The 57,671-nt window shown below is 62.5% G+C and carries 46 protein-coding genes and 2 pseudogenes (1 of these 48 running past the window's edge); 21 read left to right on the top strand and 27 right to left on the bottom strand.

Features of this window, described 5'->3' with window-relative positions; all coding sequences use genetic code 11:
* The 8 genes from NKH57_RS09365 to phnN form a co-directional block, all read left to right on the top strand.
* Positions 1-1,169, top strand: the 3' portion of a protein-coding gene (locus tag NKH57_RS09365) for a bifunctional 5-dehydro-2-deoxygluconokinase/5-dehydro-2-deoxyphosphogluconate aldolase (RefSeq protein ID WP_352943696.1). 766 nt of this gene lie to the left of the window's left edge; the window shows 1,169 of its 1,935 coding nt (coding positions 767-1,935); the start codon falls outside the window, past its left edge; it ends in the stop codon at positions 1,167-1,169.
* A gap of 33 nt (positions 1,170-1,202) precedes the next feature.
* Positions 1,203-3,053 carry a 3D-(3,5/4)-trihydroxycyclohexane-1,2-dione acylhydrolase (decyclizing) gene (gene iolD, locus NKH57_RS09360; RefSeq protein ID WP_352943694.1) on the top strand — a complete coding sequence of 617 codons (1,851 nt, stop codon included), beginning with the start codon at positions 1,203-1,205 and terminating at the stop codon, positions 3,051-3,053.
* A 184-nt stretch (positions 3,054-3,237) separates the two neighbouring features.
* Positions 3,238-4,155: a myo-inosose-2 dehydratase gene (iolE, locus tag NKH57_RS09355; protein ID WP_352943692.1), complete on the top strand. Its 918-nt coding sequence runs from the start codon at positions 3,238-3,240 to the stop codon at positions 4,153-4,155.
* A gap of 57 nt (positions 4,156-4,212) precedes the next feature.
* The gene (locus tag NKH57_RS09350) at positions 4,213-4,425 is read left to right on the top strand and encodes a DUF3329 domain-containing protein (RefSeq protein ID WP_352943690.1); all 213 of its coding nucleotides are present in this window, start codon (positions 4,213-4,215) and stop codon (positions 4,423-4,425) included.
* A 5-nt stretch (positions 4,426-4,430) separates the two neighbouring features.
* Positions 4,431-5,243: a 5-deoxy-glucuronate isomerase gene (iolB, locus tag NKH57_RS09345; RefSeq protein ID WP_352943688.1), complete on the top strand. Its 813-nt coding sequence runs from the start codon at positions 4,431-4,433 to the stop codon at positions 5,241-5,243.
* A gap of 152 nt (positions 5,244-5,395) precedes the next feature.
* A complete protein-coding gene (locus NKH57_RS09340; protein WP_352943686.1) occupies positions 5,396-6,103 on the top strand; it encodes a DUF1045 domain-containing protein in 708 nt (235 codons plus the stop codon).
* Between the two features lie 47 nt (positions 6,104-6,150).
* Entirely contained in the window at positions 6,151-7,305 is a 1,155-nt protein-coding gene (locus NKH57_RS09335) for an alpha-D-ribose 1-methylphosphonate 5-triphosphate diphosphatase (RefSeq protein WP_352729363.1), read from the top strand.
* A complete protein-coding gene (gene phnN / locus NKH57_RS09330; protein WP_352943683.1) occupies positions 7,302-7,931 on the top strand; it encodes a phosphonate metabolism protein/1,5-bisphosphokinase (PRPP-forming) PhnN in 630 nt (209 codons plus the stop codon). The genes NKH57_RS09335 and phnN overlap by 4 nt, the downstream gene beginning before the upstream one ends.
* A 16-nt stretch (positions 7,932-7,947) precedes the next feature.
* On the opposite strand, the gene NKH57_RS09325 is transcribed toward phnN, so the two are convergent.
* The 3 genes from NKH57_RS09325 to NKH57_RS09315 all read right to left on the bottom strand — a co-directional run bounded on the left by NKH57_RS09325 (position 7,948) and on the right by NKH57_RS09315 (position 11,615).
* Entirely contained in the window at positions 7,948-8,943 is a 996-nt protein-coding gene (locus NKH57_RS09325; RefSeq protein ID WP_352943681.1) for an ABC transporter permease, read from the bottom strand.
* A 55-nt stretch (positions 8,944-8,998) separates the two neighbouring features.
* Entirely contained in the window at positions 8,999-10,537 is a 1,539-nt protein-coding gene (locus NKH57_RS09320; RefSeq protein WP_352943780.1) for a sugar ABC transporter ATP-binding protein, read from the bottom strand.
* 115 nt (positions 10,538-10,652) lie between these two features.
* Positions 10,653-11,615 carry a sugar-binding protein gene (locus NKH57_RS09315; RefSeq protein ID WP_031260946.1) on the bottom strand — a complete coding sequence of 321 codons (963 nt, stop codon included), beginning with the start codon at positions 11,613-11,615 and terminating at the stop codon, positions 10,653-10,655.
* Between the two features lie 650 nt (positions 11,616-12,265).
* Between NKH57_RS09315 and NKH57_RS09310 the strand changes: the two genes are divergently transcribed.
* Together NKH57_RS09310 and NKH57_RS09305 are read left to right on the top strand one after the other, a co-directional pair.
* On the top strand, positions 12,266-13,309 hold the full coding sequence (locus NKH57_RS09310; RefSeq protein ID WP_502907274.1) for a LacI family DNA-binding transcriptional regulator: 1,044 nt from the start codon (positions 12,266-12,268) through the stop codon (positions 13,307-13,309).
* A 23-nt stretch (positions 13,310-13,332) separates the two neighbouring features.
* Positions 13,333-13,507: pseudogene (locus NKH57_RS09305) on the top strand (IS5/IS1182 family transposase); the annotation flags it as partial.
* Positions 13,508-13,526: 19 nt separating this feature from the next.
* Here NKH57_RS09305 and NKH57_RS09300 read toward each other — a convergent pair.
* Positions 13,527-14,159, bottom strand: a complete 633-nt coding sequence (locus tag NKH57_RS09300; protein ID WP_352943677.1) for a hypothetical protein — start codon at positions 14,157-14,159, stop codon at positions 13,527-13,529.
* A gap of 309 nt (positions 14,160-14,468) precedes the next feature.
* On the opposite strand from NKH57_RS09300, the gene NKH57_RS09295 reads away from it, so the two are divergent.
* Complete coding sequence (locus NKH57_RS09295) at positions 14,469-14,672, top strand: CsbD family protein (protein ID WP_352601557.1); 204 nt, start codon at positions 14,469-14,471, stop codon at positions 14,670-14,672.
* Positions 14,673-14,874: 202 nt separating this feature from the next.
* Here NKH57_RS09295 and NKH57_RS09290 read toward each other — a convergent pair whose 3' ends face one another.
* The 10 genes from NKH57_RS09290 to NKH57_RS09245 all read right to left on the bottom strand — a co-directional run bounded on the left by NKH57_RS09290 (position 14,875) and on the right by NKH57_RS09245 (position 24,264).
* Complete coding sequence (locus tag NKH57_RS09290) at positions 14,875-15,786, bottom strand: ABC transporter permease (RefSeq protein ID WP_352729375.1); 912 nt, start codon at positions 15,784-15,786, stop codon at positions 14,875-14,877.
* A complete protein-coding gene (locus tag NKH57_RS09285) occupies positions 15,783-16,883 on the bottom strand; it encodes an ABC transporter permease (protein WP_352601561.1) in 1,101 nt (366 codons plus the stop codon). Before NKH57_RS09285 ends, NKH57_RS09290 begins: the two co-directional genes overlap by 4 nt.
* On the bottom strand, positions 16,880-18,400 hold the full coding sequence (locus NKH57_RS09280; protein ID WP_352943674.1) for an ABC transporter ATP-binding protein: 1,521 nt from the start codon (positions 18,398-18,400) through the stop codon (positions 16,880-16,882). The genes NKH57_RS09285 and NKH57_RS09280 overlap by 4 nt, the downstream gene beginning before the upstream one ends.
* Before the next feature lie 3 nt (positions 18,401-18,403).
* Entirely contained in the window at positions 18,404-19,501 is a 1,098-nt protein-coding gene (locus tag NKH57_RS09275) for a BMP family ABC transporter substrate-binding protein (RefSeq protein WP_352943778.1), read from the bottom strand.
* Between the two features lie 26 nt (positions 19,502-19,527).
* Positions 19,528-20,907, bottom strand: a complete 1,380-nt coding sequence (locus tag NKH57_RS09270; RefSeq protein WP_352601565.1) for an amidohydrolase — start codon at positions 20,905-20,907, stop codon at positions 19,528-19,530.
* A gap of 1 nt (position 20,908) precedes the next feature.
* Positions 20,909-21,568, bottom strand: coding sequence for a glutathione S-transferase family protein (locus NKH57_RS09265; RefSeq protein ID WP_352601567.1), 660 nt, complete (start codon positions 21,566-21,568; stop codon positions 20,909-20,911).
* Positions 21,565-22,410 carry an aromatic ring-hydroxylating dioxygenase subunit alpha gene (locus NKH57_RS09260; RefSeq protein ID WP_352601569.1) on the bottom strand — a complete coding sequence of 282 codons (846 nt, stop codon included), beginning with the start codon at positions 22,408-22,410 and terminating at the stop codon, positions 21,565-21,567. The genes NKH57_RS09265 and NKH57_RS09260 overlap by 4 nt, the downstream gene beginning before the upstream one ends.
* Positions 22,407-23,060: a Rieske 2Fe-2S domain-containing protein gene (locus NKH57_RS09255; RefSeq protein WP_352943671.1), complete on the bottom strand. Its 654-nt coding sequence runs from the start codon at positions 23,058-23,060 to the stop codon at positions 22,407-22,409. Before NKH57_RS09255 ends, NKH57_RS09260 begins: the two co-directional genes overlap by 4 nt.
* A gap of 93 nt (positions 23,061-23,153) precedes the next feature.
* Positions 23,154-23,477, bottom strand: coding sequence for an acylphosphatase (locus tag NKH57_RS09250; protein ID WP_352943669.1), 324 nt, complete (start codon positions 23,475-23,477; stop codon positions 23,154-23,156).
* 196 nt (positions 23,478-23,673) lie between these two features.
* Positions 23,674-24,264 carry a DUF308 domain-containing protein gene (locus tag NKH57_RS09245; RefSeq protein WP_352943667.1) on the bottom strand — a complete coding sequence of 197 codons (591 nt, stop codon included), beginning with the start codon at positions 24,262-24,264 and terminating at the stop codon, positions 23,674-23,676.
* Between the two features lie 268 nt (positions 24,265-24,532).
* Here NKH57_RS09245 and NKH57_RS09240 point away from each other — a divergent pair, with 268 nt between their 5' ends.
* Complete coding sequence (locus tag NKH57_RS09240; protein ID WP_352943665.1) at positions 24,533-25,474, top strand: LysR substrate-binding domain-containing protein; 942 nt, start codon at positions 24,533-24,535, stop codon at positions 25,472-25,474.
* Between the two features lie 357 nt (positions 25,475-25,831).
* On the opposite strand, the gene NKH57_RS09235 is transcribed toward NKH57_RS09240, so the two are convergent.
* The 8 genes from NKH57_RS09235 to NKH57_RS09200 all read right to left on the bottom strand — a co-directional run bounded on the left by NKH57_RS09235 (position 25,832) and on the right by NKH57_RS09200 (position 35,277).
* Entirely contained in the window at positions 25,832-26,554 is a 723-nt protein-coding gene (locus NKH57_RS09235) for a hypothetical protein (RefSeq protein ID WP_352943663.1), read from the bottom strand.
* A 28-nt stretch (positions 26,555-26,582) separates the two neighbouring features.
* On the bottom strand, positions 26,583-27,782 hold the full coding sequence (locus NKH57_RS09230) for a gluzincin family metallopeptidase (RefSeq protein WP_502907272.1): 1,200 nt from the start codon (positions 27,780-27,782) through the stop codon (positions 26,583-26,585).
* A 65-nt stretch (positions 27,783-27,847) separates the two neighbouring features.
* Positions 27,848-28,516 (bottom strand): TfuA-like protein, encoded by a 669-nt coding sequence (locus NKH57_RS09225; RefSeq protein ID WP_352943659.1) that lies wholly within the window; start codon positions 28,514-28,516, stop codon positions 27,848-27,850.
* A 61-nt stretch (positions 28,517-28,577) separates the two neighbouring features.
* A complete protein-coding gene (locus NKH57_RS09220) occupies positions 28,578-29,726 on the bottom strand; it encodes a YcaO-like family protein (RefSeq protein ID WP_352943657.1) in 1,149 nt (382 codons plus the stop codon).
* Positions 29,726-32,821, bottom strand: a complete 3,096-nt coding sequence (locus tag NKH57_RS09215; RefSeq protein ID WP_352943655.1) for an ATP-binding protein — start codon at positions 32,819-32,821, stop codon at positions 29,726-29,728. The genes NKH57_RS09220 and NKH57_RS09215 overlap by 1 nt, the downstream gene beginning before the upstream one ends.
* Positions 32,822-32,919: 98 nt before the next feature.
* Positions 32,920-33,126 (bottom strand): hypothetical protein, encoded by a 207-nt coding sequence (locus tag NKH57_RS09210; protein WP_352943653.1) that lies wholly within the window; start codon positions 33,124-33,126, stop codon positions 32,920-32,922.
* Between the two features lie 60 nt (positions 33,127-33,186).
* Positions 33,187-33,717 (bottom strand): hypothetical protein, encoded by a 531-nt coding sequence (locus NKH57_RS09205; RefSeq protein WP_352829306.1) that lies wholly within the window; start codon positions 33,715-33,717, stop codon positions 33,187-33,189.
* 177 nt (positions 33,718-33,894) lie between these two features.
* Entirely contained in the window at positions 33,895-35,277 is a 1,383-nt protein-coding gene (locus tag NKH57_RS09200) for an FAD-binding oxidoreductase (RefSeq protein ID WP_352943650.1), read from the bottom strand.
* A 219-nt stretch (positions 35,278-35,496) separates the two neighbouring features.
* On the opposite strand from NKH57_RS09200, the gene NKH57_RS09195 reads away from it, so the two are divergent.
* A complete protein-coding gene (locus NKH57_RS09195; protein WP_352943648.1) occupies positions 35,497-36,504 on the top strand; it encodes an AraC family transcriptional regulator in 1,008 nt (335 codons plus the stop codon).
* Between the two features lie 109 nt (positions 36,505-36,613).
* Here NKH57_RS09195 and NKH57_RS09190 read toward each other — a convergent pair whose 3' ends face one another.
* Positions 36,614-37,162: an invasion associated locus B family protein gene (locus NKH57_RS09190; RefSeq protein ID WP_352943646.1), complete on the bottom strand. Its 549-nt coding sequence runs from the start codon at positions 37,160-37,162 to the stop codon at positions 36,614-36,616.
* Positions 37,163-37,482: 320 nt separating this feature from the next.
* On the opposite strand from NKH57_RS09190, the gene NKH57_RS09185 reads away from it, so the two are divergent.
* From NKH57_RS09185 to NKH57_RS09160, 6 genes are all read left to right on the top strand, one after another.
* Positions 37,483-48,252 (top strand): inverse autotransporter beta domain-containing protein, encoded by a 10,770-nt coding sequence (locus tag NKH57_RS09185; RefSeq protein ID WP_352943644.1) that lies wholly within the window; start codon positions 37,483-37,485, stop codon positions 48,250-48,252.
* A gap of 215 nt (positions 48,253-48,467) precedes the next feature.
* Complete coding sequence (locus NKH57_RS09180) at positions 48,468-48,965, top strand: phage tail protein (protein WP_352601605.1); 498 nt, start codon at positions 48,468-48,470, stop codon at positions 48,963-48,965.
* A gap of 13 nt (positions 48,966-48,978) precedes the next feature.
* Positions 48,979-49,488: a phage tail protein gene (locus tag NKH57_RS09175; RefSeq protein ID WP_352601607.1), complete on the top strand. Its 510-nt coding sequence runs from the start codon at positions 48,979-48,981 to the stop codon at positions 49,486-49,488.
* Between the two features lie 10 nt (positions 49,489-49,498).
* Positions 49,499-50,032 (top strand): phage tail protein, encoded by a 534-nt coding sequence (locus tag NKH57_RS09170; protein WP_352943642.1) that lies wholly within the window; start codon positions 49,499-49,501, stop codon positions 50,030-50,032.
* 30 nt (positions 50,033-50,062) lie between these two features.
* Positions 50,063-51,382, top strand: coding sequence for a DUF8189 domain-containing protein (locus NKH57_RS09165; protein WP_352943640.1), 1,320 nt, complete (start codon positions 50,063-50,065; stop codon positions 51,380-51,382).
* An 18-nt stretch (positions 51,383-51,400) separates the two neighbouring features.
* Positions 51,401-51,943, top strand: coding sequence for a GNAT family N-acetyltransferase (locus tag NKH57_RS09160; RefSeq protein WP_352943638.1), 543 nt, complete (start codon positions 51,401-51,403; stop codon positions 51,941-51,943).
* Between the two features lie 106 nt (positions 51,944-52,049).
* On the opposite strand, the gene NKH57_RS09155 is transcribed toward NKH57_RS09160, so the two are convergent.
* Positions 52,050-52,319 (bottom strand): DUF6916 family protein, encoded by a 270-nt coding sequence (locus NKH57_RS09155; RefSeq protein ID WP_352943636.1) that lies wholly within the window; start codon positions 52,317-52,319, stop codon positions 52,050-52,052.
* 390 nt (positions 52,320-52,709) lie between these two features.
* Between NKH57_RS09155 and NKH57_RS09150 the strand changes: the two genes are divergently transcribed.
* The gene (locus NKH57_RS09150) at positions 52,710-53,504 is read left to right on the top strand and encodes a SapC family protein (RefSeq protein WP_352943634.1); all 795 of its coding nucleotides are present in this window, start codon (positions 52,710-52,712) and stop codon (positions 53,502-53,504) included.
* On the opposite strand, the gene NKH57_RS09145 is transcribed toward NKH57_RS09150, so the two are convergent.
* The 3 genes and pseudogenes from NKH57_RS09145 to NKH57_RS09135 all read right to left on the bottom strand — a co-directional run bounded on the left by NKH57_RS09145 (position 53,494) and on the right by NKH57_RS09135 (position 56,274).
* Positions 53,494-53,691 carry a hypothetical protein gene (locus NKH57_RS09145; protein ID WP_023761869.1) on the bottom strand — a complete coding sequence of 66 codons (198 nt, stop codon included), beginning with the start codon at positions 53,689-53,691 and terminating at the stop codon, positions 53,494-53,496. The two genes, NKH57_RS09150 and NKH57_RS09145, sit on opposite strands and share 11 nt — an antisense overlap.
* Positions 53,692-53,772: 81 nt before the next feature.
* Positions 53,773-54,249: pseudogene (locus NKH57_RS09140) on the bottom strand (DUF6772 family protein); the annotation flags it as partial.
* 267 nt (positions 54,250-54,516) lie between these two features.
* Positions 54,517-56,274 carry an adenylate/guanylate cyclase domain-containing protein gene (locus NKH57_RS09135; protein WP_352943632.1) on the bottom strand — a complete coding sequence of 586 codons (1,758 nt, stop codon included), beginning with the start codon at positions 56,272-56,274 and terminating at the stop codon, positions 54,517-54,519.
* A gap of 712 nt (positions 56,275-56,986) precedes the next feature.
* On the opposite strand from NKH57_RS09135, the gene NKH57_RS09130 reads away from it, so the two are divergent.
* Positions 56,987-57,661, top strand: coding sequence for a protein-L-isoaspartate(D-aspartate) O-methyltransferase (locus tag NKH57_RS09130; protein WP_352943630.1), 675 nt, complete (start codon positions 56,987-56,989; stop codon positions 57,659-57,661).
* The last annotated feature ends 10 nt before the right edge of the window (positions 57,662-57,671 follow it).

Raw genomic sequence — 57,671 nt, 5'->3', positions numbered from 1 at the left:
TCTATGACGGACCGATCAGCGACGATCTCGAGGACGGCGTCGTCGGCAAGGGGTTCCCTATCGAGATCTACAATGTGCTCGGCGCCGGCGACGCGTTCATGTCCGGCTTCCTGCGCGGCTGGCTGGGGGGCGAAGACCATGCGACGGCGGCGACCTGGGCCAATGCCTGCGGCGCCTTCGCCGTGTCGCGGCTGCTCTGCGCGCCGGAGTATCCGACCTTCGAGGAGCTGCAGTTCTTCCTCAAGCACGGCAGCAAGCATCTGGCCTTGCGCAAGGACGAGGCGATCAACCACATCCATTGGGCGACGACGCGCCGGCGCGACATTCCCTCGCTGATGGCGCTCGCCTGCGACCACCGTGTGCAGCTCGAGGATGTGGCGGCGAAAGCTGGCGCCAATCCGGCGCGGATCGAAGAATTCAAGGTGCTGGCGGTCAAGGCGGCAGCGAAGGTCGCCGCCGGCCGCGACGGCTATGGCATGCTGATCGACGAGAAATACGGCCGCAAGGCGATGTTCGAATTCGCCCGCCATCCCTTCGCCTGGCTCGGGCGGCCGGTCGAACTGCCGGGATCGCGGCCGCTGCGCTTCGAATTCTCGCAGGACATCGGCTCGCAGCTCACCGAATGGCCGGTCGATCACTGTATCAAGTGCCTGTGCTTCTACCATCCCGACGATCCGGCAGCCTTGAAGGAAGAGCAGCAGCAGAAGCTGCGCGCACTGTTCGAAGGCGCGCGGAAAGTAGGCAGAGAACTTCTCATCGAGATCATCGCCGGCAAGCACGGCAAGCTCGACGACACGACGATCCCGCGCGCGCTGGAGGAACTCTATGCGCTCGGCATCAAGCCCGACTGGTGGAAGCTCGAGCCGCAGGCGTCGAGCGGTGCCTGGGCCAAGATCGAAGCCGTCATCCTGAAGCACGATCCGTGGTGCCGCGGCGTCGTGCTGCTTGGGCTGGAAGCGCCGCAGGACGAGCTGGAAGCGGCTTTCGCAGCCACCGCCAAGGCGCCAATCGTCAAGGGTTTTGCCGTCGGCCGCACCATCTTCGTCCATGCGGCCGAACAATGGCTGGCCGGCAAGATGTCGGATGACGAGGCTATCGCCGACATGGCGCAGCGCTTCGAACAGCTGACCGAAGCGTGGCTTGCCGCGCGCGGCCGCAAAGCGGCATAAGAAGCGCGGCACAACGACTGCGGAGGAGACACCATGAGCAAGACAATCCGCCTGACGATGGCGCAGGCGCTGACCCGCTTTCTCAGCAAGCAGATGGCCGAGATCGACGGCAACAAGGTCCCGATCTTCGGCGGGGTCTGGGCGATCTTCGGCCACGGCAATGTCGCCGGCATAGGCGAGGCGCTTTATCAGGTGCGCGACGAATTGCCGACCTTCCGCGCCCACAATGAGCAGGCGATGGCGCATGCTGCGATCGCCTACGCCAAGGCCAACTTCCGCCGCCGCTTCATGGCCGCGACATCTTCGATAGGTCCCGGTGCGCTCAACATGGTGACGGCTGCGGCGCTCGCCCATGTAAACAGGTTGCCCGTCCTGTTTCTGCCCGGCGATGTCTTCGCCAACCGCATTCCCGACCCCGTGCTGCAGCAGGCCGAGGATTTCTCCGACGGCACGGCGACGGTCAATGACTGCTTCCGTCCGGTGTCGCGCTATTTCGACCGCATCACCCGGCCGGAGCAGATCATCCCGGCGCTCAGCCGTGCCATGGCTGTGCTGACCGATCCGGCCGAGTGCGGCCCGGTGACGCTGTCGCTCTGCCAGGACGTGCAGGCCGAGGCCTATGACTATCCCGAGAGCTTTTTTGCCGAGCGGGTCTGGCACCAGCGCCGGCCGCGCCCGGATCGCCACGAACTGGCCGCCGCGGTCGCGGCACTCAAGGGGGCAAGGAAGCCGCTGGTGATCGCCGGCGGCGGCGTCCTCTATTCGCAAGCCTCGGGCGAACTGGCGAAATTCGTGGAAAGCGCCGGCATTCCGGTCTGCGAGACGCAAGGCGGCAAATCCTCGCTGCCGGACGAGCATCCGCTCAACATGGCGGCGGTCGGCGTCACCGGCACCTCGGCCGCCAACCGGCTGGCCGAAGAAGCCGATGTCGTGCTTGCCATCGGCACACGCCTGCAGGATTTCACCACTGGCTCATGGGCGCTGTTCAAGTATTCGGGCAAGACCATCATCGGACTCAACGTGCAGCCCTTCGACGCCGGCAAGCACCGCGCGTTGACGCTGGTCACTGACGCGGCCGAGGGTTTGGCTGAACTCGGTGCAGCGCTTAAAGGTTGGAAGGCGCCGGCGACCTGGACCGACAATGCGACCAGCGGCAAGACGGCCTGGCAGGCTGAGGCGGCCAAGGTGACGGCGTCGACCAATGCCGCCTTCCCGTCGGATGCGCAGGTGATCGGCGCCGTGCAGCGCGCGATGGGCTCTGGCGTGACGCTGTTGCATGCCGCCGGCGGTCTGCCGGGCGAGTTGCACAAGCTCTGGCAGGCTGGCGCGCCTGGCTCCTACCATGCCGAATACGGCTTCTCGACCATGGGCTACGAGATTGCCGGCGGACTGGGCACCAAGATGGCGAAGCCCGACGAAGAGGTCGTCGTCATGATCGGCGACGGCTCCTATCTGATGCTGAATTCCGAGATCGCCACCTCGGTGATGCTCGGCCTGAAGCTGACCATCGTGCTGCTCGACAACAGGGGCTATGGCTGCATCAACCGGCTGCAGATGGCGACCGGCAGCGCCAACTTCAACAACCTCCTGAAGGACGCGCGTCACGAAGTCCTGCCCGATATCGACTTCGCCGCGCATGCGGCGAGCATGGGGGCGATTGCCGAAAAGGTGCCGTCGATCGCCGGATTGGAAAACGCTCTGGAAAAATCCACGAAGAACAACCGCACCACGGTGCTTGTCATCGACACCGACCCGCTGGTTTCCACCGATGCCGGCGGTCACTGGTGGGATGTGGCGGTGCCGGAAGTATCGGCGCGGCCGCAGGTTAACGCGGCGCGCAAAGCCTATGATGAGAAGCGGCAGATGCAGACAATCGGCGATTGATGTAACGCGGCCAAGCCCCTACCTCCGCCTTGTGGGGAGGTCGGACCGAAGGTCCGGGTGGGAGTCCGGCGCCGCACCCACCCGCTGCTTCGCAGCGACTTGCCGGGGCGAGCCACGGGTCTCGCCCGTCCTTCGGACCCCCACAAGGGGGAGAGTGAATACGAACTGAAACTGGAGTGACGACTTGAAAGCCAAACTGGGCATGTCCCCCATTGCGTGGTGGAACGACGATCTCGCGGAACTCAGCGATGACGTGTCGCTGGAGGAGTGCTTGCGCCAGTCGCGTTCGGCCGGCTTCACCGGCATGGAAATGGGCCGGCGTTTTCCCAACGACCCCGATGTCATGCTGCCGATCCTCAAGGCAGCAGACGTGACGCTGTGCGGCGGCTGGTTCTCCGGCACGCTGGTCGATGGGGGGATGGCTGACAATAAGGATCGCATCCAGCCGATGATCGACCTGTTCAAGGCGGTGAACGCGCCTTGCATCGTCTATGGCGAGGTCGGCCGCTCGATCCAGGGCGACCGCTCCAAACCGCTGGCCACCAAGCCGAAGCTGTCGGACGACGAGATGAAGGCCTATGCGAAGCGCCTCACCGAATTCGGCGAATGGTGCGGCGAGCAAGGCATGCCGCTGTCCTACCACCACCACATGGCGGCGGTGGTCGAGACCGAGCCGGAGCTCGATGCCTTCATGCGCTATTCGGGCGAAGGCATTCCATTGCTGCTCGATGCAGGCCATCTGGCATTCGCCGGCGGCGACGTGCTGCGCGCCATCGACAACCATCATAAGCGCATCAGCCATGTTCATGTGAAGGACGTGCGCATGGGCGTGATCGAGAAACTCGACCGCACGAAACAGTCCTTCCTCGACGCGGTGGCGCTGGGTGCCTTCACGGTACCGGGCGACGGCTCGCTGGATTTCGGCGCCATCGTGCAGCGCTTTGCCGACCATGGCTATGAGGGCTGGTTCGTGGTCGAGGCCGAGCAGGATCCGAAGAAGAACCCGCCGCTCAGGATGGCGCAGGTCGGCTACAAGGAATTGATGCGCGTGATGACCGCCGCCGGCTACACGGTCGAAACGCAAGGCTTTCCCAATGTCTGATCAAGGGGGCCTGATGCGGTGGGTTCCCGGCGAAGCCGATTGCTGTAGATTGGCGCGATGAAAGATTACGAACACCCCTTCTTCCGGCCTTTGTGGCGGCGTGTCGCCGTCGTCGCGGTCTGCGTCATCTGGTCGGTCATCGAGTTCGCCACCGGCACGCCGTTCTGGGGCGTCATCGCGCTTGGTTTCGCCGGCTACGCCGTCTGGCAGTTTTTTTACCTCTACAAGCCCGCGGACGAGGGCAAGGCCGAGGCCGAACCGAAGGAGTGACAGGGATGTCGAAGCTGCTGGTGAAGGCCGACAAGGGCCATGGCCGCGTCGCCCATGTGACGCCGGAGAACGCAAGCTGGAGCTATGTCGGTTTCGACCTGCATCGGCTGCGGCCCGGCGAGAGCGCTTCCGGAAAAACCGATGATCGCGAAGTCTGCCTGGTGTTCGTCACCGGCAAGGGCAACGCGAGAGGCGGCGGCAAGGATTTCGGCCTGCTTGGCGAGCGCATGTCGCCCTTCGAGGGCAAGCCGTGGTCGGTCTACGTTCCGCAAGGCTCCGACTGGTCGGTGACGGCGGATACCGAGCTGGAACTCGCGGTCTGCTCGGCGCCGGGCCTTGGCGGCGGTCTGCCGGTGCGGGTGATCGCACCGGACGATCTCGGCCAGGAGGTGCGCGGCAAGGGCACCAACACGCGCTACGTCACCAACATATTGCCGGAGGGCAAGCCGGCCGATTCGCTGCTGGTGGTCGAGGTCATCACGCCCGGCGGCCATACGTCGAGCTATCCGCCGCACAAGCATGACCAGGACAACCTGCCCGACGAATCCTATCTCGAGGAAACCTACTATCACCGGCTCAGCCCACCGCAGGGCTTTGCCTTCCAGCGCGTCTACACCGACGCCGACAAGAATGGCCACCGCGCGCTCGACGAAGCGATGGCGATCGAGGACGGCGATGTCGTGCTGGTTCCCAAGGGCTATCATCCCTGCGCCGCCTGCCACGGCTACGACCTCTACTATCTCAACGTGATGGCCGGGCCTAAGCGGACGTGGAAATTCCACAATGCGCCTGAGCACGAATGGCTGATGAAGGCCTGATCGATCGTCTCTTCCGGGTAAAGCTGTTGGTCCAACCCGGAAAAAACGTCGGCTAAAGACCGGAAGGCTCGATTTGCCTTCGAAAACCCGTCAAAGCTTCGTCAATCCGTCATGGAAATCACCTATGGCAAGGGGCTGACGAGGACTTACTGATGCGCTACGCCCTCTATTTCACCCCCCGGCAGGACGAGCCGCTGGCGCGGATCGCCGCCGACTGGCTCGGCCGCGACCCGTTTGGCGGCGCGACAAGGCCGGCCGAGGCGGTGGCCGACCTGTCGGCGGCGGAAGTTGCTTTCCACACCGCTTCGGCGCGCCGCTATGGTTTTCACGCGACGCTGAAAGCCCCGTTCCGCCTGGCCGCCAGCGAAACCGAAGCCTCGCTGCGCGCCGCACTCGATCATTTTGCCGAGGCGACGCCGGTGGTGACCATTCCGCGTCTCGTCGTCAGCCAGATCGATGGCTTCTTCGCACTGGTGCCGGAAGGCCCGCTGCCGGCGCTCAACCGCTTCGCCGATGATGTGGTGCTCGGCTTCGACCGGTTTCGTGCGCCGTTGACCGAGGCGGAAATCGAGCGGCGCAGCCCGGATTCACTGAAGCCGGCCGAGTTCCGCAATCTCTGCCAATGGGGCTACCCCTATGTCTTCGAGACCTTTCGCTTCCACATGACGCTGTCCGGCCGAGCGGGGCCACAGGAAAGCCCTCGTTTGCGCGCAGCAATCGACAGTCTGTTTGCGCAGGTGCTGCAACAGCCGCTGCTGGTGGATGCGCTGACGTTGTTCGTCGAAACCGAACCGGGCGCACCTTTCATGGTGCTTTCGCATCATGCGCTCGGGCGCCGCCCGGCCAGAAAAACTGCCTGACACCCAGCCGGCATAACCCCAGCCGGAATAACCAAGGACTGCCTGAAATGACCGCCGAGACTGTTCTCCACAACGCCCGCATCGTTCTTGCCGACGAGATCGTCGAGGGTTCGCTGGTGCTGCGCGACGGCCTTATCGCCGGCATCGACGTCGGCACCAGCCAAACCAGTGGGAGCATGGCCGGCGAGGATATGGGCGGCGACTACATCATTCCCGGGCTGGTCGAGCTTCACACCGACCATCTCGAAGGCCACTACGCGCCGCGGCCCAAGGTGCGCTGGAATCCGATCGCCGCCGTGCTCGCCCATGACGCGCAAGTGGCGACCGCCGGCATCACCACCGTGCTCGACGCCTTGCGCGTCGGCATGGACGAGGACGCCGACCTGACATCCGCCGACATCCGCAAGCTGGCCGACGCTATCGAGGACAGCGTGCAGCAGGACCGTCTGCGGGCCGACCACTTCATCCATCTGCGCTGCGAGGTTTCGGCGCCGGACTGCCTCAAGGCGTTCGCCAATTTCGACGGCGACGAACGGGTGAAGCTGGCATCGCTGATGGACCATGCGCCCGGCCAGCGCCAGTTCGTCAATCTCGAGACCTATGCCTATTATTACCAGCGCAAGCTGAAGCTGACCGATCGCGACTTCAAACTGTTCTGCGAAAAACGGATGGCGGAATCGGCGCGCAATTCGGTACCGAACCGGGCAGTGATCGCCGCCGCCTGCCACGAGCGCGGCATCGTTTTGGCAAGCCACGACGACGCCACGCTTGGCCATGTCGGAGAGGCGATCGAACAGGGCGTGCGCGTCGCCGAATTCCCCACCACGGAGGAAGCCGCCAGGGCCTCGAAAGAGGCCGGACTCGGCGTGCTGATGGGCGCGCCCAACGTCATGCGCGGCGCCTCGCATTCGGGCAATGTCTCGGCCCGCACGCTGGCCAGCGACGGCCTGCTCGACATCTTGTCGTCCGACTACATTCCCTTCAGCCTTATCCAGTCGGCGTTCTTCCTAGGCGACGTCGTCGACGGCATTTCACTGCCGCAGGCGGTCGCCATGGTCTCGAAAAACCCGGCCGAGGCGATTGGCCTGACCGACCGCGGCGTCATCGAGCAGGGCCGCCGCGCCGACCTCGTGCGCGTGCGCGTCGACGACCATGTCCCGGTGGTACGCACCGTCTGGCGCCAGGGACGCCGGGTCGCATGATGGTGTCGGCGTCGATCGAGCGTGAATTGTCGGCCGAGACGTTTCCGATCCGCGATGGCGTCTTCGTCGCCGTCGTCGGCCCAAGCGGCGCCGGCAAGGACACGGTGATCGGCTTCGCCCGCGCCTGCTTCACTGAAGAGACCCGGCTGGAGTTCGTCCGCCGGGTCATCACCAGGCCGAGCGATGCCGCCAGCGAGGATCACGACACGCTGGCCGACGCCGCTTTCGTCGAAGCCGAAGCCGATGGCGCCTTCGCCATTTCCTGGGAGGCGCACGGCTTGCGCTATGGCATCCCCGTCGATGTCGACTGGTCCGTCGCCAATGGCCGTGTCGCGGTGGCGAATGTGTCGCGCGCGATTATCCCGACGCTGCGCGAGCGCTATGCCAATCTGGCCATCGTCGAGATCACCGCCTCGCCTGAAGTGCTGGCCGAGCGGCTGGCAATGCGCGGCCGCGAGTCCCGCGGCGAAGTGCTGGCGCGGCTGGCCCGCAGCGCCAATGTCACTCTGTCCGGCCCTGGCGTCACCTCGATCGACAATAGCGGCCCGCGCGACGCGGCCGGCGAGCGCTTCGCCGAGGTACTGCGCAAGGCGATGGCCTTTTCCGACATGTCGGGGCTGATCTAACCTGCTTCGAGCCGGCCTATTCCGCGGCCGCACCAGCGGCGCTTTTGCGAGTGGCGTCGACCATCAGCCGCCGTTCCCGGAACACGCCCCATTGCTGGTCGACCAGCACGCCGATGAGGATGACGCCGCCCATCACCGCGAAGTTGAGCGAGGACGGGATGCCAAGCAGATTGACGAGGTTCTGCAACTCCTGCAGCAGCACCGTGCCGAGGATGACGCCGACCAGCGAGCCCTCGCCGCCGCGCAGCGAGAAGCCGCCGAGCACGGCCGCCGCGATGGCGTAAAGTTCGTAGAACTGGCCGTGGCTGGCCGGCGAGATCGAGCGCGTGTACATGGCGAAATAGATCGCCGACAGCACCGTCAGCACGCCGCAGATGACGTAGGCGGCCATAACGATGCGGCCGGTGCGGATGCCCGAATATTTCGCCGCCTCCTCGTTCTTGCCGATAGCGTAGAGATAGCGGCCGAACACCGAGCGGTGCAGCACCACCCACATGACGATGGCGATGACGATCAGCGCGATGAAGCTGTTCGGCACGCCATATGAGCGCCCGGCCGTGAGGAATTCGAGGTTCGGGAAATTCTGGCCGAAGGCAAAGCCGGCGGTGCCGTCGGCGGTGTAGAAGCGGGCGACGCCGCGGTAGATCAAGAGGCCGCACAGAGTGACGACGAACGGCTGCAGCTTGAGCCGCGTGATCAGCCAGCCATGCACCAGGCCGATGATGGCGCCGAGCAAGAGGATCAGCACGAAGGCCAGTGGCCACGCCACCTCGCGCACGGCGATGAAGTCGATGAACAACGTTCCCAGCAGCGCAACAACCGAGCCGACCGACAGTTCGATGCCGCCGGTGATGATGACGAAGGCCTGGCCGATCGACAGGATGCCGAACAGGCCGATGAGGTTCGAGGTGTTGGCGAGGTTGATCGGCAACAGGAAGCGCGGATTGATGATCGCCACGATGGCGCCGACCACCAGGATCAGGATCAGCAGGCCGAGATCTTTCTTGCTCATCGTTTTCTCCCCAATAGCTGAGCGGCCCGCGCTTGCGCGAGACCCCGGCAAAAACCTATTTCGGCTGCTTGCCCACCGCCAGCAGCAGCACGTTTTCCTGGCTGAACCGGTCCTTGTCCAGAATGCCCGAGATCTGGCCTTCATGCATGACGGCGATGCGGTCGGACACGCCGATCACCTCTTCCATGTCGGAGGAGATCATCAGCACGGCGACGCCGGCATCGGCCAGAGCGCGCATCAGGCCGTAGATTTCCGCCTTGGCGCCGATGTCGATGCCGCGCGTCGGCTCGTCAAGGATCATTACTTTCGGATTCATGGCCAGCCATTTGCCGAGCACGACCTTTTGCTGGTTGCCGCCTGACAGCGTGCCGGTGCGCGTCTGCACGGACGGCGCCTTGATGCCGAGATCCTTCTTCTGCTTCTCGGCGGTGGCAATCTCGGCACTTGTGGACACCAGCGAGCGGCGCGCATGCGCCGGCAGATTGGGCAGCGAAATATTCTGGGCGATCGACAGGTCGAGCAGGATGCCGGTCAGCTTGCGGTCCTCCGGCACCAGGAAGATGCCATGCGCGACGGCGTCGGCCGCCGAGCCCAGCACGAGCGGCTTGCCGTCGAGCTCGAGCGCGCCGCCAAGGCTTGGGTCGATGCCGAAAAACACCCGCGCCAGCTCGGTGCGGCCGGAGCCGACAAGGCCGGCAAGGCCGAGGATTTCGCCGCGCCTGACGTCGAGATCGACCGGCCGGCCGGGATAGGCAGGGGTGCGGATGGCCTTGGCCGACAGGGCTGTGGCGCCGGGCGCGCGCGCGGCCTCGGAGGCCTTTTCGCGTTCCTTCAGCATGCGGCCGATCATCAGCTTGACCATCTGGTCATGGCCGATGTCGCTCTTCGGCAAGGTGCCGGCCAACATGCCGTCGCGCAGCACGACGACGCGGTCGGCGACGCGCTCGACCTCGTGCAGGCGATGCGAAATGAAGATGACGCTGATGCCGTCGGCCTTCAGCGCCTTGATGACGTCGAGCAATTTGTCGGTCTCGGCGAGCGGCAGACTCGATGTCGGCTCGTCGAGGATGACCAGCCGCGCCTCGATCGACAGCGCCTTGGCGATCTCGACCATTTGCTGCTGCGCCAGCGACAGGGTCGCAACCGGTGTGTCGGCGGAAAAATTGGCGCCGACGCGCTTCAGCAGCGGCGCCACCATGGTGCGCAGTTTTGCGCGGTCGACGAGCTTGAACGGCCCGGCGCGCAACGGCTCGCGGCCGAAGAAGATGTTGGCGGCGACATCGAGATTGTCGAATAGATTGAGTTCCTGGTGGACGAAGGCGATGCCCGAGCCCAGGCTGGCTTCGACCGTCAGGCCCTTGTGGGCGGTGCCGTCGACGGTGATCGTGCCGGTGTCCGGCGTGGTGACGCCGCCGAGGATCTTCATCAGTGTCGATTTGCCGGCGCCGTTTTCGCCAACGAGGCCGATGACCTCGCCCGGCCTGACCTCCATGGAGAAGCCATCGAGCGCGACGACGCCCGGATAGGTCTTGCGCACGTTCTCGAGGCTGAGGAACGGGGTGGTCGTAGCGATGGATGTGTCGGAATAGTTCATCATGCCTGACAGCAGTTGGCGGGCTGACCTTGTGGCAGACTGACGATCCTCGCGCGGTTCGTCAATGCGAGCAGCCGGCCCAAGCGAAGTTGAGCCGGCTGAACTGCTTCAAGTTTTAGTTTCCAGACATTGCCTTCAGGTTGGCGGCATAGGCGTCGACATCATCCTTTCCGATGATCTTGGTGGGAACGATGATGAGGCCGCCTTCCGGGATGCCCGACTTGTCGCCCTTGAGATAGGAAGCCATCAGCTTCATGCCCTGATAGGCCCATTCGAAGGGCTGCTGCACGACGGTTGCGGCAACGGTGCCTTCCTTGACGCCGCCCAGCGTGATCGGATCGTCATCGAAGCCGACGACGGTGATCGAGCCGAGCTTGCCGGCGTCGCGCAGCGCTTCATAGATGCGCGGCGTGTTGTAGGAGTAGAAGCCGACCATGCAGGTGACGTCGGGGCTTGCGACCAGCGCGTCCTCGACGTTCTTCTTGGCGCGCGCCTGGTCGATGTCGTCGCCACGCACGTCGATCAGTTCGATCTTGGTGCCGGCCAGGCCGTCCTTCATGCCCTGGATGCGCTCCTTGGCATTGTCGGCGCCGAGCAGGCCGACGAAGCCGAGGCACTTGCCGCCATTGGGCATCGCCTTCTTGGCGATTTCAGCCGCCTGCTTGCCGGCATCGACGTTGGACGAGCCGATATAGGCAACGCGCTTGGTCTGCGGGGCGTCCGAGTCGGTGGTGAACAGCGCTGTTTCCGAAGCGATCTTGTTCAGCCCGTCGGTCGAGGTCTTGGGATCGACGGCCGAGACCATGATGCCCTTGACGCCAGCCGTCACCAGATCGTCCATCAGCCGCTGCTGGATGGCGACCGAGGACTGCTCGGGATATTTGAGTTCGAGATTGTAATCCGGCAGTTCGCCTTGCGCCTTCTTGACGCCGGCTTCGGCGGCCTTCCAGAAATCGGAAGCGCCGTTGACGACGAATGCCAGCGTCGGCTTGTCGTCGGCGCGCGCGATTGCCGTGGCCGACAGGCCGAGCAGCAGCGCCGCGGTGGCCACGGATGCATTTCGTATCAAAGATTTCATGTTCAACCTCCCATTTGGTTTAGTCATCAGACAGACTGGTCTTAGTCACCTGAATTTGCCGTTTGCAGCTTGGACGCCCTCCTCCTCAAAGGGTGTTCCGGCAACGAAAGAATGGCGCCCTTCCAGCCACGACCATCGACCTTAGAGACTCATCTCTCGTTCGTAAATAGTCCGATTTGTCTGACATATCGTATATTCGAGACAAGGCTCGCGGAGCTAATATCCGCTCGCCATCGGCCATTTGCACACACTCCAGCCGGCCCCGGACCCAGGCGGCCCGGACGCGACAAATTGACGGTACAGCGCATTCTTGTATTAGTAAACAGTATTAGTTTCGAGGTGGCGCCCAGGACGAGATTTCGGTTTCGCGGCGTATCTGGCGCGAGCCGCCGCCTGGCTGCGACAACGCCCGGGCTTTATGGCGCTTGAGTTGTGAGTTGTCCAGATTCGCATGGCGAGTGGACCTCAAGGTTGCTAATAGATATAAATGAGTTGTGGCGATTTCTATAAGCCGGCAACATCCACGCCATCTTGGCGGCCCGACAGGCCGTCGCCAGACAGGCTGAGGGAGCGACATGAGCGATAGTCCGGCCATCGACAAAGCGAGGCGCCGCAAGGCGCCGGCGAAGGGCGCCAGGGGTCGTGTCACCATGACCGATATCGCCAGGGCGGCCGGATGCTCGCAGGCGACCGTCTCCTTCGTGCTCAACAATTCGCCAGGGATCAAGCTGTCGCAGCAGACCCGCGAACGGGTGATCGAGGCCGCGCGGACCCTTGGCTATGCGGCGCCCGCCTTCTCGGCGCTTCACCCGGCGTTGCCTGCCTTCAAGGAGCCCGCCTTCGAAGGACTCGACGGTGTGATCGGCTTCGTCGTTGACCAGCTCGCCACCAGCCCGGAAGCCGTCGTCGCCATCGAGGGCGCGCGGCAGGCCTCGTGGAATGCCGGAAACGTGCTCTTGGTGGCGCAGACGCTGGGCGATGCCGTCATGGAGCCGCGGGCCATCGCGGCACTCACCAAGCGGGGCATTTCGGCGCTGATCTACATGACTATCTTCACCCGGGAGATCACCGCGCCCGATTACCTCTACGGCCTCGATATCCCGGTGATCCTGCTCAACTGCTACACATCAGACTACGCCTTCCCGGCCGTGGTGCCGAGCGAGATCGCCGGCGGCCAGAACTCGACCCGCCATCTGATCAGCCACGGCCACCGCCGCATCGCAACCATCACCGGCGAGCCGTGGATGCAGGCGGCACAAGACCGGCTGAAGGGCTACCGCCGCGCACTCGCCACCGCCGACATCCCGTTCGATCCCGAACTGGTGGTCGAGGGCGACTGGTCGGCCAGTGCCGGCTATGCCGCGACCGTCAAGCTGTTGGCGCTGAAGGACCGTCCGACCGCCATCTTCTGCCAGAACGATCGCACCGCGATCGGCTGTTACGAAGCGCTGAAGGAAGCCGGCCTGCACATCCCCCAGGACATCTCCATCGTCGGCTACGACGACGAGGAAATCGCCCGGCACTTGTTCCCGCCGCTGACCACCTCGATCCTGCCGCACATGGCTATGGGCCAATGGGCGATCGAGCAGCTGGAGGCGCCGGCGGTGCCGGGGCGAGGACGGTATCCGATCACCAAGCTGGAGTGCCCGCTGGTGGAGCGGGAGAGTGTTAGGGGGATGGGGACACTGCCTTAGCCATGGCGGCCGCTCGTCGATGACGCTGGCATAGCCGCATGAGCGAGGAGCGGGTCGTCGTGCTCCTGCAGGAAAGCCTCGGCATTTACGGTCAAGACCGGTGCGATGAAACCGGCCGACACGCGCCAAGTGATCGTCGACACCACCGTACGGCCGAAGAACATCATGTTCCCGACCGATGCCAAGCTCATCCAGCGGCCTTAGCCAGACGACACCTTCAGTGCATGATCGCCAACAGTGGCTGCAGTGAAAGATGCGCGCTGACGTGTGCGGCGATGGCGGCAACCAAACCGTGCCGCCAATAAAGATATCCCCACAGGATGCCCGCGCCGCCATGCAGCATGATCTCTCGCAATGCTGTTGGGAATGAGGGTGTCAGCGCCGACAGATAGGGGAGGTGAAATGCTGGAAAGACAACCAGCGCCGTGAGGAGGATCGCTGCCCAGAAGCACCATGCCTGCTTACCCGCCACGCTGACCAGGAGCCATGCGATTATCGACATCGCGACGAGGCGGAATTCCAGTTCATCCAGCACCGCGAGACGGGCGAAATGGGCGATCCGTTCAAGAGCCGACGATCCCGCCACGAGTGCAATCTGTGCAGCGGGCGTGACGTCGCGGAACAGAATGGCATCGGCCAACGCCATGTAGGCGCCAAAGGCAAGGCCGGCACCGATAGCAATGACCAGCGGATGGGCGCCGCCCGGCAAGATCCGCAGGCCGAGACGCCGCCAGGACTGGCCGGTAGCCGAACCATCGCAAGCCGTCATCGCCGCACCTCCAGCGACCAACAGTAATCGACAAACCCTAAATAGAAAAACCCGCCGCGAGGGCCGAAAGAAGCCTGCCATGTCCCTCGGTCATCGCTTCCCTTGGCCAGTTAATTCCCCGGGCCAGTTTATTCCCTTGATCAGATCATAAAGCCCGCGCCTCTGGCGGAGAGCGCGGGCCGATCGGGGCTGTCGCCCCAATCTTCAGCAGGCGATGGAGGGCACCGCCTGCCGCACACATCAACATTTAGAAACTGCTAATGTTCCATCGAGGCTGTTTGATCGAAACGAAATCCGCTTCCAATCGCGGTTGTCGCTTCTCGGCATTGTAGCGGAACCCCACGGCCATACGACCGTTTTTCCACCAGAGAAACGAAGGAGTTCGCCACCATGGACTGGAACCGCGTCGAAGGAAATTGGAAGCAGGTCAAAGGCAAGGTGAAGGAACAGTGGGGCAAGCTCACCGATGATGATCTCGATCGCATCGCCGGCAAGCGCGATCAGCTCGAAGGCAAGATCCAGGAACGCTACGGCCTGGCGAAGGATCGCGTACGCCGAGACATCGACGAATGGTATGGCCGACAAGGCTGGTAGACAGCTTTGAGCCAATCAATTTTGAGGGGTTATGGATTGCGACGCCTTCGTTGTAGCGATCTCGACGATGCATGCGGTTCTCGACCGCCACGGGCCTGATCGAGCGCCGTAAGTCTTTGCCAGACGCTGCCTGATTGCCTGCGAGCAGTCGACCGCCAAGGGCGCTTCAACTTGCGCCGAGCTTCGCAAATCCACATCGTGGCTAGCGTTCGAAGGGTTCGCCAAGCGAGGCGACGCCGTTCAGCCTGAGCAGGCGGCGGTCCGCCGAGATGATACCGAGCACGACGATTGTAACGAGATAGGGAAGGCTCGAAAGCAGTTGCGACGGTACGTCCAGACCGGTCGCCTGGGCCGCGAGACTCATCAGCGAAACCGCGCCGAAGAGGCAGGCACCCAGGAAGATGCGGCCAGCAAGCCAGGTGCCAAAGACAACGAGTGCGATCGCGATCCAGCCACGTCCGGCAATCATGCCGTCCGCCCAAAGGGGCGTGTACACCGCTGCCGCATAGGCGCCGGCAAAACCAGCCATCATGCCACCAAAGGCTATTGCCGCGACACGGATGGCGATGACCGGATAGCCGATGGCGTGGGCAGCCTTGGGATTCTCGCCGATTGCCCTCACGACAAGGCCGACCCTCGTATAGGCAAACATCGCCCAGATCGCGAACGTCACGGCAAGGGAAAGCCATACGACGACGTCTTCGACAAACAGCCTGCCGACTACCGGGATTTCCGAGAGGCCGGGAAAGGCAAGTTTCGGGAGCCCCTTGACCGTCAGGCTCTCGTAGCTTTTGCCGAACAGCGCCGAAAGGCCTTGGCCGAGGATGCCGATCGCAAGGCCCGTGGCGACCTGGTTTGCCCTGAAACCGAGTGCCAGCACTGCAAAGACGAGGGACAGGACGGCGCTGCCGAGGCCGGCGGCGACGAAGCCCAGCAGGTGTCCACCGCCGTGGTAGACGACGATGAACGCGAGCACCGCGCCGAGGGCCATCAGGCCCTCCACGCCGAGGTTAAGGACGCCGGCGCGCTCGACCACCAGCTCGCCTAGTGCGGCAAGCAGAAAGGGGGTTGCGGCTGCGAGCATGCCCGAAATAATGAACTCGACGGCGTTCATGGCTGGCTCCGGAGATGGGGGCGGCGCCACTCGATGCGGTAGCGCACGAAGGCCACAGCGACGAGATAGGCGAGCAGCAAACTGCCTTGGAAGACGCGGACGGCGGCGATCGGCAGGTTCGCCGACACCATCGCATTGTCGCCGCCGATATAAAGGACGGCCATGAAGAGCCCAGAAAAGATGATGCCGACCGGATGCAAGCCGCCTAGATAGGCGACGATGATGGCCGCATAACCGTAGCCGGTCGAGATCGAGCGCTGCAACTGGCCGAGCGGCCCCGCGACTTCCGCGGCGCCTGCCAGTCCCGCCACGAAGCCGCCGATCAGAAGCGACAGCCAAATCGCACGCGCTTCGCTGAAGCCGGCGTAGCCGGCCGCGCGCGGGGCAAGGCCGCCGACCTGGAGCTTATATCCCATGAAGCTTCGCTGCATGAAAACCCAGGCCGCCAGCGAGAGCGCGAGTGCGATGAGCAGCGAGACGTTGACGCGGGTACCCGCGATCAGGGTCGGCAGCATCGCGTCGTTCTGAAACATCACGGATTGTGGGAAATTGAAGCCGGCCGGGTCCTTCCAGGGGCCGAGCAGCAGGTAGTTGAGGACTTGCGCGGCAACGAGGCTCAGCATCAGGGAGACCAGGATCTCGTTCGCATTGAATCTGACGCGCCAGAAGGCGGTGATAGATGCCCAAAGCGCACCTCCGAGGGCCCCGAGAAGCAGCATCAGCGGCCAGATCCACTGCCCGGTCGCCTGCGGAAACCAGACAGGGATCGCCGAGGCGAAAATAGCGCCGAGGATGAACTGGCCCTCCGCGCCGATGTTGACCACTTTTGCTCGAAAACCGATCGCCAGCCCCTGCGCGATGAGGAGAAGAGGCCCGGCCTTGAGCAGCACCTCCGCGAACGATGTCCAGGAGAGGAACGGCTCGAGAAGCATCGCGTACAGCACGGCCGCCGGATCGCGGCCTATGAGCGCATAAAGGCCCAGATTGAGGATGATCGCCATGCCAAGCGCGGCAACCGGGGCCAGCATGGCCGCGACGAGCGAGGCATGCTCCCGGCGGACGAGCGCGGGGAGGAACGTCGCGGCCGAAATGTTCATGCAGGAACCTTCTCTGGCGAGGCATGAGCGCCGATCATGTATCGGCCGATGTCTTCGGGGCGCGTGTCCCGCGTGACCAGAGGCGGACTGAGCATCCCATGATGCAGCACCTGGATGAAATCGCAGAGTTCGAAAAGTTCCTCGAGTTCCTCGGAAATGACGAGGATAGCCATGCCCTCGTTGCGCAGCGCAATGAGCCGCCTTCTGATGGCGGACGCAGCGCCGATGTCTACGCCCCAGGTCGGCTGCGCCACGAAGAGCAGTTTTGGCGAGAGCATCATCTCGCGACCGACGATGAATTTCTGCAAGTTGCCGCCGGACAGCGAGCCCGCTTCGGCAGCCGGGCCGGAGGCGCGGACGTCGTGCTGGCGGATGCATTCGCTGGTGAAAGCCGTCGCTCCGGCGTTGTCGATGAGGCCGTGCCTCACGAGATCGAAAGGATGGGCGGTAAGAACGGTGTTGAGCACGAGCGACATTTCAGGGACCGCGCCGCGTCCGAGCCGGTCTTCGGGCACGAAGGCGAACCCTACTCTCCTGCGCGCCGCCGCGTCGAGTGTGCCTACGTCGCGGCCCATCATGTAGATCCGGTCGCGCTGTTCCTTCAGCATCGCTTCGCCTGAGATGAGCGCGGCAAGTTCGCCTTGGCCATTGCCCGAGATTCCGGCAATGCCAAGGATCTCGCCTGATCGTACCGTGAGGCTGATACCAGAGAGCGGCGTGGCAAAGGGGTCATCGGGCGTGTAATCCATGCCGATTATTTCCAGCCGCTTCTCCCCCTCGGGCATGGCCAATGCCGGCATCACCTCCGGCATGTCGCGGCCGATCATCATGCGGGCGAGGTCGTGCGTATCGTGGTCGCGCGGGTCGACGGTGCCAGTAACGCGCCCTCCACGCAGGATGGTCGCCCGGTCGCAGATCGTGCGAATTTCCTCCAGCTTGTGGGAGATGAAGAGGATGGACACGCCGCGGTCGCGAAGGCGCCTGAGCGTTTCGAACAGCTTCTTCACCGCCTGCGGCGGCAGCACCGAGGTCGGCTCGTCGAGAATGAGCAGCTTCGGGTCCGTCATCAGGCAGCGGATGATCTCCACCCGCTGCCGCTCGCCGACCGAAAGCGCGTGCACATCGGCGAGAGGATCTACTTCAAGGCCAAACTCCTGGCCGAGGGTGCGGATGCGCCCCGCCAGCTCCGCCTTGCTGCCGGGCACGACGAGCTGGATGTTCTCGACAACGCTCAGCGTCTCGAACAGCGAGAAATGCTGAAAGACCATGCCGATGCCCCTGCGCCTTGCCTCGGCCGGCGAGGCAAGGCTCAGGAGCTCTCCGTTCCAGACGACGGTGCCCTCGTCCGGCTGTTCGACGCCATAGATGAGTTTCATCAGCGTCGATTTGCCCGCCCCATTTTCCCCTAGAATCGCATGGATCGATTGGGGCGCCACGTCCAGATCGATGGCCTGGTTGGCCCGGATCTGGCCGTAGCTTTTCGAGATGCCGCGAAGCGACAGAAGGGGCGGGGTCATGACTTACTTGGGCAGCGGTGTGGTGACACCCTTGACGTGCCAGTCCATCGCGACGATCTCGGGATCCGCTATCGTCGCACCGGCGGCGGCGGCTTCGCTGCCGTCGGCCTTGGAGATTGGACCCGTGAAGGGCGAGAAGCTGCCGTCGGCGATCTTCGCCGCCACTTCCTTGATCTTCGCCATCGTGTCGGCCGGGATATCCGAGTTCCAGTCCACGACCTCTACCACCTTTTCGGCGACGCCAAGGAAGGCGTTGGCGCCCTTGAAGGTTCCGGCGATATGGGCATCCACGGAAGCCTTGAAGAAGGGCGACCAGTCCGTCGCAATGCAGCCGAGATATTTCTTCGGCGCATATTTTTTCATCGACGAATTGAGGTTGAACGCGTAGACGCCAGCCTCTTCGCAGGCCGAGATGACCGAGGGCGTATCCTGCGCGTTCGAGAAGATCACGTCGCAGTTCTGCGCCATCAGTGCCTTGGCGGCCTCCTGTTCCTTGGCCGGGTCGAACCAGGAGTTCACCCAGACGACCGATACCTCGATAGCGGGGTTTACGGTCTGCGCGCCGAGCGTAAATGCGTTGATCGAGGTGATCAGCTCCGGAATGGCGAAGGCCGAGACCGAGCCCAGCTTGCCGGTTTTGGAAAGAGCTGCGGCGGCCATGCCGAGCAGGTAAGTGCCTTGGAAATACTTCGCCGCGAAGGGCGAGAAATTCGGCGCGGTCTGGAAGCCGGAGGCATGCAGCACGGTGACCCCAGGATCGCGGCGGGCGATCTGCAGTGCGCCATTCTGGTAGCCGAACGAGCCGGCGATCAGGAACTTGTTCCCGTCGGCGACGGTCTTGTTCATGATCCGGTCGGCGTCCGGCCCCTCGGCGATGTTCTCGATGACGGTGATCTTCACCTTGTCGCCGTATGCGGCCTTGACCGGCTCGAGGCCGGCGGCGAGCGCATGGCCCCAGCCGACATCGCCGACCGGCGACGGGAGCACGAGCGTGATACCCAGCGGCTCGTCGGCCGCAAAGGCGGGACGGCCGCCAAGCGCGCCGGCAAGCCCCGTCGCGGCAAGGCCCTTCATTAGAGTTCTGCGGGTCAGGTAGTTCAGCATGTCAGTTCCCCTTTTTTAAGTTGTCAGAATTCCACCGTAGCAAGCGCGGCTTCCGCGTCCGCGGCAAGCCGGGCCTCGTCCAGCCCGGCAAACGCACCCTTTTCCCAGACGATGCGGCCGTTGATCATGGTCATGTCGGTTGGCATGCCGATGCCGACCTTGGCAATCAGGCTCAACGGATCGTGGCGCGTGCCGACATAATCCATGCGGCGCGTGTCGATCGCGAAGAGATCGGCGGCCATGCCGGGCGACAGTCGGCCGATGTCCTTGCGACCGAGAAGCGCGGCGCCGCCCGTTGTCGCATAGCCGAGGAAATCGGCCGGCGCGGGCACCGGATGAGCGCGCGTCGAGGCCGCCAGGCATTGCAGCATGTAGGCGGAATGGATGCAGTGCATGAGGTTGGAATTGTCGTTCGAGGCGGCACCGTCGCAGCCGAGACCGACGCGCAGGCCGAAGGCGGACATGGCGGGAATATCGGTCACCTGCGCACCCACCAGATAGACCGGCTCCGGGCAGTGCGAAACGCCGGTGCCGCTCGCCGCCATCACCCGCAGTTCGTCATGCGTCAGCTCCCAGCAATGGGCATAGAAAGTGTCTTGGCCGGCAAATCCGAGTTCCTCGAGATAGTCCACCGTGCGCATGCCATGGCGGGCTTCGATGACCGGGCTTTCGCCCTCGCCGACATGGGTGTGCATCTGCAACCCGCGATCGCGCGCCAGCGAAACCGATTCCACGAAGGTTTCGCGGTAGCAATTGACCGGCTGGCAGGGAGCGACGACGACCTGGCGCATGCTGAAGGGGCTGGTGTCGTGATAAGTGTCGATGAGGCGAGCGCAGTCGGCGATGAATTCGTCCGTGGTCTCCAGCATCTCGTCCGGAATGGTCGAGCCTTCCGACTTCGGCAGCGTGTTGCCGCCGCGGCCCGCGTGGAAACGCATGCCGAGAAGATCGGCCGCTTCGAACTGCCGGTCGATGAGCCGCTTTCCGGCATGGCGGGGAAAATTGTACTGGTGGTCGAAGGCCGTGGTGCAACCGTGCTTGATCATCTCCGCCATCGCCGTGACCGAGGCGTGATAGAAACAATCCTCGTTGAGCCGGGAGAAGATCGGATAGATCCGGTCGAGCCATTCGATGACCGACAGCTTCGTCCAGTCGAGCTCGGCACGGTTGCGCACGAAGCATTGGAAGAAATGATGGTGCGTGTTGACGAGGCCGGGATAGACGAACCAGCCGTCGGCGTCCTGCACGATGGTGCCGGCCGGCAGCTCGCCCCTGTGCAGGCCTTCCCCGATTGCCTCGATCCGCGGCCCAATCGTCAGCACATCGACATTGCGCCGGACGCTCGGACCCTTGCCCTCATCGGTGATGACCGCCGCGCAATTCTTCAGGAGATAGCCGGTCATCTCACGCCTCGTCCGGGCATGGTCGCGGTTCGGGCTTCAACTCGTGCAGCCGGTGGATACCGGGCATCTCGATGAAGTTGTCGAGGCTGCGGAGCGCTCGCGACCAGAGCCGGATCGTGGGATACGGGTCGAGGGAAACGCCTCCGTCGGGCGCCAGCGCGACATAGGGAAAGCAGGCAATGTCGGCAATTGTCGGGCGGTCGGACGCGAGAAACCGATTGCCACGCATTTTTTGTTCGAAGAGGCCGGCTTCCAGTTCACGCAGTGCCGCTATGCCATTGGCCTGGAGCGCACCGATGTCACCGGGGCGCAGCAGCATCTCGTGCAGGCGCGCGCCGCCGAGGCTGGCGGTCAGCCTGTGCGAGAAGGAAAGCCATTGCTGGATGCGCGCCGTCTCCTCGGGGGCGCCGCTGCCGAGCCAGGCCGGTGCTGCCTTCGCGGCGAGATAGCCAAGCATGGCGGAAGATTCGGTCAGGATCAGGTCGCCGTCTTCAAGGATCGGGATGGAGCCTCCCGGATTAAGCGCCATAAGCTCGGGGCCGCGATGCTCGGCGCCGGGATGGAAGTCGACCGGACGGATTTCGAGCTTCACGCCTGACAGCGCCGCCATCAGGCGCACCTTGTAGCAACTTGGGGAGAGGACGTAGTCGTAAAGCCTCATTGTGCCACCAGCTGCGCGCCGTAGGTAAAATTGTGGCGTTTCAGCCAGCGGCGATAGGCGACCGAAGTCAGGTCGGCGCGCGTCGGGATTTCCATGCCGGGATCGAGCGGCAGAAGCCGCGGGATCTGGTTTTCGAGGATCGAGCGGTCCTGCAGGAAAATCGTCTGCTGGAAATGGATGAGGTCGGTCAGTGGGGTCTCGTCGTCGAAGAGCGCCATCCACGGCCAGACGTCGCAGAGGTCCTCCGCAAGCGGCTGGACGAACAGCGCGATGACATCCCATTCGCCCGGGCGCGGCGGGCAGGTCTTGTAAAGGACCGAGCAGGTCGGTGCCGGCACGCGGTACATATATTCCGTCGTGATACCCCCGCTCGCCGATTTCGCCGCCTGCGGCTGGTAGAACTTCACCTGGGTTGCCCAGACCTCGTCCTCTTCCTCGCGGATCTCGACCTTGTAGTCTTCGACCTCGGTATGCGGCTCCGAGCCGAGGATATCGGTATGGACGAAGGGGAAGTGTGCGATGTCGAGAAAGTTCTCGACGGCGCGGAGCGGCGAGCAGCGCACCCGCACCACACCGACATCGACGAAGCGGCGCCCGGGCTGGTCCGCCTCGGGAATCGGAAACACCGGTTTCCTGGGTTCGCCGAGCGACGACCAGACATGGCCATAGCGCACCGAGACCGGCAGCACGCGCCCGTTTTCGCCTGTCACTTTCGCCGCGCCATTGGCGTCGAGCGCAACCTTGATCGGCGCGCCCATCAGGGTGGTCTCGCGCCCACCGCGGTCGAGCTGGCTGAAAAGCCCGACCGGATACCATTCGTCGCGCATCGCATCGTCGTTCATGACACGGCCTCTTTCGCCTCGATCCGTTCGGCCATGCGCCGAAGGCTCTCGGCGGCTCGGGAGGCGGCAATGCGCTCGGACGCACCGCAATCGGCTGGAACAAGGACATGGACCAGAGTCTCGCCGGTCTCCTGCGGGACGGGCAGCAGGCGGATTGCCGGCGCGCCGGGCGCCTGCCAGACGAATCCTTCAACGGCGACCTTCGTTCCGGCAGCCGCAGAGAGCGCCGAACCTCCGGCACGGACCGTCAATGAACGGAGCGGGACGTAACTCTCGAAAAGCGGTGGCTTGCCGTCGGGCTCTCCATCAGCAACCCAGACGATGCCGCCTGCCTCTTCGACCGACCGGGTCGCAACGCGAATCGTCTCCGGCGGCGTGAGGCTGGGATGGGCGGGAATGCGCAGACACCGACCGGCCTGCGAATAGGTCCAGCCGTGATAGATGCAGGAGAGCGCCTCGCCGCGCACGAAGCCATGGGAGAGGCGCATGCCACGGTGCGGGCAGCGATCCGCCGATGCCGCCAAGCGCCCCGATTGGCTTCGCCAGAGGGCAATGGGACCGGCGGGCGTCCGCGCCGGCATTGCCTGTCCTGTCGGCAGATCCTGGGAAAGGGCGACCGGCACCCAGGTGTCCGTCTTGTCGGACAGCATGACCTTACTTTCCGTGCTGATACCACTGTTTGCCGGCCAGAGATGCCAGCACAAGGAGTTGGCGAACCGCTCGATAGTCTGACGTATGCATAATTATTTCGCAACTGCAATATTGATTAAATTAAGTGCAGACGGACGGTAACCACGCGCAAAGCCATGTGTTTTTTGCTCGACAGGCGCGCGGTCGATGGTCTCGACCCAGACCTCGATGGGCCCGAGCGAACACCCCATCTCCATCATGTCGATCAGTTCCGTCGCCCCGGCAATATCGAGCTCGATGCGATCGGTGCTTGCATGAGTGATATGGTGCGCGAGACCGAGCTTGGCCGCATGGCGCGTGATCCAAGGCAAGAAGGACGCGGGTTGGAGCTGGCCGCGAATGGTCATCCGCTCATGGTGCTGACCTTGCTTCATCATGAAGGACCTCGCGGCTTTGGTATCATGGTCAGCAGCATAGCGTGAGATCGAACGGGCGGAAGTGGTAATCGACGCGTGCTATTGCAGCGGATCCATACGCGAACGGCTGCGAGAGGCGAAAGGGCATAAAAAGCCAAAGCCGATACTGGGAAATGGGGCCGGAGCCGCGGCCCGAAGGCGTGGCTGGCGCCGCGTCTTAGCTCGCGGCGCGAATCCCACCTTTTCGGGCATCGCTGATGGTGAGCCAGATGGCCGAGACGGCGAAATAGAAGGCGCCGAACGCTGCATAGGGGGCGATGTTGGCGATGCCGACCGGGTCTGGTCCGCGGGCCATCAAGATCATGAAGACGCCTGCAAGGGCGGACTGGGCGCCGCTCAGGATCATCGCCCACTGGGCGCCGAAGGATTTCCAGCGGCCCACGGCGGTGGCGAGTTGAAAGATGCCGGAGAAGCCGGCCCAGATGCCGAAGACGACCAGCACGCTGTGCATGCTGCTGCGAAGTGCGACAGCGACGGCGATCGCGGTGAGAACGCTGAAGATGAAGTTGAGCAGCTGCGATTTGTTGCGGCCGAGGCCGCCGCTGCGCTGGGCATCGATGAAGTTGGCGAGCGCGTCCCAGGCCGGATAGCCGACGAGCATGATCGCGGCGAGCGGTGGCACGCTCTTGGCGACCGAGAAGGCAATCACGACCCACGCCGCCGAGAAGGCGAACCGGGTGAAATAATAGCGCTTGAGCCAGCCCGAGGCGGACGGGGCGGGTCGGTGTTCGATCGTCTGCGTAACCATGTCGAGTCTCCTATTCATTGCCTACCAGCTAGAAGACGGATCGTCGGCACGGAAATCGTTTGTTCAAATACCAGCAATCCAGCTCGGATATTCCTCGCAGGAATGCTTTGATCGTCAGTCCCTTGCCGCGAGGGCGCCGAGTTCGTCTGTAATCTGCGAACCCCCCGCAAGATCGGCAGAGAAGGCTCCGTGCTAACCAAGCGGTTTATTTGCATTGGTGCTCGAACGGACCTAAAAATTCAGAAACCCTCGCTCTTATGGGCACATATTGGGGGAGCGGATGCATCTTCGAGGACTCGATCTCAATCTTCTGGTTGCGCTCGATGCGCTCCTCACCGAAAGGAATGTCACCCGCGCCGCGGAGCGCATTCACATCTCTCAGCCCGGGATGAGCGCGGCGCTGCGGAAGTTGCGCCACCATTTCGCCGATCCGCTGCTAGAGCAAATCGGCCGCAATCTCGAGTTGACCGCCAGGGGCCGCGCGCTCGCCGACCCTGTCAAGACTATTCTCTCTCAGGTCAGCGAGCTTAACGATCAGCCGACCAGCTTCGATGCGTCGGCCGCGCGACGTGTTTTTCGGATTTCTGCGACAACCTACTGCTGCGAGCTTCTGGCCACGCATTTGATATCTCGGCTGCGGGAGATCGCTCCGCTGATCAGCGTGCAGTTCGAGGAGCTGTCGGCGGATACCGCAGACCGCATTGTGGACGGCCAGATCGACTTCGCGATCACAATCTCAGCCAGACTGCTCGACAAAATGCAGGCCTATGACGAGTTCATACGGTCGCAGAAACTATTCACCGACAAGTTCGTTGTGGCGATCTCCAAAGATAATGCGCACACCGCCAAGACCATCACTTTCGACGAGCTATGTGTGATGGGATATATCGAGACTCGGTTTGGCGGGGTGATCGCTGGCGTCGCTGAGCAGCTTTGGCGCCAGCAGCCTAAGCAACCGCACACATGCGGGTGGCTGCCGAACTTCCATCTCACTTTGAATACGGTCGGCAGGACTGATATGGCGACGATCCTGCCGTCGCTGCTGGTCGCGATGCAGAGCGACCGCTACAATGTGAGGGCGCTTCCAGTGCCCTTCGAGATGCCGATCATCGAGGAACGTCTCTACTGGCACCGGCGGAACGACAGTGATCCCGGCCATCTATGGATGGAACGGACGCTCGAAGAGGTCGCTGCCAGTTTTATAACTTGAGAACTGACGATCACGCGACGCCTCAGCGTGATCTTCCAGAGATCATCGCGCCGAGCGAAAGCTTGTGCCGGCCTGCGCCGGCGCCCGCCTCTAGACTAAGACTAAGAGGAAGGGGCGCCATCAAACACCGCCGATTACCCTCCACGGGCGATTTTGCCGCCGACTGCCGCATCACCACCGTGGGCATCGAAAACCGCCAATTCGCCAACAACGGTCAAAGCAGCCAGTAGTCCGGCAAGCTGAGTTATAGCGGTGTATAATCGCCACAGGCCGGTGGATTTGGACAACAACCATGCAAGCCGAGCCGGGGGCTAGCCGGCAACAACTCGCCATCGGACATGCGCGCACTCGCGTCTATCAGTCGCCAAGTCTCCCCCCGCGATGGCCCGTCATCATCCGGGAAGCATACATCGTGGGCGAGCGCTTACCCGGCATATTGGCTTCGAGAACGATCTGCTCGACGAACCCCTGGTTCGTTTCGAATTCAATGCACTGATCAAGCTTGTCGACTATCCAAAGCATGTATCTGTCCCCCACACTCGGCTTTTTCTTGTCATAGCCGCAATCGTCGAGTGGAATTTCTTGAGGAAAGGCCGAGATCAGCATGATTTTCGGTTTTGGTAAATCATAGCACTGTCCTTCATATGAATAACCGACAATAATGCCACAGGAAAGAAATTTCCCTTCCCTTGCTGCCTCTTCGAGTGTTACTAATGTTGATAAAGCAATTTTTCCAAACTTTCGCGTGTCGAGTACAATTTGGTACGACATTCCTGTAGGCAATGGAAACGGCGGTAATGTAATAAGCTTCTTGAATATTTCTTCATCAGACAATATATTTCTTCCTTTACCTCTTAATTCTTCTACGATTTTCTTAACTTCTGCGTTTGCTTTCTCATCTTTTTTGGGATCACCCGTCGACATGTTTGACGAAATACTTGTGTTTTTTGTGCCGACGGCCTTTGAGCTCCCTGGGAAAACGAGACCACCACTCCCGGGGATGCCGTAGAGCCTTACTTGGCTGGCGTTATATGCGCCATCGGGAAAGGTCAGTGTCGGCCGGTGAAAATCGTCGCTCATGTCGTTACCCTCCGTTGCAATCACCAATTCATAAAATTTCCCGCCATCTGAAGTTCTCTTCGAAGCTTGCCGCTATCGCCGGGCCGACGCGGTCGGACACTTCGATGATGGTGGAGGCTGCGATTGCGAATGTGAGATGGTCGGCATCGAGGCGCGTCCACGCGCGCGCGAGCGAAAGCGCGACATCGTCGCGCGCCTTGATTAGCTCGGTCTTGAAAAGGAACGGACTGGCCCGGAATGCATCGCCCGTGAAGTTAGAGATGCGCCGCATGTCGGCTTCACTAACCTGCCTGATGTCGAAGCGAAGCAGGCGCTCGTCGGCCAGGCCCTGCCGCACCAGGCCGGCATGGTAGAGATCGACCAGGGTATCGAACACCGCTCCCGTGAATGGGCGAGACCGGTCATGAATCTCTTCGGTCACTTCCGTCATCTTGCGCGAGTTACTGGCGAGGCGGATCTGGCGGTCGCCCGTCAGTTCGGCGATGCGGTTGAGCTCGTTGAGGACAAGCAGGTTTGCCTGGCTGTGCCGTAACAATCGATCCATCCCGCTGTCGAAATGCAGGAACGAAAGCAGCGAAATAAGATCGGCGTTGGCTTCGTGGAACGGCCCGAAGTCGCCGTTCTGCAGGCCCTGCGTGGGCACTCCGAAGAGAGAAAAGAGTATGGAGTGACCCATTTCATGCGCGATCACATCGAAGTTGAGGGCGTACGGATGGCCGCTCCCGTCGGCTCCACGCTCGCGGCCAAGCTCCAGATAGCCATACCCCGATTGCGCATTCTCCCAGTCAACCCAGGGAATGATCTCAAGCCGCTCGTATGTTTCGGCGAAGTACCAGACAATCGGCTTGCCCAGATAGCTTTCCCAGATGTCCAGCACCCGGCTCGCAGCCGCGAACGCATGCGCTGCCAGGAACTGGCGCGACTGAAGAGCGAGGTGGTCGAAATGACCATCAACGCCGGGCTCGGCGGGTGGGAAATACGCGCCGACGAAGGGCGGCAGGTAGGGATACCCGTACGGCTGCTTGTCCAGCAAGGGATCACGCACGTATATGCGATGATCCGCCGGACCCGGATGGATCAAACCAGGCGATGTTGAAATCCAGACCGCCTCGGGTTGCTCGTACCCAGAAACGTGAGGCGCTTGTGGGTATAGCAGGAAGCGTGTTCCAGCCGACATCCCCGCCCGACCGGCCACATCGAGCGCGTTCACCTGCGCGGCCCCTCTCATGGTCGGACACTAGCACGAAGCCTGCACTTCGTAAATTGCACCAAGTATCGCCGGCAACTCTGTCGTCAGATTGCTAAGCCGGCGTCCTCCAGATCTTGGGCAAACGCGACCGTCATTCTGAAATTCCTCAATTCCGCCGCCACCAATGCATTTTCTCGCACAAGTTGCAGAGCTGACAGTGCATCGCGTTTCTTTTGCTGAACGAAAGCTCCTGAGAGAATTTGCCGGCAGGCTTCGATATCATGGTCACTGGCTTCCCGTAATGCCTCGCGGACCATTCGCGACAGCGTGCGTTCCCTAAAATTGAGGTTCCGCGCCGCATTCTCAAGCCTTCCTGACAAATCGGTGGAGATCAGGTTCCGCCTCCAAGCAGCGCGAACGGTCATTCGCAAATCAACTAAAGCGTGCGTTAGTGGCGAAAAATTCACCGCCTTCGGACCGTAGAGCACTGCCACAGCGTCATCAGGCAGGAAAGCAAAGCGGCGGTACCATCGATAGATAAGGCCAACGCCGTGCATGTATGGGTAAAGCTCGGCGGCTCGCAAGGCTCCCATGCTTCCGGCACCAATCACCGGGATGGCCTGGCTGATCGCCCACAGTATCTCCTTATGCCTCACTGCCGGCTCAGCCTGGAAAGCGCCGTCTATGATGACAATTGCAGCCGGGTCATAACGCTGCACCGCAGCTATGATCGAGCCTTGCACCGCGGGCGCCAGGCAGATCACGTCGGCCACCTGCTGTGCCTCTGGATGCGATAGCGTGGGGCCGGTGAAAACGAGCCGAGGTCGCATCCGGTCACTCCACCAAAGGGTACAATTGGGGGATAACTATCCTGACGGCCGACAGTCGGTTCCAAGGGCTGGTGTTGAGGCGGATCAGATACACGGCGTTGATTCCGCTTTCCTCCAGTCTCGCGAGAAGGCTACCAAGCAAGGTCTGCCCGCCCGCCACTCGATAGGCAGGCTGACGGGTGAAGCTCACGTCCTTGCGGCCGCCGGTGATCAGCTGGCGGTGCGCCTCGATAAGCTGCCAGTCGGGATATTTCGGATAAGACGCCCGTGTCATGTCATCGCGTGCACCCGAGATTGCCGCAAGCCGCGCCTGCGCCGCCTCGTGGATCGCTTGGACGGCAGCTGCCGCCGGATCGAATGCAGCGGCCGAGCCGTCGGCTGGCAGATGGAGCAATGCCGTCTCGCGAGGATTGCTTTCCATCAGATGGCACCAAATCACAGGCAGGCCAACAGGCGACGGCGCAAGCCAAAGGCCGACGATCATGTCCTTTCGTGCAAGTTCATCCAATAGGGCCAAGACCCTTGCGTCATCGATGGTCGCTGGATCGATTCGCTGGTGTTGCAGAAAACCATGTGTCTTGAGAGCGCGGGCGATGGCATCGCGTTCGACGCATTCCAATATTCCGTGTGTGATGGCGTCTGTTTCATCAAGCGCGGCCGCCAGTCCGGTTGTCGTTGGCGTGAAAATTCCGTCACGGGGGCTGGGCGGTACGAGATAGGCCGTGTGCACCAATTCCAGCGGAACGAAGTCGCGGCCGCCGCCCAGCAGGTTCTCCGCCTCTACCCAAGCGTTTTCTCGGCCGCGCCAATCAGCAGGTGCGGGCTCTCGCAGCCACGTCTCAAATCGCCCGTAGGGTATTCCGAGTAACTTGGCCGAAGCGTAAGCTGCATCAAGATGTTCGATGCGCTCGGCGAAAAAGCTCTCAGCGGATTCCAAAATGGCCGATATGGCAGCGCGAGCCAGGCTGGCACCCTTTCCCTGCGCGACCGCATTTGAAAACGAGAACGGCCTCGTTGCCTGCACGACCGGGATGCCGACACGGTCCAGGCCGGTAATGTCCGCAATACGGGTGATGCCCAACGCTTGTCGCATCGACATCAGATAGGTCAGCGCTTCGTCTGCCGGAGGACCAATGCGCTCATATTGTTCCACTATCGGCTGGCCCGCAGTTCCGGCTCAGGGTTCACGACCAGCGGTTCGCCGGGCTCAACCGACTTCCTTGCCGCTTCGACACGGTCGTTGTAGCTCCGAAGCAGTACGGGCGAGAGATTTGACGCGCTGAGCGTCTCGTAGGCCGCGATGAGGATGGGCACGGCATTCTGCTCGGCTGCAGTATTGAGGCTCTTCTCAAGGGCAGCCGCCACCCGGCTGGCCGCCGCCCTGTCAAGGACGAGCAGTTGTGCAATTCGCCGGTGTAGTTCCGCCAGCCAATATCGGCTGCCACCCGCCTCGGCCTGCGCCACCGCCGAATGAAGCAGCGCAAGCGCATGACCGATCTCACCCGAGCGCGCGAGAAGTTCTGCCAGCATGCCGCAATAGACGGGCTCGTCCTCGGGTGTCTGCACTTGTCCATGGAGGCCGAGGCCCTCACGCATCTTGTCCTTGCCCCGCTGAAGTTGGCCAGCATTGCCATCGCACCAGCCCTCGAAGATCTGTGCCGAGACGGCTATCGAAGGCAGGTGATGAAGCGCGGTCAGCTGTCGCAGATCCTCAATCACGTCACGCAAAGAAGCGAAGTCGCGGCGATAGCAACTCAGCATCGCGTCGTTGATACAGGCATGCGCAATGCTGCTGACATGGCCAGTCTGCTGCGCCCAATGGCGGGCCTCCGACATGGAGCGGAGAGCGCTCGTCGCTCGTCCCGAGAACCACAGCGACAGTGCACGATGCGCCAAGCCGCATACGCGCGCGTCGTGCCCCCCAAAACGCGTGGCATTCGCGTGCCCCTGGCTCACGTCATAGAGCGGCAATCCAGCATCAATCGAGGCTATGCATCCACCATGGTCTCCGCGATTGAAATCGACCGCCCACAAGCAGTGCCTAGCCTGGAGCTGAATCTCGGGGTCGTTAACCTCCTTCAAATCATTGACGACGGCCTGCGCCCGCTCGCCATCAACGACCGAACCCGTGAACCACCAACCCCAATAGATCGGGAACCACTTGGCGCGCTCCGCTATCGGCCGACGCCGTGCGATCTTTACGCCGTCGTCATAGAGCCTGCGGGCGTGTTCGGAATTTGGCCCTTCGACGGCAGTCAGTATCGGCCCGAGCACAACCATCGCCGAGAGCCGCAGCGCATCCCGTTTGTCATGATCAGAAACCTGCCCGCAAAGCGCGATGGCATGCTCGAGCAGCTGCCTTGCCTCAGCCATGGCCGAGCGGGACGAGCTTTCCATGCCGGCATTGACGAACTCGCCGATCGCTTCGTCAAGCAGGCCGCCTCGCTCAGCATGATCGGCAAGAGCTGCCGTTGTTAGCCAGCCAACGAGGCTGCGGTTGCCGCTAGCCACCGCGTAAAGACGCTGATGCAGAGTCTGCCGCCGTTTCCGCAGTGTTCCATTGTAGATCGTCTCTTGGATGAGCGTATGCCGAAACACGTACACTGTCGCCGCTGCGTGCCTGGCACGTACGAAGCCTGCCTCGGCCAGGGCATCGAGCGCCGTAGAGATCGTGCCCCGGTCAAATTCCGGCAAGAGCGCCGACAGCAAGTCCAGGCTGAATCTGTTGCCGGCGACGGCGGCCGCTCGCGCCACCTCGCGGGCGCGGCCGAGAGGCTCCAGCCGGGCATCTATCACTGTTTCCAACACCGCCGCGCGGCCGAGCGAAACGCCCTGTGGCAGCTGCTCCGTACCGCTAGCGGCATTCTCCGCCATCCATTGGCAAACCTCCTCGATGAACAGGGGTACACCGCCGGTGACGCGCTCGACCAACTCTATCAACTCAGGCGCAGGCGCTCGCTTGCCTTGAGGCCACATCGTTGCGATTGCCCGCAAGGTGTCGGCATGCTCAAGGGGAGCGAGCAGGACATGCTTGCTTCTTTCGTCCAGCCAGTCGCCAGATCCCGGCCTCGTCGTTGCGATCAAGAGCACGGGGGAACTCGGAACCAGCTTTGCAAGTTCACCCAGCAACTGCTTCGACGTCAGGTCGATCCAATGAATATCTTCAACGATCAACACCACTGGGCCACGGGCGCACGTTGCTTGTAACGCATGGCGCGCAGCCCAATCGGCCTTCTCCCGGATTGCTTCCGGGCCCATCTCATGGAAACCGGACCTCGCGCCTTCCACGCCGAGCAGAAAAGAAAAGATGTCGACGACTTCGGCGTCGTGAACGTCATGTGCGGCGAACACCTCGGCTAGAAGCGCAGGGGTGAGTGCACGCTCGCCGTCGTCGAAATTGCCCAGCATCGCCTGCCGCAGTGGATACAGCGTCGAACGCGAGTCGCCTGGCATACATTGGAAGAGGAGCAACCTGTTGCGTTGGAAACGCGTTCGCCGGCGCACCTCGTGCAGGATGCGCGACTTGCCAATGCCGGCTTCGCCCTCGATCACGATGACTTGGCCACGTCCCGAAACAGCTTCATTCCAACATTCATGGATCAGCTCGGCCTCATCCGTGCGGTCGATCAAGGGGCTGGTGAGGCGTCCGAACGCGAAGAAACGGTCTACCCCCCGTTTGTGGCTCACCGCCTGCCAGACCTGCTCGGGTTGCGCGAAGCCTTTGATGACGTGAGAACCGCAGAAGCTAAATACGTGTGAGCGCCGTGTCAGATTGCGCGTCTCGTTGCACACGACGACGGTATCTGGCCGGGCGATTGCCTGCAGCCTGGTTGCCAGCGCAAATGCAGGACCGGTTACCGTGTCTTGCCCTACAGCGGTGTCGCCCTTCAGGATTAGCGTCATCGAGGTCGCCACGCCGACCCTTACATGCAGGTCGCTCCTCCCTTTCTCCGCGGCAAGGAGCTTGCACGCCCTGACGATCTCAAGTCCGGCGCTGATTGTCAGCGACGCCGCATCCTTCGCACCCAGATCGACTGGGAACACGGCGACGCCGCCGTCGCCGACCTCGACCCTCACGGTTCCGGAGCACGATACGATTGCTTTCTTGGCGGCCATTTGAAACGCCAAGATAAGTTCCTCAAAATCTTCGATGCCGAGCAGGCCGAGCAACTCGGTGGAGCCTACAAGATCGTAGCAAAGGGCGGTTAATACGCGCCGCTCGTGACGGGACTCGACGCCGTCGTCCATCAACCCCCTGCCGATCGGAAGGCGCGAGCCAGTCCCCGCCTTCGGAACATCAACTCGGCTCTTATGCGACATGTCACCCTCGCTGACAGCGCATACTATCAAAAGTATGACAGAGCACAAATTACAGAGCGGCGATCGCCGCAACCTGCGACGGCTGCTCGGGACCTCTCGCTTGCCTTCAGCTCGCGGCCCATGTTTTTCATCGCCGTCATGCGCTCGGCGATGGTACCCGTCGACTCTTTGTGCGCCAGCGCAGCGCCTGCAATAAGCACGGCTGCTAACGTCATGGCCGCGAGCTTGAACACCCAAACCTCCCGTCCACGAGGGTGACCTGCCACTGCGTTAAGCGGCAGGTCTTGCTTGGACTACTTCACTGGAATCATCAGGTGCGCGTAGGGCGTGTCGGGGAACATGACATATGGCTGTGTCTGGTTTGGTTCGTGGGGATATAACGCCATGATTTCCGGTGCGTTCATGATCATGACATGGGGACCGTCATGTAGCCATTCGGCCCCTTCCGCCGGCTTGGTTGCAAAGGGGTCGGTATTGCTGGCTGCATCGCCGCCCTTCAGCATGTAGGCAAAAGCGACCTTGCCTTTCGGTGGCTCGCTCTTTGACATGATCGCGTGCATCCACGCCATCCCGTTCTCATCTGTGCACATCGGGTCATCGGCGGGAGTTCCAGGGTCGTCCGGGATGCAAGTGAAGCCGTTCGTGCCCTTCCTCAACGTCTTCATCTCCCAGTTCACGACGGCGGCGTTTTTGCCGACAGCCTCCGGTGCTGCCGTAATCGCATTCTCAATCAACTGCTCATCGCTTTTGTCAGCCGCAGGTGCGGGGAATGCCCAAGCGGCGGCAATAGCTGCCAAAAACACAGGGCTTGAATGGATGCGCATTTCCTCCTCCTTAGCGAGCGCAGATTTTGCCGGCGAGTTCGCAACGAGCACAGCTCCCGCTCTTTGGAGTTGGCTGCTGCCCTAGTATCTGGAACGCGCCGCATACATAAGATACTCCTCATATTACCGGGGGTCACTCAGGATGTGACGCCGGTCCGCCTGACGAGCGGCCGCCCGTCAGGCAGCCGGCCGGATGTTTTGGTTCACCCGGAAGAGGTTGTTCGGGTCGTATGTCTTCTTCAGCGTAGCCAGGCGCTCGTAGTTGTCTCCATAAGCAGCCTTGAGCCTTGCATCGCCCTCGTCATCCATCATGAAGTTCAGGTAGGCGCCACCCAGATCGAACGGATGCACCGCCTCCCAATAGGCCTTGGTCCAGCGCGTCACCGGCCCCGCTTTCTGTGGGTCCGGATCGATCCCTGCGATAACCATCGACCAGGTCGCATCACGGCAATTCCAAGCTGTCTCGTCTTTGCCGATTCGATGAACGGCGCCATCGATCGGATAGAGATGCATGAGCGATAGCTCGCTCGGCGTCTTCGCCGCCTGCTTGAGATGAGCGTCAATCGCCGCGTCAGACAGTGTCTTGACGAAATCGCCCCGCCAATACCACTGCATCCCCTTCGGGTAGAGCCCGTCGAACATGCTCTGCACGGCGGGATAGGGCATCGTTCCCATCCAATTGAACCAAGGCGCAGGGAGCGCATCGATGAGCGGGGCCAGCGCCCCTCTACCCTTTTCCTCCGGGCCGCTATAGCAACACATCAGGAGACACATCCGCTTGCCCCAAAACTCTTCCGGAAACGGCGCGCTCGAGAGGATCGTCTTGAGCCCGAGGAAGATCCCGAGTTCCTCGGGCGCGTCCGGCAGGAACTCGCGATAACGCTGCATGATGGTACGGGCGTGTTGTTGATCAAATGCGATCGGCCCCGCAAAGACCATGTTGACCCGGTGAAGCTGGAACACAAAACTGGTGACGACGCCGAAATTGCCGCCACCGCCACGCAGCGCCCAGAACAGGTTGGGGTCCCGTTCCTTGCTGGCGGTGACGAAGCTTCCGTCGGCAAGCACGACATCGGCCTCGATCAGATTGTCGATGGTCAGACCGTATTTGCGCGTCAGATAGCCGTGGCCGCCACTCAGCGTCAGTCCGGCGATCCCAGTGGTCGAGATGATGCCCGCCGGGACAGCCAACCCAAAGGCATGGGTGGCGTGGTCGACGTCGCCTTGAGTGCAGCCCGCGCCTACCCGCGCCGTACAGACGTCCGGATCGACGCGCACGCCGTTCATCGCCGACAGATCGATCACCAGACCATCGTCGCAGCTCCCTAACCCCGGTCCGTTATGGCCGCCGCCACGTACCGCAACCAGCAACTTGTTGTCGCGACCGAAATTCACCGCTGTGATCACGTCGGCGACGTCGACGCAGCGGGCGATGACCAACGGTCGCTTGTCGATCATGCCGTTGTAGAGCTTGCGGGCCTCGTCATAGTTCGCGTCGCCGGTGCGGATGACTTCGCCCCGCAGGCTTGCTGCGAATTTGGTGATGTCTTCGTCGTTCATGGCATTCCTCCCTACCGAACCTGTCGGCCGGTCGATGGACGCTAGCCCATCCGGTGCTCGCGAAAATGTCACATCGTCCAATTCTGTTGCCCGATCGTTCAGAGTAGGATCGCGCATATGCGCGCTTGCTCATATGGCCGTATTGCTGGATAGTTCGGGATGTCCGGCCAAAAAATTCGTCATTCAGGGAGTAGTCGATCGTTTCCGGAGGTGTAGTGCATGGATGTCCTTTCCGATGTGCTCCGAGCCGTTCGCCTGACGGGTGCGATCTATTTCGACATCGACGCCAGTTCTCCCTGGGTCGGCGAGTCGCCGGGTACCGCCCAGATTGCCGCCGCCATCATGCCGGAGGCCGAGCACGTCATTTCCTTTCATGCCGTGATGTCTGGATCGTGCTGGGCTGCGCTGGGAGACGATTCTATGCCTCCGGTACGGGTTAACGCCGGCGATATCGTCGTCTTCCCCGGAGGTGCCCCGAATGTCATGAGTTCCTCGCCGGGGACGCGGGGCAAAGCCAACATGGCAATGTACTACCGGCCGGTAGACGAGAACCTGCCGTTCGCGGTGATTCATGGCGGTGGTGGAGACGAGCGGACCCGGTTTATTTGCGGGTACCTTGGCTGCGATGCGCGTCCCTTCAATCCGCTGCTCGCCGCGTTGCCGGCCATACTGTGCGCCCACAAACCTGCCGACGGCAGCAGCTGGGTTACTGACCTGTTTCGCCAGGCGCTAGCTGAGGGTGGCAGCGGGCGCGCCGGTGGCGAAACGGTTCTCGCCAAGTTGAGCGAATTGATGTTTGTCGAGGTCATCCGCGGCTATCTTGAGACCCTGCCAGAGGACTCGCGTGGATGGCTGTCCGGCCTTCGCGATCCGCACGTCGGCGAGGCGCTCCGACTCATTCACGCACGCCCTACGGAGGAATGGACATTGGACCGTCTCGCCCGCGCCGTAGGGCTCTCGCGCACTGCTTTTGCGGGCCGCTTTAGCCACTACGTCGAGGTCTCGCCCATGCAGTATCTTGCTCGCTGGCGTCTGCAGTTGGCGGGACGCCTGCTCGAACGGCCCGATGTCAGCATCGCGCAGGTGGGAGCTGAGGTCGGCTACGAGTCGGAGGCCGCGTTCAATCGCGCCTTCAAAAAGTTCGTCGGCATTCCACCTGGTACCTGGCGCAAGGGACGTTCGACTTTGCTGAAAGCCCAAAAGTTGGCGTCTGTCGTCGTTCAGTAGGCAAAATGGCGCGTGTTCACGGCTCGGGCTGCGTGCCAAGCCGACGTCGACGCAGAACTCGAATGCCCGCTTCTGCCGGCAACCAACCGGCCGTCAGCGGACAGCCCAATTACTTGATCGATTCCAGCTTGGCGACGGCGGCCGTGAAGCCGGCCAGCGACACCGGAATGGTGACCGGCTTGCGAGTGACCGATTCCATGCCGATGTTCAGATTTGTGCCGGACTTCATGGCCTTGACGAGGTCCGCCGACAGCGGCGTGGCGGCATAGGCGCCGTTCTGGTCGCTGGTCTGGATCGCGAGGGTCGTCTTCTGGGCCTGGTCGATCTGGAAGGAGGCGCCGGACGGCAGGAACAGCCCGTGCGGCAAGGCAAGCAGCATGGCGAGGCCACCGTTGCCGCTGTCGCGGCGCACGGTCACGGTCAGCACGCGCTGTCCGGTCTTGGCTTCGGTCAGGTTCTGCGACACCTGGCATTGAAGCTCGGCGTTCGCAGAGCCGCTGGAGCAGTTCACCGCCCACGGATTGGCATCGGAAGGTTTCGGCTGGGCCGGCTTGGCGTCTTCGGCAAGGGCCGGTCCCGCTGCCGCCAAGGCCAGCCACAGGGCGCCGCATCCCGCCGCCACGCCAAGTAGATTAGCTTTCGCTAAAATAAATGCCATGATCTTTTGTCGGATGCCTTGCATGTTTCCTCGCCCCACCAGGTATTCTCCTGGGTAGGGCTTGATACAACAGTCGGGACGGTTCCGAAAGCTGGGCCGGAGACAAGAAAGCCGACGAAGATACTGTGACCTTTCGGGCACACCACGTGACATTGCAGGAAACTTCTAGAAATTGAAGGGCCCGAGACTCGCTATACAATAGAATTCGAGTAAGAATTTACACGGGGCACGTGTAGTCCCGGAAGGACTCGCCAGGAATGGGAACTACCGAGAATTCTCGGCAAGTTGGTGGGGCGGCGGCGCGCGGGGAGGATTTCCACGTGCGCGCCGGCGATCGCCATTCGCGGATAGCCAGACAGCTGTGGAAGACGACGGCGCTTACGACATTGGCGCTCGGCCTTTCCGGCATGGCCGCCCATGGCGACCCGAACGGGCTGTGGCAGCCGCAGATCCGCGCCATCATCGGCGCCGACAACAATGGCGGCAACGCCGCGCTCGAAGGCTTCATCCCGCTCAAGCAGACGGCCGAATCAGTGCTGTTCCTGGATGTCCGGGCCAAGCATGATTTCAAGGACAGTTTCGGCCAGGATGTCGGCCTCGGCATTCGCCGCATCGTCAACCCTGACCTGATGATCGGCGGCTACGCCTATCTCAACGTCGAGAACTATAACTCCAACCAGTTCACATCAGCCACGCTGGGCGCCGAGGCTATCACGCCGCATTTCGACGCGCATGTGAACGTCTATCTGCCAATCAAGGGCGACCACACCGATCACTCGTCGAGTTCGACGCTGTCGATGGTCGGCAACCAGCTGTTGGAGCAGATTTCGGTCCTCGACCATCGCGACTACGCGGCATGGGGTATCGAAGGCGAGATCGGCGCGCAGGTGCCGGTCAACCTACCCGACAAGCATTCGCTGCGGCTGGACATCGGCGGCTATCGTTTCGAGGATCCGCACGACAACGACCACAGCGTCACCGGCGCCAAGGCGGGGTTCGAATACACGATCGGCGATGTCTTCGGCAGCGGCACCGAACTGGTGCTCGCCGGCGAGGTCCGCAACGACAATCGCGACGACACCCAGTTCGCCGGCAGTGTGCGGCTGAACATCCCGTTCAATCCAGGCCACGGTTCGGACAATGCCGACAGCGGCGTCGACAATGGGGCCGGCAGCGGGCCGGAGCCGGTCTATCCGGTCAGCGAAGGCCTGCGCAAACGCGTCAACGAGCGGGTGCGCGGCGATATCGGCGTCAGGATCCAGTCGCAGGAACTGAACGGCGGATCGACGACGCGCGTCGCCATCAACGCCGCCTCCAATGCGGCCTTCGGAAAATTCTACTTTGCCGATGGCGGCTTGGCGGGCGCAGGCACCCAAGCCGATCCGACAACATTGGACGATGCCGTCACCAAGGCCGGCGGCGGCGGGTTTGTGGTAGCGCTCGGCGGCAACGGCAATTTGACAACCGACGGTGTGACGCTCGCCGATGGCCAGACCGTCATCGGCGGCGGCGAAAGCGTCACCGCCAAGCTTTTTGGCGGCGGCACCAGCACCTTCAACCTGGGCGGCAGCGACGGCACGATCCAGGGCACCAACGTCGCCAACCCGGTCATAACGCTGGGCAATGGCAACACGCTCAACGGCATCACCATCACCGGCGGCGGCGATGGCATCCTGGGCGACAACATCACCGGCGCGACGCTGACCAATGTCACGGTCACTGGCGCGGGCGGCAACGGCGCCGACTTCACGGGCAGCTCGACCGGCATCACCGGTTCCAATTTCACCGCGACCGGCAACGGCCTCGACGGCCTGCACATCGAAGGCGACGGCACCTACAATTTTACCGGCACGACATTGCTGCAGGGCAATCTCGACGACGGCCTCGATATCACCGGCAAGGGCACCTACACCTTCGCCACCGTCAATGCGAAGGACAACGCCGACCGCGGCATCACCGTGCAGGGCACGTCAACAGGCGGCACGGTCACCACCACCGGCGGCGCCATCTCCGGCAATGGCGGTATGGCTGTCTTCATCGATCCGATCACCGCGCATGTGGTGCTGGATTCGATCGACCAGAACGGCGGTCCGGCGGGCGTGGTGCTCGATCAGGTCTCGGGCAAGTTCACCGTCACCGGCACGACCACGACCAAGAACACGACCGGAGTGGCGATCCAGATCACCAATTCGCCGGCTGAGATCCGCTTCGGCGGCGATGTGACGATCCAGGCGCCGAATGCGGGCGGCATCGACGTCTCGGGGATCAACGGCAAGATCGGCTTCGGCAACGTCTACATATCGGAGCTTGTCAGCGGCAATACCGGGCTCGACCTGTCGGGCAGCACATCGACATTCACCGCCCTGCTGCTCGACATCACCGGCGCCGGCACATCGACGGGCATCGACCTTTCGGGCGCCACCGGCGGATCGGTGGCCATCGGCAGCGGCACCATCGCCGTCGGCACCGGCGTGCAATTGGGCACGCATGGCGCGGCGGGTGCGAGTGCGAACACATCGTTCTCCTTCGGCGGCGGCACGATCACGGGCACGGTCGCATCACTCGACGCGCGCGGGCTGAACCAGACGCTTGGGCTCTATGCGTTCGGCCCGACCGACCTTGTCGGCCCACAGCTGTTCGACGTGCAGAACGTCATCTTCGTCGGCGCCGCGGCGACCGGCAGCGGCGATGGGTCGTCGCTGTCAAATCTCGCATCGGCGATCACCGCCAACAACAATCACGACAGCGACGCGATCTTCGTGCTGGTCAACAATCCGGCCAACACGCCGATCGACGCCGGGAGTGGTTTCACGCTGGACGACGGCCAGACACTGGGCTCGTTCGGCAACGGACGTAGCTTCTCGCTCGGCGGCATTCCGATCAACGTCACCGGCGACAATGTCGAGCACGACCAGATCGTCTCGGACCCCGGCGGCGGCGCGGCGACGCTGACCGCTTCCAGCGGCAACGTCGTGACGCTGGCCAACAATACGGCGGTGCTCGACCTCAACATTTCCGGCGGCGCCGGCTACGGCATCTACGGCAACGGCGTCAGTACGGTAACGATCTCCGGCGTGGATGTTTCCGGCGCAGGCATGAGCGGTGTGCTGTTCGACGGCACCAACACCGTTTCCGGCACCAACCTCGGCTCCAGCGGCAATGGCGGCGCGGGCCTGTCGATCCAGGGCGACGGCACCTACGCTTTCGGTGGCACGACGACCCTGTCGAGCAACGCTGGCGACGGCCTGCTGATCAACGGCAACGGAACCTATGGGTTCGGCGCGCTCAATTCGGACGGCAATGGCGGCAGCGGCGTCAGCGCGACGTCGACCGGCGCCGGCACACTGTCGACGACGGGCGGGAGCCTGTTCAACAACACCACATCCGCCTTCTCGGCGGCAAATATCGGGCTTGGCGTCACTCTTGGGGGTATCGGCCAGGTCGGCGGCACCACCGGCGTCAACCTTTCGGGCGTCACCGGCAGCTTCAGCGTTGCCGGCCCGACGACAATCGACAGCACCACGGGCGATGGAATCTCGGTCAGCGGCAGCGCTGCAACGGTCGGGTTCAGCGGCGACGTGTTCGTCACCCAGGTGCTCGGCAATGGCATCGCGCTCAGCGCCAACAGCGGCGCCGTCAGCTTTGGCTATACGGAAATCGGTCTCCCGGGCCTCAACGGCATCGACGTCCAGGGTGTCAACGGCACGATCAGCTTTGGCAATACCAACATTGGCGGCGTCGAGGCCACCGGGCTCGACCTGTCGGGCAGTCAGTCGACCTTCACCGCCACTTCGCTCAACATTTTCGGCGGCGCCACGTCGACAGGCATCGATCTTTCCGGCACCACCGGCGGCTCGGTGACAATCGGCCCCGGCGCCATTTCGGCCGACACCGGCGTGCAGATGGGCACGCATGGCGCGTCCGGAACCACCGCCAACACGATCTTCTCGTTCGGCGCCGCCGGCGGCGCGACCATCCCCGGCACGACGGCATCGCTCGACATGCGCGGCCTGTCGCCAGGCAGCGGCACCTATGCCTTCAACACCACGGTGCTCAACGGTCCGCAGCTGTTCGACATCGCCAATGTCATCTACGTCGGCGCCGCCAACACGGGCCTCGGCGATGGCTCCAGCGTCAACGACCTGATCAACGCCACCGCGGCGGACGCGCTGGCGGCCCCGGCCAACACCATCTTCGTTCTGGTCAACAACGGCGCCGGAAACATCAATACCGATTCCGACGGCTTTACGCTGGCCGACGGCCAATCGATCGTGTCCTTCGCCAATGGCGCTTCCGTGAGCCTTGGCTCGCCGCCCGCCAATGTCACCGGTGCGAATGTCATCAGCGGCACGCAGGTGCAGGACGACCCCTTCGGCAATGGCGGTGCGACGCTCAACAATTCAGCCGGCAAGACCATCGACCTGGCCAACGGCAACGTCGTCGAGAACCTCACCGTCAGCAGCTCCGGCTTTGCCATCTACGGATTGGGCGTCAACGGCGCAACGATCAACGGCGTGACGGTCAGCAGTGCCGGGATAGGTCTTTTCCTCAATAGCGTGACGGGCACGGTCTCCGTCGACGATCTTGACATCCAGAACGCAAGCCAAACCGGCATCGCGCTAGCCAATTCGAGCGCGACGGTCAATTTCACCGGCAGCACGACGATCGCCAATGCCGCCAATGTCGGGCTGTTCGCCAATGATTTCGACGGCACGGCCACCTTCGACGACCTCGACATCAGTGGCGGCGGCGGGGGCGTCGCTATCTGGACCGGCTCGAGTGGCACGCTGACTTTCGGGGCCGCGAGTTCCATCACCAATACGGGCGATGTAGCCTTCAACATCAACGTCGCGACGCCCAACGTCACCTATAATGGTACGATCAACCAGGCGACGGCGGCCAACGCAGTCAAGATCTCCGGCCTGACCGGCGGCAGCGCCACTTTCGCCGGCAAGATCACCGCGAGCACCGGTGCGGCCAACGCGATCGACTTGAGCGGCAATGGCAGCGCAATCAATTTCACCGGCGGGCTCGACCTCACCACCGCCGGCGGCGATGGCATAAACATCAGCAACAATGCCGGCCCGGTGACGTTCTCGGGCGTGACCACCGTGACGCTGGGCGCGTCCGCCAACACGGCCGGCATCAATTTCAGCGGCACCAATGCCAACGTCCTGTTCGGTACCACGACTATCAGCAATGTCGGCGCCAACCAGACCGGCATCGACTTCAGCGGATCGTCCACGACCGCCGGTTTCGGCCTGACCACGATCACCGGCACCGGCGACTTGACCTCACGCGGTATCGACCTGTCGTCGACGACGGGCAATAAGACTGTCACCTTCCTGCAAGGTTCCAAGATCGACAATGTCGGCATCGGCGTCGACCTGTCGTCGGGCCTCAGCACCGCGACCACTGCCAATGCCACCTTTACCTTCGGCGACGGCGATTCGACCGACGGGCTGGAATCCTTCATCATCGCGGCATCCGGTGGCTACACCGTCAACACCGTCGGGCTGGATCCGACGAAGGGCAGCTACGATTTCGACGACGTGTTGTTCACCGGCAGCGCCAATCTGGCCACGGCGCCCGGTTCGGTCACCCTGGTTTCGCAATCGGGTGGCTTCATCGCGGCCGGCACGACGGGCAATCTCAGCACGGGCGTGAACTCCATCTCGCTCGCCGCAGCCGATGCGCTGACCGGCGCGCAGAACTTCGTCTTCGTCGGCACGATCGATCTCGGCGCCACCGCCTTCACGCTCGACTCAGGACAGACCATTGCCGGCTTCGGCAATAGCAGCGTCGTTTCGACCGGCACGATCCAGCCGGCCAATGTCCAGGGTAATCTCGGCGCCACCGGCGGCAACATCACCGGCGACGAGGCCGTGGTCAGCGGCACGGCCAATCTCATGCAGCTGCTCGGCGACAATGCCGTGCGTAACACCGCCTTCGACTTCAGCGGCGCCACCGGCGCTGCCTTCCTCATCGACCAGGGCGCGGTCGGCTTCAGCAATGCCAGCGGCATCACCATCGAAGGCGTGACGATCAGCAATGTCGCGGTGGGCCAGAGGGCCGTCCAGGTTGCCGGCCTTGATGGCAATCTGTCGGTCATCAACAACAACATCAACGTCGCCGGTACCCTGCTCGACGTGAATGGCGGCACCGGCACCATCTCGGTCTCGCGCGGCTTCCTGCCCAACGCCGGACCGGCAGGCACGCTGACCGGTGGCGGCATCACCATCGCCAACCGCACCGGCGGTTCGGTGACTTTCACCGACCAGGTCACCATCAATGGCGGCGGCGTGGCGATTTCGAGCGGTAGCGGGGCGGCGGCGGTCAATTTCGACGGCGGCCTCGCCATCGCGGCATCGACCGCCACCGGCCTCAGCCTTGCCGGGCTGAACAGCCTGACCGTTGCCGATGCCGGCACGACGACGATCGACGGGACCGGCCAGACGGCATTGTCGCTGCAGGGCACACTCGGCGCTGGCGGTGTCCATTTCGACAGTGTCGCTTCGACCAACGCGGGCACACAGGGCGTGCTGATCAGCGGCGCCAGCGGCGGCGCGGTCGACCTCGACGCAGTCACCGTGACAACTTCCAACGGCGCCGGCATCGAAATCCTCAATTCGGCCGGCACCTACACGTTCGGCAACACGACGATCGACAATTCCCAGTCGTTCGGCCGCGGCGTCAACATCGAGAACGCAACCGGCGCCACGTCAGCCACCTTCGATGGCACGCTGGCGATCACCACCGGCACCGGCACCGGTTTGCGTGCTGTCGGTGGCGCCACGCCCGCCAATACGAGCTTGAGCTTCACGGGTGGCGGCACAAAGACCATCACCGCGCAGGCCGGCGAGGCCGTCGACATCAGTTCGGCAAACGTCAACGGCACCTTGACCTCGACCAGCGCCTCCTTCGGCGCCGGCCACGGCATCAATCTGGTGAATCTGACCGGCTCGCTCAATCTCGGCACCGGCACGCTGAACAATCTGGGCGCGGGCGCCGCCTTCAATGTCGGTTCGGGCACCGATCTCAGCGGCGGCAACGCTGATATCTCCTATGCCGGCACCATCGCCAGTGCCGGATTGGGCGCGGCGGTCTCGATCCAGGAACTGACCGGCGGCTCGGTGACACTGTCAGGCAATCTGAGCGATACGAACGCTGCCGGCGGCGGCAATATCGTCGTGGCCAACATCAACAACGGCACCGCGGCCACCGTCACCTTCTCCGGCGCCACCAAGCAGATCCAGTCGGGTGCGACCGCCGGCGTCAACCTGGTCGGCAACACCAATGGCACCATCGATTTCAGCAATGGTGGCCTGGCCATCAACACGACCAGCGGCGTCGGCTTCGCCGCCCAGGCCGGCGGCACGATCAGCGTGGCCGGCACCACCAACACAATCACGTCGACCGGGAACGCGCTCAGCCTCAACGCCGTGACCGTTGGCAGCGGCATCAACTTCAACTCGGTTTCGACCAGCGGCGGCGTGACCACCGGCATCGCGCTCACAAACGTCGCTTCATCCGGCGGTGCCATCAATCTCGGCACGGTCGACCTGCAAGGCATCAGTTCACGTGGTGTGGACGTCACCGGCACACTCGGCGCGGGGCTCAATTTCAACTCGTTGAGCATCGGCCTGACCAGCACTACGGCCGTGGCCTTCGACCTCAATGGCGCCGCCATCAACGCGCCGATCACGGCCAATGATTTCGATGTCACCAACACGATTGGCGCCGGCACCTCGATCGGCGTCGACCTGCGCGGTGCCACCGGCGGCCAGGTCGTGCGCCTCGGCGACGCCGTTGCGGACGGCGCCAGCTCGAGCATCTCCGGCGTCAACACCGGCGTGTACCTCGACAGCGCCACCAACCTTGCCTTCACCTATGGCGACGGCGAATCGGCGACCGACCAGAATTCGACCATCGGCGCCACTGTCGGCATCGACGCCTCCAGCGCGCCAGCCGCAGGGACTTACAACTTCCAGGATGTCAACTTTGCCGCCAGCCCCGGCCTCGGCTTCGGCGTCGGCAAGATCTATTTCGTCGGCGCCAGCGCGACCGGCGACGGAACCGGCCGCGACCAGAACAATCTGGCGACGCTGTCGACGGCGGAAGCGGCGGCGGTAACGAGCGATGTCCTGGTGCTGGTCAACGACGGCGGGACCATCACCGCGACAAGCAGCGGTGCGGACAACACGCTGGTGCTGGCCACCGGCGAGCAGGTGCGCGGCTTTGGCAATGGCAACATCAATCTGGCGATGACGGTGCCATCCACTATCCAGCTTGCCAACAACAACATCTCGATCGTCGACGCCACGGCCGATGGCGCCGCCACGCTGACGACGAGTGCCGGCAGCAATGCCATCACGCTCGGCGCCAGCGGCAACTTCATCGACGGCTTCACTCTCGACGGCAGCCCCGCAGGCGCGGCGCGGGGCATCAAGGACAATGGCGGCGGCGCTTCCGGCAACATCATCAGCCACATGACGATCCGGAACTTTGCCACCGCCGGCGTCGAGATCACGCCGTCGACCAGCACGGCGATCGACCATGTGACATTCGCCGGCAACGCCACCGACGTCATCGTCAATGCGCTCAATACCACCATTACCAACGTCAGCAGCACCGGCGCTACCGGGATCGCCTTCGATATCCGCAACACGACCGGCACCACGACGCTGGCCAACCTCAACGTCACCACGGCGGCAACCGGCACCGGCATCATCTTCGGCGGTGGGTCCGGCCCGCAAGGCACGATCACCGGCGCCAATGTCGATGTCACGGGCGGCGCCGGCGGCGGCATCAAGGTTACCGGCGGCAACGCTGCCATCGCGTTCGATGCGGCGAGCTTCGTTGCCGGCACGTCGGGTGGCACGGCGGTCACCATCGCGAACCGCAGTGGCGGCAGCTTCGCCTTTGCCGGCGCGGTCGTGGCGAATGGCGCGGCGAGTGGCATCAGCGTTTCCGGCGCGACGGCCGCCAACACGGTCAGCTTCACCGGCGGCGTTGATTTCGGCAGCAGCTTGGTGCTGACCGGCACCGCCGTTTCGATCGACAACAATGCCACCGCCTCGACGGTCAGCTTCTCCAACCTCGCCATCGCCACCAACGGCACGACCGGCTTCAGCGCCAGCAATGGCGGCACAGTCAACGTCACCACCGGAACCGTGAGTTCCACGGCTGCACAGGCCGTCGCGCTGAACGGTGTTGCTGCCGGGGTCACGTTCACTTCGACCAATTCGAGCGGCGGCGCCAATAGTGTCAACCTGACCAACGTGACCGGCACCGTCGCCCTCGGCTCGGGCACGCTGACAGGCGCGACGGGCACGGCATTCGTGGTTTCGGGTGGCTCGGCCAATGTCGACTACAACGGCACGATCAACCACAGCGCCAATGCTGTCGCGATCAATGTCCTGAACCACACCGGCACCGCCGGCGGCGCCAGCACGATCTCTTTTGACGGCGCCATAACGTCGAACGGCTCCAGCGACGGCATCAGCCTGACGAGCAATGGCGGCACCAACGGCACCAATATCAACTTCACCAGCGCGCTGACCATCAACACGTCGGCCAGCAACACCATCGGGTTCAACGCGACCGGTGGCGGCACGATCAGCGCCACCGGGTCGGGCAGCACGATCAATTCGGGCAACGCTACGGCGCTGAATGTCGCCAACACGACGATTGGGGCCAGCGATGTGACCTTCCAGAGCATCACGTCGAATGGTGGCAGCGCGACCGGCATCATCCTCGACAACACCGGATCTAGCGGCGGCCTGCATGTGACAGGTGTCGGCACGACGGTCGGGAGTGGCGGCAGCATTGCTAACAAGACGGGCGCCGACGGCTCCACCTCACAAGGCGTCGGTATCTATCTCAACAACACGACAGACGTGCAGCTTGCCAACGTGCAGATGAACGACTTCCAGAATTTCGGCATTTTTGGCAACAACGTGGCCGGGATGACGCTCAATCAGGTGGTCATCAACGGCACCAACGGCACGCTGCAGGGTGGCGTCGGCGAAGGTGATGCCTACTTCACGGGCCTGACCGGTTCTGCGACCGTTACGAACTCCACCTTTACCGGTGCGGCCTATGACGCCTTCCACGTCTTCAACAATGCCGGACAGACCCTCAACAGGATAACCATCACGGGCTCGACGTTTGGGACGCTGACGGGCGCAGGAAATCTCTCCAACGACGCGCTGGTCTTCCAGGCGACGGACGGTGTGTTCAACGCGACCATCCAGGGCTCGACATTTACTTCAGCGCGTGGCGACCTGTTCCAGATGGACCTCCACGGTGGTGTCAGTTCGGATCTTGTGTTTGGCGGCGGAACGGCTTTGCTCGGCAATAAGCTGACCAACAACAATGGCAACATAGTTTCCGGCGGCGGCGGCATCACGATCAGCTCTGGCGGCGCCGGCGACCACGCCAACCTGACCTTCAACATCGCCCACAACACGATGCGCGACGCCCTTGGTTCCGCTCTCGGTATTAGCTCGGGCTCGGGAACCGGTTCGTTCACCGGTACAATCGATTCCAACACGATCGGTGTCGCAGGGGTAACGGACAGTGGGTCGGCACAAGGGTCCGGCATCGGATTCGTCACCGACGGCGGGGCCGCGTCGAGCGTGACGATCACCAACAATGCAGTCTATCAATATAACAATTCCGGTATTTTCATACAGACCGGCGACGCCGCGAATGGCGGCAACGCCCAACTCACCGCCGTCGTACAGGGCAATACGGTCAGCAATCCCGGCACGTTTGGCACCAATGGCTTCTTGCTCAACGCCGGCACAGTCACAAACGATGCACAGACGGTTTCGCTGACCCTTGGCGGCCCAGGGGCTTTGACCAACAACTTTACCGGGTCCGGTGCAAACGGAGGCACGGATATTCGTCTTCGCCAGCGTTTCAACGTGCATGTCGGGTTGCATGCGGGCGGAGGCTTCAGCTACGGCGGTGCGCCAACGGATACGGCAGCAATTACAAGTTTCGTCCAGACGTACAACGCTGGTTCTCCGACGGTCAGCGTGGTCACCGGTCTTGCGGGCAGCGGATTCTTCTCGGCGCCGTAGCGCAGGGCTGTCGATGGCATGCAACGAATCGGACCGGCTGGCGCCAGCTCGATTTTTGAGCTGATCGGTCAAAAACATAGTGACGTTTTGTTGAATACTAACTGTTTGTTGAGTGTCACGTAGAATAATATCTATATAGCATTTATTAGACAGTATTACTGATAGATTTCTACATTGGCTCGTGTATAGTCATGAATGGAAATGAGGGACGCTGAATGTCAGAGCCGTTTCTGTCTGAAATCCGCATGCTGTCGTTCGTTTTCGCGCCCAAGGGTTGGGCGTTATGCAACGGCCAGCTTCTTCCGATCAATCAGAACCAGGCGCTGTTTTCGTTGCTCGGCACTACGTTCGGCGGCGACGGGAGAGTGAATTTCGCGTTGCCGGATCTGCGAAGCCGTGCGCCGATACATGTTGGCCAAGGACACACACTGGGAGAACGAGGAGGCGAACAAGAGCATACCTTGTCGATTTCGGAGTTGCCGACACATCCTCACCTGGCAAACGCCACCAACGGTAACGGGACTACCCCCACGAATTTTGGAAATTTCCTCGGCGCCTTCAACAATGGCTACCGTCAGCCAGCCAACTTGACGTCGCTGCATCCAGCTAGCATCGCCAATGTTGGCGGATCGCAGGCGCATTTGAATATGCAGCCATTCCTAACGCTCAGCTTCTGCATTGCCCTGCAGGGCATATTCCCATCGCCGAACTAAAGGAAGCGCGACCATGGCACAACCCTATGTTGGCGAGATCCGCATGTTCGCTGGCAACTTTGCTCCGGCCGGCTGGATGTTCTGCGAAGGCCAACTTTTACCGATCTCGGAAAACGAGACCTTGTTCCAGTTGATCGGCACCACATATGGCGGAGATGGCGAAGCGACCTTCGCATTACCCGACCTGCGCGGCCGCCTACCCATCCATCAGGGCAATGGTTTCATTCTGGCTGAAACCGGTGGCGCGGAATCGATCACACTTACAACCAATCAAATTCCAGCGCACTCACACGGGTTGTTGGCATCAACACAGACTGGCACGTCGGCCAACCCGGGAGGAAACGTTCTCGATCAAACCACCGGGACGATCTTCATGTACATCGATGGCCAAAGCCCCGATGGCGCAATGGCGGCAACCATGGTGTCGCCAGTCGGCGGCAGCCAACCACACGACAATTTCCAGCCCTATCTCTGCGTCGATTTCATCATCTCGCTGTTCGGAATTTTCCCGTCGCCGACTTAAGAGGACCGCCATGGCCGACCCGTTCATCGCCGAAATCCGCATCTTTCCGTTCAATTTTGCGCCCAAGGGCTGGGCATTGTGCGATGGGCAGTTGCTGCCACTGTCGCAGAACACGGCGCTGTTTTCTTTGCTCGGCACCACCTATGGTGGCAACGGCAAGTCCACCTTTGCCTTGCCCGATCTGCAGGGCCGCTCGCCGATGCATCCGGGCCAGGGACCGGGCTTGTCGCTGCATGACCTAGGCGAGACAGGCGGCTCGGAGACGGTCACGCTGCTCGAGAGCGAAATGCCGGCGCACTCGCACAATGTCATGGTAGGAACCCAGGACACGGCCGATGTTCAAGTTCCAAGCCCCTCGAGAATTCTTGGCAAGTCCGGCGGCGCGTTTGCTTATGTTCCCGGATCGCCAACACCGGCGCTGACACCGATGAGCGACGGTACGTTGACAACGGCCGGCGGCGCCCAGCCGCACAACAATATGATGCCGTATCTGACATTCTATTTTTGCATCGCGCTGCAGGGCGTTTTCCCACCGAGAAGCTGAATTCCGAGCCAACAGGGCAGGACCAATATGATGGCCAAGAAAGCAGAACCAAAGTCGGAAGCCCCCGCCGCGAAGATGCCGGCGGCGCCGAGAGCGGCTTCCAAAGCCAGGGCAGGCGGCGGCCGGCCCAGCGTACCGCTCGCCTATCAGCACATGCCGGCCGGCGCGGCGTTCTTCGAGCTGTCGCGGCTGATGGTAGTGGGCATCGATTCCGCGGCCGGGCGCCTGATCCAGAGGGCTCAAGATGCGCCGAACGGCGCATGGCCGGCGGCCTGGTCGATCATCGCTCCAGGAGCCTGGGTGATCATGACCGCCGGCCTGACCAAGGACGGTCGGGTGGCGGTGATCGCGCAGCCGTCTGGTACCACCAAGCTGTCCTTCATCACCGAGGACGCAAACCAGATCGGCCCGATCGACAAATGGACCGCGCCGATGGACATCGGCGCGCCGCCCGGCGCCACTTCCTACCAGAAGCTTTCGATGGCCAACGATGCCGACGGTCGCATCGAGGTGTTCCTCACCGACAATCAGGGCCGTATCTGGTGGATCTACCAGAATCCGGACCAGATCGTGCAGGTGCAGAAAACCATCACGCCGCCCGGCTCGACGACGCCGATCGTCGTCACCGTCGACGTGCTCGCGCCGCCCGCCAAGATGTGGAGCGATTGGATCCAACTGACCGGGCAGCTGGTAGCGATCACGGCGACCCGCCAGGCCGACGGCCGCATTGCGCTGTTCGGCATCAATTCGGGCCTCCATCTCTATCGCTGCCAGCAGGCGAAGCCGCAGGCACTGAAGGTCGCCGACTGGACGCAATGGGTGCAGATCGACACCGGGCAAACCGGTGGGTTCATCGAAATGGCGCCGGTGGTCGGCCCGCTCGGCGCCACCAATCTGTTCGCCTTGACCCAGAATGGCCAGGTCTTGCACACGCGCCAGAAGCCTGCCGGATCGGACAGCTGGACGCAGTGGGCAACGCCCGGCTACAGCAGGGTGTCCAAATACACACTTGCCGCGGGCATCCAGGGCGACGGCGACATCGTACTGGTCGCATCCGACCAGCAGCTTGTCCACTCATTCAACGCCCAATATGATGCCGTCACCCAGAATTGGTCGGGATGGCGCGACTTCAGCATGTCTTCGCTGCGGACACGGCTCTCGCTCGATTACAATGCCGATGGCCGGCTCGCTTTGTTCAGCCTGCTGCTCATGCCGGACGGTACGAACGGGCTGTGGACGATCTCGCAGATGGGCATCGACAGCTCCGAATGGGAGTATGGCTGGACGACGCTTGCCGACAACAATCTCAAGCAGATTGTCGTGGTACGCGACCTGACGCCGCCGGTCTGAAGGTTGATTTCCGGCAGCGTGACAGAAGCGAAGCAGGCACAGCCCCGTCCAGTCTGGCCCCGGTCTGATAGGGCCGGGCTCGGCTTCCGTATAGCGACGGATGCCGACATGCCCTTCCTGTCGCGGCTCTACGCCTCCACGCGCATGGAAGAACTCGCCGTGACATCGTGGACCGACGCGCAGAAGACGGCGTTCCTCGACATGCAGTTCCAGGCGCAGCACGCGCATTACCAAAAACACTATCCCGAGGCCGACTGGCTGGTGGTGGAACGCGATAGCGAAGACATCGGCCGGCTTTATATCGAGCGCTGGCCGAGCCAGCACCGCATCATCGACATTGCTTTCCTGCCGGACCATCGCCGCAAGGGCTACGGCACGGCGCTGCTGCGCGACCTGATCGACAAGGCATGGTTAGCCGGCAAATCGGCCTCGATCCACGTCGAGAAGAACAATCCGGCGAAGCGGCTCTATGTCGAGCTTGGCTTCGCGGTCGTCGAGGACAAGGGCGTCCATGATCTGATGGCCTGTGCGCCGCCGGGTGGTGAGGCAGCTGGTATGTGACCGGAGGAAGCATGCTGGGTTGCAGGATAGTTCTGCCGCGTACTGTCCCGCTGACGTCAACGTTCAGCGCCGCAGCGCAAGCGTCGCCTCAGAAAGCTAGCGACGCCTAATTGAACACCGCCTCGTAAAGCCGCCCCGCAGCATCGGCCGCCACCGGCACGATGAAGATCTCGTGGGTGCCGCCTGCGCCTGTGAAAAGATAGGTCGCCTGCGGCAGGGCGATTTCGCGCGGGCCCCTGAACAGCAGCGAGAAACCGCCGCCCGGGCGCGGGCTGGCGGCGATGGGGTTGACCGCGCTCAGTTCGAGCGGGATTTGCCGGCCCCCGGCTTCGATGGTGAAGGTTTGTCCCTGTTCGAAATCCGATACCGACGCCATGCCATCAGCCTCAATTTGTCCGTTGGAGCGGTTCAGCGTTCAGATTGCCGATCAGCTCCCGCTTGTGTTTCTTCGCAATTCCCAAGGAAAAGCGCTATGCGCTTTCCCGGGAAAACGCTACACACTTTTCCTGAAATTGCTCCAGCGGCGGCACTGTCGCCGCTTCGCCGCAAGCTGTCCAGAGGTGGGCAGGCGGCCGGGCCGTGCCCGCAAGACAATTCGCCGCCGCAAACCCAAAAATACAGCACCGCCTGTCCTTTTATGCGCGCAAGAGACGCTGTAGTACTTTGTTCGCGCGCGGGATTCTTTTCGATCCAAGATCAGCGCAAACAAGAACAGATCCCGGCTTCGGGACCATTGGCGGCCGGATCGGCTTGCGGGAGACGGACGATGGCGGATGCAAAGACGGAAGTGGCGGGCGATGCGATGCCGCTGTTCTATTCCACGCCGGAGGCGCTCAACCCGGTGCGGCACGGCTCGCTTGGCCTGACCGCGCGCAGCGACTTTTCGTTCGCCCGCTCGGCGCACGCCATTCCGGTGGTGGCGTCGGAAATGCCGGCGGCGATGCGCTCCTACCCGATCGTCTTCATCGGTGCCGCCAAGGCGCCGGTGATCATCACCGGCGTGCGACAGAACGAAAACCTGTTCGTCGATGCCGACGGACGGTGGACCGGGCCGCACTATGTTCCCGCCTATGTCCGCCGCTATCCCTTCATTCTGGCCGACGACCCGAACGCGCCCGGCCGACTGACGCTGTGCGTCGACCGGGCAAGCGAGCGCGTTGTCGACCAGCTCATGGCGCCGTTCCGCGACGACAAGATCGCGCCGTTCTTCAGCGGCGCCGAGGCGACCGAGGCGACGAAGCAGGCGCTCGCCTTCTGCGATCAGTTCCAGATCGATTTCAGAGCCACCCGCATCATGATCGACAGGATCGACGCGCATGGCCTGTTCGCGCCGCGCCAGAGCAAAGTGACGCTGGAGGGCGGCGAAGTGCTCAACCTCACCGATTTCCAGGTGATCGACGAGCCGGCCTTCAACAAGCTGAGCGACGAAGCCTTCCTCGACCTCAGAAGATCAGGCGCGCTCGGCCTGCTCTACTGCCACCTCGCCTCGACCAACAGCTGGACGTCGCTGGTGCACCAGGCATCGCTGCGAACCACGAAATTGCCGCCCGTCAGGCCTTGAGGTGGAGTGTCACCAGCACGAAACATTCCCCACCTTCCTCGAAGCGGGCCGTTACACGCAGCCAGTTGCCGAAATGCGTCAAGCGCGCCATCGCCATGCCGTCGCGTCGGTTGGGCATGCGGAACTCGGTGCCCTCCGGCAACCACCGCATCCCGTCCGGCGAGATTTCGACTCGTGCCATCGGCACGGGACCGCTAGGCTCCTTCAAGGCCCGAACGAAGAAAATCGCCTCGCGCGCCCATCCGCCTCATAAGGTTCACTGGCGGCCTCACCGCTCCATCGCTCGTTGCGCGCGACAATGGCGGTAATGCTCTCGGGCAGCATCAGAAATCCCCGAAATGCAGATTGCGTCGACGTAGAGGACCGCGCGCTTGGCGACGTCGGTCTCGGCGAACACGCAGAAATTGAGCATGCACCAGAAGTTCTTCATGGCCGGAATGTGAATCGACTCGAAACCAGACAAATCGAAGCTGCGGTCGTTGCACCGCAGGGCGAGCGCCCGCATCGACTCCAGGTCGAAGTCGAAACACAGATAGGTCCAGTTCACCTTCGTCGGGATCTCATTGTAGCAGAGGCGCTGCGCGCCGCCGGCAATGTCGATCCAGCCCTCCGGCGAGAGATGGTAGTGGCTGATCGTCTTGTTCTCGGTGCCGAGCGGGATAATGCGTTCCGTTTCACGCTTGTATTGCCATTTTTGCAGATGCTGGCCGTCGAGCGCATTGAGGAAGCGCAGATGCGGCATGACCCTGTCGTCGCTGTTGTCCCGGTCTCCGCCTTAGAGATCGAACAGGAAGCCGACCGAACGCACTTCCGTTTCCGACAGCTTCAGTTCGGTGGCCTCCGGCTTGAAGGTCGTGGCAGCGCCAGGAGCGGAAGCTTAGCAGGGGTCACGCCAGCGCCCAATTAGCGCTACGAAGCAGACCTTCAGCCTGGAAGCTGGGCCCGGCTTGCCACGTGGCATATCCAGGAAGCGCGTCCCCCTCCTGAACTAGGCACCGTTTTCGGCTCTATGCTATGCTATACCTGCACGACGAGCCCCTTCCTTGATCGCAGCGAGGGCAAGAGGATTGGTGACAGGATAGGTTCGGATGAAGTTCTCGACGGTGAACCTTGGAAACTCGACGGCAATCCGCCTGGCGATCGACTGCGCCTGCGCCGGCTCTTCGAGCAGCGCGTGGCACAGGGCACGGAACATCAGAGTGACGGGAATATCCGGCGGACTTTGGCACAGCGACGACAGACTGTCGGCATAGCGACCGGCGACGAACCGCGCCCGGGCGAGCTGCGCGTAGTACCAACTCGGAGCCTGCGGATTGAGGCGAAGCGCCCGTTCGGCAAGAGCACAGCCTTCGTCCGGATTTCCACACACGAGAGCTCGGCTTGAGGCAAGCATCGACAGCACATCGGCGTCATTGGGTGCCAGGGCCAGCGCCCGGTCGTATTCCTCTGCGGCCCCGCTGATATCGCCGTCAAGGGCGCGGAGAGCGCCCATGTAAAGGCGCGTCATCGGATCGGTAGGATCGAGCGCCAGAGCCGTTTCCACGCATTCTCGCCAGCGCTCGACCGAAGCGGCTGAATCTGGCGTGAAGGCATTGAAGGCATCGACCGCATGTGCCAATCCCAACGTCATCCAGGCCCGCGCGAAGCCGGGGTCGAGTTCCACGGCGCGGGACAGCATGCGTATGGCTTCTGCCCTCGCCTCGGTCGTAAATCTGTCGTGCAGTTCCACCCCGAGTAGATAGCAGTCGTAAGCACCCAGGCTCGAGGGAGGCTTCCGCCGAGCCACTTCGCGCCCGAGATTGGCAAGCTTGCCGAAAGTACCTGCCAGGGCATTGATGACGTTCTGTGTGATGCTGTCCTGCATGAGAAAAAAATCATCGGTCGATTCGTCGAACCGCGCCGACCAAAGGTTGGCTCCGGTCCGGGTGTCGACCAACTGCACCGCGACGCGGACACGGTGTCCGATCGCCTGAAGGGTGCCTTCCAGCAGGTAATCGGCGTTCAGTTCCCGTCCAACCGAGCGTGTGTCGCTCGCCCGTCCACGATAGGACTGCATGGTCTGGCGCGAAATGACCGCAAGGTCGGGATAGCGCGCCAGGTCGCCGATCATGTCGGCCGACAGGCCGTCTGCCAGCCGCGTCCAGCCGTCGTCGGCGCTCAGGTTTTCGAACGGCAAAACCGCAATTACCGGCGGCTTACTGTCGTCGCCGGAAGAAGGGCCGGGTTTGGCACCGACGATCTTGCCCGCAGTGGCGGGGTCGATCAAGACACGGTACACGCAAACCGGTTCGGCGATACTTTTCATTTTCTGCTCGCCGAGTGAGGCAAAGCCGATCGGCACCTTTCCCCTCACATGGTCGCAGGCGGTGGCGGAAATCGCGATTCCTCCAGGTTCCGCCAGCCCTTGCAGCCGATCGGCGATGTTCACGGCATCGCCGTGGATGTCGTCACCCTCAACGATAACATCGCCCAGATTGATGCCGATGCGGAAATCAAGCCGCCGTTCTGGCCGCGTGAGAACGTTCACCTCCGGCTTCTGTTGCTGGATTTCGACCGCGCAGCGTAGGGCGTCGACCACACTGTGGAACTCGACCAGCATCCCATCTCCCATGGTTTTCACCAGTCGACCATGGTGCGCAGTGATCCTTGGCTCGAATACTTCGTTCAGGTCGGTTCGGAAAAGTGCACGCGTACCCTCGTCGTCGATCTGGCTCAAGCGGCCATAGCCGACAACATCGGCAATCAGGACGGCTGCGAGATGACGTTCCATCCCCCATTCCTTCGCGGATTGTTACCCGCTTTCCAAGCTTACAGCAGGTCGCAGGTTGATGCCATTGCCGCCGCCCCTGAAAGACAGCTTTTCGGGTCTGTGTATCTTGCTGCATGAGAGCCCGAATGTCGGACAGGGTCATGATCTTCGATCACATGGCATGTCCGCTTCCGAGCCAGGATTCCACGCCGTGAATGACCGGTTAGGTGAGTTCACGTCGATTCATGTGAGCGCCTGAATGTCCGCTTCCCACATTCCAAGCGTCGAAGCCACAGGTCCGCTTTGGCTCCGCCAACGGACGGTCCACTTTCCTCTGACGGCCTGGCAGCAGCCCGGTCTGCCCATGGCGATCAACGATGCAGCCCTAGCCGCTGTCGTGCGTTCCCCACGGAGACTGGCACTATTGTCGGGACAGCCCTTATGCTCCGCGCTGTCTACCAGGGGAGATCTTCTGCACGACTGAAGAACCGGCTTTACTCTTAGCGACAAGAAACTTGCACCACATTCGCCAATCGGCCTGTGACATGTGGATTTAGTCGTCGGCGTCGAAGAACTCGATGTCCGCGCCGAGAATCTCGGCGGCGGCACTGGCCTCTGCGGAGCGTCAGCCTTCCTGCTTCGGCCACTTCGAGCGACCGAGGATCGCTTTTCGATTCGCGACAGTGGTAGACTGTACCTGGCAGCAGACTGGTTGGAGAAAGCCCCCACCGTCATGAAACCGATGACCGAAGAGCACCTTGCGATTTTACGCAGGCACATGGTCGAGATGATTGCGATCCATGCCGACCTTGCAAGCGAAGAACTCGGCAAAGCAACGCTCGATGAGCGGGTGATGGCATCGATGCGGCGGGTCCCGCGGCATCTCTTCGTGCCAGCCCCGGTCGCGCCTTATGCCTACCAGGACATGCCGCTGCCGATCGGCTTCGATAAGACCGTCTCGCAGCCCTTCATTGTCGCTCTGATGACCGATCTCCTTGCTCCCCAACCGCACCAGGCTGTGCTCGAGATCGGTACTGGACTGGGCTATCAAACCGCAATCCTCGCGGAACTCTCCGGACAAGTCTGGAGCGTCGAAATCATCGAGGAATTCGCAAGCCATGCCTCGACCCTGCTGCAGGGCCTTGGCTTCTCGAATGTCGCCATTCGTGTCGGAGACGGGTCTCGCGGTTGGCTCGAGCACGCCCCATTCGACAAGATCCTGGTTAGCGTAGCCGCTGAGCGGACGCCGCCGGCTTTGCTGGAGCAGCTCAAGCCAGGGGGACGTCTGGTTCTGCCTTTGGTGTCTGAAGACGTACAGTTTCTGACTGTTATCGACAAGGACGTGGCAGGGCAACTCAAGACTCGGAAACTCATCCCCGTTCGGTTCAGCCGGCTCGAAACCGTCTAATGAGGACCGC

It is taken from the genome of Mesorhizobium sp. M1050 (genome assembly GCF_040318715.1).
In the GTDB taxonomy this organism is placed as follows: domain Bacteria; phylum Pseudomonadota; class Alphaproteobacteria; order Rhizobiales; family Rhizobiaceae; genus Mesorhizobium.
Note: the sequence above shows the minus strand (reverse complement) of the source record. Positions and strands in the feature narration are given on the sequence as shown.

What these genes read in the sequence shown, in the direction of transcription:
- iolD (WP_352943694.1), top strand. Translation starts at nt 1,203, where the DNA reads ATGAGCAAGACAATCCGCCTGACGATGGCGCAGGCGCTGACCCGCTTT.
- NKH57_RS09350 (WP_352943690.1), top strand. Translation starts at nt 4,213, where the DNA reads ATGAAAGATTACGAACACCCCTTCTTCCGGCCTTTGTGGCGGCGTGTC.
- iolB (WP_352943688.1), top strand. Translation starts at nt 4,431, where the DNA reads ATGTCGAAGCTGCTGGTGAAGGCCGACAAGGGCCATGGCCGCGTCGCC.
- NKH57_RS09340 (WP_352943686.1), top strand. Translation starts at nt 5,396, where the DNA reads ATGCGCTACGCCCTCTATTTCACCCCCCGGCAGGACGAGCCGCTGGCG.
- NKH57_RS09335 (WP_352729363.1), top strand. Translation starts at nt 6,151, where the DNA reads ATGACCGCCGAGACTGTTCTCCACAACGCCCGCATCGTTCTTGCCGAC.
- phnN (WP_352943683.1), top strand. Translation starts at nt 7,302, where the DNA reads ATGATGGTGTCGGCGTCGATCGAGCGTGAATTGTCGGCCGAGACGTTT.
- NKH57_RS09325 (WP_352943681.1), bottom strand. Translation starts at nt 8,943, where the DNA reads ATGAGCAAGAAAGATCTCGGCCTGCTGATCCTGATCCTGGTGGTCGGC.
- NKH57_RS09320 (WP_352943780.1), bottom strand. Translation starts at nt 10,537, where the DNA reads ATGAACTATTCCGACACATCCATCGCTACGACCACCCCGTTCCTCAGC.
- NKH57_RS09315 (WP_031260946.1), bottom strand. Translation starts at nt 11,615, where the DNA reads ATGAAATCTTTGATACGAAATGCATCCGTGGCCACCGCGGCGCTGCTG.
- NKH57_RS09310 (WP_502907274.1), top strand. Translation starts at nt 12,266, where the DNA reads ATGACCGATATCGCCAGGGCGGCCGGATGCTCGCAGGCGACCGTCTCC.
- NKH57_RS09300 (WP_352943677.1), bottom strand. Translation starts at nt 14,159, where the DNA reads ATGGCAGGCTTCTTTCGGCCCTCGCGGCGGGTTTTTCTATTTAGGGTT.
- NKH57_RS09295 (WP_352601557.1), top strand. Translation starts at nt 14,469, where the DNA reads ATGGACTGGAACCGCGTCGAAGGAAATTGGAAGCAGGTCAAAGGCAAG.
- NKH57_RS09290 (WP_352729375.1), bottom strand. Translation starts at nt 15,786, where the DNA reads ATGAACGCCGTCGAGTTCATTATTTCGGGCATGCTCGCAGCCGCAACC.
- NKH57_RS09285 (WP_352601561.1), bottom strand. Translation starts at nt 16,883, where the DNA reads ATGAACATTTCGGCCGCGACGTTCCTCCCCGCGCTCGTCCGCCGGGAG.
- NKH57_RS09280 (WP_352943674.1), bottom strand. Translation starts at nt 18,400, where the DNA reads ATGACCCCGCCCCTTCTGTCGCTTCGCGGCATCTCGAAAAGCTACGGC.
- NKH57_RS09270 (WP_352601565.1), bottom strand. Translation starts at nt 20,907, where the DNA reads ATGACCGGCTATCTCCTGAAGAATTGCGCGGCGGTCATCACCGATGAG.
- NKH57_RS09265 (WP_352601567.1), bottom strand. Translation starts at nt 21,568, where the DNA reads ATGAGGCTTTACGACTACGTCCTCTCCCCAAGTTGCTACAAGGTGCGC.
- NKH57_RS09260 (WP_352601569.1), bottom strand. Translation starts at nt 22,410, where the DNA reads ATGAACGACGATGCGATGCGCGACGAATGGTATCCGGTCGGGCTTTTC.
- NKH57_RS09255 (WP_352943671.1), bottom strand. Translation starts at nt 23,060, where the DNA reads ATGCTGTCCGACAAGACGGACACCTGGGTGCCGGTCGCCCTTTCCCAG.
- NKH57_RS09250 (WP_352943669.1), bottom strand. Translation starts at nt 23,477, where the DNA reads ATGATGAAGCAAGGTCAGCACCATGAGCGGATGACCATTCGCGGCCAG.
- NKH57_RS09245 (WP_352943667.1), bottom strand. Translation starts at nt 24,264, where the DNA reads ATGGTTACGCAGACGATCGAACACCGACCCGCCCCGTCCGCCTCGGGC.
- NKH57_RS09235 (WP_352943663.1), bottom strand. Translation starts at nt 26,554, where the DNA reads ATGAGCGACGATTTTCACCGGCCGACACTGACCTTTCCCGATGGCGCA.
- NKH57_RS09230 (WP_502907272.1), bottom strand. Translation starts at nt 27,782, where the DNA reads ATGAGAGGGGCCGCGCAGGTGAACGCGCTCGATGTGGCCGGTCGGGCG.
- NKH57_RS09215 (WP_352943655.1), bottom strand. Translation starts at nt 32,821, where the DNA reads ATGGACGACGGCGTCGAGTCCCGTCACGAGCGGCGCGTATTAACCGCC.
- NKH57_RS09205 (WP_352829306.1), bottom strand. Translation starts at nt 33,717, where the DNA reads ATGCGCATCCATTCAAGCCCTGTGTTTTTGGCAGCTATTGCCGCCGCT.
- NKH57_RS09200 (WP_352943650.1), bottom strand. Translation starts at nt 35,277, where the DNA reads ATGAACGACGAAGACATCACCAAATTCGCAGCAAGCCTGCGGGGCGAA.
- NKH57_RS09195 (WP_352943648.1), top strand. Translation starts at nt 35,497, where the DNA reads ATGGATGTCCTTTCCGATGTGCTCCGAGCCGTTCGCCTGACGGGTGCG.
- NKH57_RS09190 (WP_352943646.1), bottom strand. Translation starts at nt 37,162, where the DNA reads ATGGCATTTATTTTAGCGAAAGCTAATCTACTTGGCGTGGCGGCGGGA.
- NKH57_RS09180 (WP_352601605.1), top strand. Translation starts at nt 48,468, where the DNA reads ATGTCAGAGCCGTTTCTGTCTGAAATCCGCATGCTGTCGTTCGTTTTC.
- NKH57_RS09175 (WP_352601607.1), top strand. Translation starts at nt 48,979, where the DNA reads ATGGCACAACCCTATGTTGGCGAGATCCGCATGTTCGCTGGCAACTTT.
- NKH57_RS09170 (WP_352943642.1), top strand. Translation starts at nt 49,499, where the DNA reads ATGGCCGACCCGTTCATCGCCGAAATCCGCATCTTTCCGTTCAATTTT.
- NKH57_RS09165 (WP_352943640.1), top strand. Translation starts at nt 50,063, where the DNA reads ATGGCCAAGAAAGCAGAACCAAAGTCGGAAGCCCCCGCCGCGAAGATG.
- NKH57_RS09155 (WP_352943636.1), bottom strand. Translation starts at nt 52,319, where the DNA reads ATGGCGTCGGTATCGGATTTCGAACAGGGACAAACCTTCACCATCGAA.
- NKH57_RS09150 (WP_352943634.1), top strand. Translation starts at nt 52,710, where the DNA reads ATGGCGGATGCAAAGACGGAAGTGGCGGGCGATGCGATGCCGCTGTTC.
- NKH57_RS09135 (WP_352943632.1), bottom strand. Translation starts at nt 56,274, where the DNA reads ATGGAACGTCATCTCGCAGCCGTCCTGATTGCCGATGTTGTCGGCTAT.
- NKH57_RS09130 (WP_352943630.1), top strand. Translation starts at nt 56,987, where the DNA reads ATGAAACCGATGACCGAAGAGCACCTTGCGATTTTACGCAGGCACATG.